Annotated in this window: 50 protein-coding genes, 7 tRNA genes and 1 pseudogene (1 of these 58 cut by a window edge); 10 read left to right on the top strand and 48 right to left on the bottom strand. The window is 59.7% G+C overall.

Going from position 1 to position 56862, the window contains the following annotated elements; all coding sequences use genetic code 11:
- Window positions 1–178, top strand: partial view of a hypothetical protein gene (locus tag AC3WRD_RS12485; RefSeq protein WP_085712027.1) — the 3' portion only. Its footprint begins 35 nt before the window's first position; 178 of the gene's 213 nt are visible here — the last part of the coding sequence; its start codon lies off the left edge, out of view; its stop codon occupies window positions 176–178.
- Window positions 179–211: 33 nt separating this feature from the next.
- On the opposite strand, the gene AC3WRD_RS12480 is transcribed toward AC3WRD_RS12485, so the two are convergent.
- The 8 genes from AC3WRD_RS12480 to AC3WRD_RS12445 form a co-directional block, all read right to left on the bottom strand.
- Entirely contained in the window at window positions 212–1240 is a 1029-nt protein-coding gene (locus AC3WRD_RS12480) for a nucleoside hydrolase (protein ID WP_096821274.1), read from the bottom strand.
- Window positions 1241–1284: 44 nt separating this feature from the next.
- Window positions 1285–1689, bottom strand: a complete 405-nt coding sequence (gene rbsD, locus AC3WRD_RS12475; RefSeq protein ID WP_096821273.1) for a D-ribose pyranase — start codon at window positions 1687–1689, stop codon at window positions 1285–1287.
- A complete protein-coding gene (gene rbsK, locus AC3WRD_RS12470) occupies window positions 1686–2603 on the bottom strand; it encodes a ribokinase (protein WP_102621549.1) in 918 nt (305 codons plus the stop codon). The genes rbsD and rbsK overlap by 4 nt, the downstream gene beginning before the upstream one ends.
- 24 nt (window positions 2604–2627) lie before the next feature.
- Window positions 2628–3647: a LacI family DNA-binding transcriptional regulator gene (locus AC3WRD_RS12465; protein ID WP_102621548.1), complete on the bottom strand. Its 1020-nt coding sequence runs from the start codon at window positions 3645–3647 to the stop codon at window positions 2628–2630.
- Between the two features lie 3 nt (window positions 3648–3650).
- Window positions 3651–4628, bottom strand: coding sequence for an ABC transporter permease (locus tag AC3WRD_RS12460; protein WP_102621547.1), 978 nt, complete (start codon window positions 4626–4628; stop codon window positions 3651–3653).
- Window positions 4625–6178: a sugar ABC transporter ATP-binding protein gene (locus AC3WRD_RS12455; protein ID WP_085732496.1), complete on the bottom strand. Its 1554-nt coding sequence runs from the start codon at window positions 6176–6178 to the stop codon at window positions 4625–4627. Before AC3WRD_RS12455 ends, AC3WRD_RS12460 begins: the two co-directional genes overlap by 4 nt.
- A gap of 55 nt (window positions 6179–6233) precedes the next feature.
- Window positions 6234–7193, bottom strand: coding sequence for a sugar ABC transporter substrate-binding protein (locus AC3WRD_RS12450; protein WP_085712021.1), 960 nt, complete (start codon window positions 7191–7193; stop codon window positions 6234–6236).
- 202 nt (window positions 7194–7395) lie between these two features.
- Window positions 7396–7845, bottom strand: a complete 450-nt coding sequence (locus AC3WRD_RS12445; RefSeq protein WP_102621546.1) for a hypothetical protein — start codon at window positions 7843–7845, stop codon at window positions 7396–7398.
- 348 nt (window positions 7846–8193) lie between these two features.
- On the opposite strand from AC3WRD_RS12445, the gene AC3WRD_RS12440 reads away from it, so the two are divergent.
- The 3 genes from AC3WRD_RS12440 to AC3WRD_RS12430 all read left to right on the top strand — a co-directional run bounded on the left by AC3WRD_RS12440 (window position 8194) and on the right by AC3WRD_RS12430 (window position 10446).
- Window positions 8194–9282: an asparaginase gene (locus AC3WRD_RS12440; RefSeq protein ID WP_085712019.1), complete on the top strand. Its 1089-nt coding sequence runs from the start codon at window positions 8194–8196 to the stop codon at window positions 9280–9282.
- Between the two features lie 179 nt (window positions 9283–9461).
- Window positions 9462–9752 carry a DUF1654 domain-containing protein gene (locus tag AC3WRD_RS12435; RefSeq protein ID WP_096821268.1) on the top strand — a complete coding sequence of 97 codons (291 nt, stop codon included), beginning with the start codon at window positions 9462–9464 and terminating at the stop codon, window positions 9750–9752.
- Window positions 9753–9756: 4 nt separating this feature from the next.
- Complete coding sequence (locus AC3WRD_RS12430) at window positions 9757–10446, top strand: endonuclease (protein WP_096821267.1); 690 nt, start codon at window positions 9757–9759, stop codon at window positions 10444–10446.
- 54 nt (window positions 10447–10500) lie between these two features.
- Here AC3WRD_RS12430 and AC3WRD_RS12425 read toward each other — a convergent pair whose 3' ends face one another.
- Window positions 10501–11412, bottom strand: coding sequence for a siderophore-interacting protein (locus AC3WRD_RS12425; protein WP_102621545.1), 912 nt, complete (start codon window positions 11410–11412; stop codon window positions 10501–10503).
- An 87-nt stretch (window positions 11413–11499) separates the two neighbouring features.
- On the bottom strand, window positions 11500–11868 hold the full coding sequence (locus tag AC3WRD_RS12420) for a penicillin-binding protein activator LpoB (protein ID WP_102621544.1): 369 nt from the start codon (window positions 11866–11868) through the stop codon (window positions 11500–11502).
- 250 nt (window positions 11869–12118) lie between these two features.
- Between AC3WRD_RS12420 and csrA the strand changes: the two genes are divergently transcribed.
- Window positions 12119–12313, top strand: a complete 195-nt coding sequence (csrA, locus tag AC3WRD_RS12415; RefSeq protein ID WP_003179932.1) for a carbon storage regulator CsrA — start codon at window positions 12119–12121, stop codon at window positions 12311–12313.
- Window positions 12314–12531: 218 nt separating this feature from the next.
- Here the strand turns inward: csrA and AC3WRD_RS12410 are convergent, their stop codons facing one another.
- Window positions 12532–12987 carry a DUF2214 family protein gene (locus AC3WRD_RS12410; RefSeq protein ID WP_102621543.1) on the bottom strand — a complete coding sequence of 152 codons (456 nt, stop codon included), beginning with the start codon at window positions 12985–12987 and terminating at the stop codon, window positions 12532–12534.
- A gap of 458 nt (window positions 12988–13445) precedes the next feature.
- Between AC3WRD_RS12410 and AC3WRD_RS12405 the strand changes: the two genes are divergently transcribed.
- The gene (locus AC3WRD_RS12405; protein WP_096821263.1) at window positions 13446–13703 is read left to right on the top strand and encodes a hypothetical protein; all 258 of its coding nucleotides are present in this window, start codon (window positions 13446–13448) and stop codon (window positions 13701–13703) included.
- Window positions 13704–14441: 738 nt separating this feature from the next.
- Here the strand turns inward: AC3WRD_RS12405 and AC3WRD_RS12400 are convergent.
- From AC3WRD_RS12400 to AC3WRD_RS12385, 4 genes and pseudogenes are all read right to left on the bottom strand, one after another.
- Window positions 14442–14586 (bottom strand): annotated as a pseudogene (locus AC3WRD_RS12400) (integrase core domain-containing protein); the annotation flags it as partial.
- Window positions 14587–14790: 204 nt separating this feature from the next.
- Window positions 14791–15201, bottom strand: a complete 411-nt coding sequence (locus AC3WRD_RS12395; RefSeq protein WP_102621542.1) for a hypothetical protein — start codon at window positions 15199–15201, stop codon at window positions 14791–14793.
- Window positions 15188–16327 carry a polymorphic toxin type 44 domain-containing protein gene (locus AC3WRD_RS12390; RefSeq protein WP_102621541.1) on the bottom strand — a complete coding sequence of 380 codons (1140 nt, stop codon included), beginning with the start codon at window positions 16325–16327 and terminating at the stop codon, window positions 15188–15190. Before AC3WRD_RS12390 ends, AC3WRD_RS12395 begins: the two co-directional genes overlap by 14 nt.
- A gap of 381 nt (window positions 16328–16708) precedes the next feature.
- Window positions 16709–16785 (bottom strand) — tRNA-Val (locus tag AC3WRD_RS12385).
- A gap of 184 nt (window positions 16786–16969) precedes the next feature.
- On the opposite strand from AC3WRD_RS12385, the gene AC3WRD_RS12380 reads away from it, so the two are divergent.
- Window positions 16970–18253: an NAD(P)/FAD-dependent oxidoreductase gene (locus AC3WRD_RS12380; RefSeq protein ID WP_102621540.1), complete on the top strand. Its 1284-nt coding sequence runs from the start codon at window positions 16970–16972 to the stop codon at window positions 18251–18253.
- 51 nt (window positions 18254–18304) lie between these two features.
- Here AC3WRD_RS12380 and AC3WRD_RS12375 read toward each other — a convergent pair whose 3' ends face one another.
- From AC3WRD_RS12375 to leuC, 23 genes are all read right to left on the bottom strand, one after another.
- Window positions 18305–19276, bottom strand: a complete 972-nt coding sequence (locus tag AC3WRD_RS12375) for an XdhC family protein (protein ID WP_102621539.1) — start codon at window positions 19274–19276, stop codon at window positions 18305–18307.
- 2 nt (window positions 19277–19278) lie between these two features.
- Window positions 19279–20514 (bottom strand): c-type cytochrome, encoded by a 1236-nt coding sequence (locus tag AC3WRD_RS12370; RefSeq protein WP_102621538.1) that lies wholly within the window; start codon window positions 20512–20514, stop codon window positions 19279–19281.
- A gap of 2 nt (window positions 20515–20516) precedes the next feature.
- A complete protein-coding gene (locus AC3WRD_RS12365; protein ID WP_102621537.1) occupies window positions 20517–21056 on the bottom strand; it encodes a (2Fe-2S)-binding protein in 540 nt (179 codons plus the stop codon).
- Entirely contained in the window at window positions 21049–23880 is a 2832-nt protein-coding gene (locus AC3WRD_RS12360) for a xanthine dehydrogenase family protein molybdopterin-binding subunit (protein WP_102621536.1), read from the bottom strand. Before AC3WRD_RS12360 ends, AC3WRD_RS12365 begins: the two co-directional genes overlap by 8 nt.
- Window positions 23881–24302: 422 nt before the next feature.
- Window positions 24303–24379, bottom strand: a tRNA-Asp gene (locus tag AC3WRD_RS12355).
- A gap of 93 nt (window positions 24380–24472) precedes the next feature.
- Window positions 24473–24549 (bottom strand) — tRNA-Asp (locus AC3WRD_RS12350).
- A gap of 55 nt (window positions 24550–24604) precedes the next feature.
- Window positions 24605–24680 (bottom strand) — tRNA-Val (locus AC3WRD_RS12345).
- A gap of 90 nt (window positions 24681–24770) precedes the next feature.
- The gene (locus AC3WRD_RS12340) at window positions 24771–25547 is read right to left on the bottom strand and encodes an SDR family oxidoreductase (RefSeq protein ID WP_096821206.1); all 777 of its coding nucleotides are present in this window, start codon (window positions 25545–25547) and stop codon (window positions 24771–24773) included.
- Window positions 25544–26755 carry an O-succinylhomoserine sulfhydrylase gene (locus AC3WRD_RS12335; protein WP_102621535.1) on the bottom strand — a complete coding sequence of 404 codons (1212 nt, stop codon included), beginning with the start codon at window positions 26753–26755 and terminating at the stop codon, window positions 25544–25546. The genes AC3WRD_RS12340 and AC3WRD_RS12335 overlap by 4 nt, the downstream gene beginning before the upstream one ends.
- An 80-nt stretch (window positions 26756–26835) precedes the next feature.
- A complete protein-coding gene (gene purF, locus AC3WRD_RS12330; protein ID WP_007956466.1) occupies window positions 26836–28341 on the bottom strand; it encodes an amidophosphoribosyltransferase in 1506 nt (501 codons plus the stop codon).
- A 41-nt stretch (window positions 28342–28382) separates the two neighbouring features.
- A complete protein-coding gene (locus tag AC3WRD_RS12325; protein WP_007956464.1) occupies window positions 28383–28943 on the bottom strand; it encodes a CvpA family protein in 561 nt (186 codons plus the stop codon).
- Window positions 28944–29041: 98 nt separating this feature from the next.
- Window positions 29042–29716, bottom strand: coding sequence for an SPOR domain-containing protein (locus tag AC3WRD_RS12320; RefSeq protein ID WP_102621534.1), 675 nt, complete (start codon window positions 29714–29716; stop codon window positions 29042–29044).
- The gene (gene folC / locus AC3WRD_RS12315; protein ID WP_102621533.1) at window positions 29700–31007 is read right to left on the bottom strand and encodes a bifunctional tetrahydrofolate synthase/dihydrofolate synthase; all 1308 of its coding nucleotides are present in this window, start codon (window positions 31005–31007) and stop codon (window positions 29700–29702) included. The genes AC3WRD_RS12320 and folC overlap by 17 nt, the downstream gene beginning before the upstream one ends.
- Entirely contained in the window at window positions 31004–31924 is a 921-nt protein-coding gene (gene accD, locus AC3WRD_RS12310) for an acetyl-CoA carboxylase, carboxyltransferase subunit beta (RefSeq protein WP_096821202.1), read from the bottom strand. Before accD ends, folC begins: the two co-directional genes overlap by 4 nt.
- 192 nt (window positions 31925–32116) lie before the next feature.
- Window positions 32117–32731 carry a phosphoribosylanthranilate isomerase gene (locus tag AC3WRD_RS12305; RefSeq protein ID WP_096821201.1) on the bottom strand — a complete coding sequence of 205 codons (615 nt, stop codon included), beginning with the start codon at window positions 32729–32731 and terminating at the stop codon, window positions 32117–32119.
- A gap of 64 nt (window positions 32732–32795) precedes the next feature.
- Window positions 32796–33620 (bottom strand): tRNA pseudouridine(38-40) synthase TruA, encoded by an 825-nt coding sequence (truA, locus tag AC3WRD_RS12300; RefSeq protein ID WP_173861340.1) that lies wholly within the window; start codon window positions 33618–33620, stop codon window positions 32796–32798.
- A gap of 151 nt (window positions 33621–33771) precedes the next feature.
- Complete coding sequence (locus tag AC3WRD_RS12295; protein WP_102621531.1) at window positions 33772–36423, bottom strand: motility hub landmark protein FimV; 2652 nt, start codon at window positions 36421–36423, stop codon at window positions 33772–33774.
- Between the two features lie 209 nt (window positions 36424–36632).
- Window positions 36633–37643 (bottom strand): aspartate-semialdehyde dehydrogenase, encoded by a 1011-nt coding sequence (locus AC3WRD_RS12290; protein WP_102621530.1) that lies wholly within the window; start codon window positions 37641–37643, stop codon window positions 36633–36635.
- 112 nt (window positions 37644–37755) lie between these two features.
- Window positions 37756–38868, bottom strand: coding sequence for an aspartate-semialdehyde dehydrogenase (asd, locus tag AC3WRD_RS12285; RefSeq protein ID WP_102621529.1), 1113 nt, complete (start codon window positions 38866–38868; stop codon window positions 37756–37758).
- A 66-nt stretch (window positions 38869–38934) separates the two neighbouring features.
- On the bottom strand, window positions 38935–40017 hold the full coding sequence (gene leuB, locus AC3WRD_RS12280) for a 3-isopropylmalate dehydrogenase (protein WP_085732478.1): 1083 nt from the start codon (window positions 40015–40017) through the stop codon (window positions 38935–38937).
- A gap of 69 nt (window positions 40018–40086) precedes the next feature.
- Window positions 40087–40854: a class I SAM-dependent methyltransferase gene (locus AC3WRD_RS12275; protein ID WP_011333352.1), complete on the bottom strand. Its 768-nt coding sequence runs from the start codon at window positions 40852–40854 to the stop codon at window positions 40087–40089.
- 36 nt (window positions 40855–40890) lie between these two features.
- Entirely contained in the window at window positions 40891–41535 is a 645-nt protein-coding gene (leuD, locus tag AC3WRD_RS12270; protein WP_096821195.1) for a 3-isopropylmalate dehydratase small subunit, read from the bottom strand.
- A gap of 10 nt (window positions 41536–41545) precedes the next feature.
- Window positions 41546–42964, bottom strand: coding sequence for a 3-isopropylmalate dehydratase large subunit (gene leuC / locus AC3WRD_RS12265; protein WP_096821194.1), 1419 nt, complete (start codon window positions 42962–42964; stop codon window positions 41546–41548).
- A gap of 140 nt (window positions 42965–43104) precedes the next feature.
- Here leuC and AC3WRD_RS12260 point away from each other — a divergent pair, with 140 nt between their 5' ends.
- The 3 genes from AC3WRD_RS12260 (at window position 43105) to AC3WRD_RS12250 (ending at window position 49143) form a co-directional block, all read left to right on the top strand.
- Window positions 43105–43995, top strand: coding sequence for a LysR family transcriptional regulator (locus AC3WRD_RS12260; protein WP_096821193.1), 891 nt, complete (start codon window positions 43105–43107; stop codon window positions 43993–43995).
- 68 nt (window positions 43996–44063) lie between these two features.
- Window positions 44064–47342 carry a PAS domain S-box protein gene (locus AC3WRD_RS12255; protein ID WP_102621528.1) on the top strand — a complete coding sequence of 1093 codons (3279 nt, stop codon included), beginning with the start codon at window positions 44064–44066 and terminating at the stop codon, window positions 47340–47342.
- Window positions 47343–47451: 109 nt separating this feature from the next.
- Window positions 47452–49143 carry a molecular chaperone HscC gene (locus tag AC3WRD_RS12250; RefSeq protein WP_102621527.1) on the top strand — a complete coding sequence of 564 codons (1692 nt, stop codon included), beginning with the start codon at window positions 47452–47454 and terminating at the stop codon, window positions 49141–49143.
- Here AC3WRD_RS12250 and AC3WRD_RS12245 read toward each other — a convergent pair.
- From AC3WRD_RS12245 to AC3WRD_RS12200, 10 genes are all read right to left on the bottom strand, one after another.
- Window positions 49140–51818, bottom strand: coding sequence for a DUF805 domain-containing protein (locus AC3WRD_RS12245; protein ID WP_102621526.1), 2679 nt, complete (start codon window positions 51816–51818; stop codon window positions 49140–49142). The two genes, AC3WRD_RS12250 and AC3WRD_RS12245, sit on opposite strands and share 4 nt — an antisense overlap.
- Entirely contained in the window at window positions 51815–52513 is a 699-nt protein-coding gene (locus tag AC3WRD_RS12240) for a DUF1266 domain-containing protein (protein WP_102621525.1), read from the bottom strand. Before AC3WRD_RS12240 ends, AC3WRD_RS12245 begins: the two co-directional genes overlap by 4 nt.
- 185 nt (window positions 52514–52698) lie before the next feature.
- Complete coding sequence (locus AC3WRD_RS12235) at window positions 52699–53145, bottom strand: Hsp20 family protein (RefSeq protein ID WP_102621524.1); 447 nt, start codon at window positions 53143–53145, stop codon at window positions 52699–52701.
- 120 nt (window positions 53146–53265) lie between these two features.
- Window positions 53266–54225, bottom strand: coding sequence for a tRNA dihydrouridine synthase (locus AC3WRD_RS12230; RefSeq protein ID WP_102621523.1), 960 nt, complete (start codon window positions 54223–54225; stop codon window positions 53266–53268).
- Between the two features lie 35 nt (window positions 54226–54260).
- On the bottom strand, window positions 54261–54722 hold the full coding sequence (locus AC3WRD_RS12225; protein ID WP_085732471.1) for an acyl-CoA thioesterase: 462 nt from the start codon (window positions 54720–54722) through the stop codon (window positions 54261–54263).
- Window positions 54723–54769: 47 nt separating this feature from the next.
- Window positions 54770–55603, bottom strand: coding sequence for an alpha/beta fold hydrolase (locus AC3WRD_RS12220; RefSeq protein ID WP_085732470.1), 834 nt, complete (start codon window positions 55601–55603; stop codon window positions 54770–54772).
- 30 nt (window positions 55604–55633) lie between these two features.
- Entirely contained in the window at window positions 55634–56173 is a 540-nt protein-coding gene (locus AC3WRD_RS12215) for a TetR/AcrR family transcriptional regulator (protein WP_102621522.1), read from the bottom strand.
- A 181-nt stretch (window positions 56174–56354) separates the two neighbouring features.
- Window positions 56355–56430, bottom strand: a tRNA-Glu gene (locus AC3WRD_RS12210).
- Window positions 56431–56508: 78 nt separating this feature from the next.
- Window positions 56509–56584 (bottom strand) — tRNA-Ala (locus AC3WRD_RS12205).
- A 53-nt stretch (window positions 56585–56637) separates the two neighbouring features.
- A tRNA-Glu gene (locus AC3WRD_RS12200) sits at window positions 56638–56713 on the bottom strand.
- Window positions 56714–56862 lie beyond the last annotated feature (149 nt).

The following is a 56862-nucleotide window of genomic DNA, read 5'->3' as shown; positions in this document are numbered from 1 at the left end:
CCACTGGCCACAAGGGCACAGTTCTTACAGTCCGGGCAGCCCGGAGGAACTGGCATTGATCAGCATCGACCTGCTGGTCAAGACACTGGGAACGCAAGCCGCGCAATCATTTATCGCACAGCTGTTCGAGAAGTATCCGGATGACTTCAAAGGCACATCGGACATCGAGAAAGAATAAAGGCCCGCAGGCTGGCACCTGCGGGCCTGTCGCTTACTTCAGACGCTTCAGGCGTTCGGTCAACAGATCGAAGAAGCCCTGAGCATCACCATTTTCCACCCAGAAGGCATTTTTCGGGGCTTTCAGGCCGTCATACCAGTCGACGATGGTCTGCCCGAAGGTCGGACCTTCACGGCTGTCGACCACCACGTTCACCGAACGGCCGGTGAACAGCTCCGGCTTGAGCAGGTAAGCCACGACCGTGGCGTCATGCACCGGGCCACCCGGAATACCGTAGTGTTCCATATCGCCCTTGATGTACTCGTTGAGGATGTCGCCGACAATCTTGCTCGCATTGTTGTTCAGCGCCGCGATCTGTTTCAGGCGTGCATCGCTGGTGAGGATCTTGTGGGTCACATCCAGCGGCAGGTAAGTCAGTTTCACGCCGCTTTTGAGCACGACTTCAGCCGCTTGCGGATCGGCATACAGGTTGAACTCGGCCACTGGCGTGATGTTACCGCCGTTGAAATGGGCGCCGCCCATGATGACCACTTCCTTGATGCCCTGAACGATTTCCGGCTCCTGGATCAGCGCCAGTGCCAGGTTGGTTTGTGGCCCAAGCATGGCAATGGTGATGCTGTGCGGCTTGGCTTTTTTCAGGGTGTCGATCAGGTAGTTGACCGCATTGCCTTCAGCCAGGCCTTTTTTCGGTTCGTGCACGGTGACACCCGACAGGCCTTCCTTGCCATGGATGTTCTCGGCGTAGATCGGCGTGCGCATCAACGGTTTCGGTGCGCCGGCGTAGACCGGCACCTCTTCGCGCCCTGCCCACTCACGGGCCAGTCGCGCATTGCGAGAGGTCTTGTCGAGACGCACGTTGCCAGCCACGGTGGTCAGCGCGCGAATATTCAGTTCCTCTGGCGATGCCAGAGCAAACAACAGAGCCACCACATCATCGGCACCCGGATCGGTGTCGATGATCAGATCGATCTTTTCCGCCGCCTGGGCGCCGGTCGCGGTTATCACGGACAAAAGCAGAAGACTCCGGATCAGTTGGTGCATTTTTTGAGCATAGCGGTGCATGGCGCATTCCTTGTGCATTTGAAATTGAAAGGGACTGAACCCGATTAAAATGTTACCCCGGCCACCAGCACGATGTTGCAGTACGGCTGACATTCGCCTGTACGAACAATCGCTCGCGCCTGTCGGCTGAGAACCTTGAATTGCTCGTGACTGAGCAGATCGCGTCGCCCGATTGCACCTTCTTCATTCAATGCGTCCAGCGAAGCCAGCGCAGTGGGTTGTTTGTCGAAGATTTCCTGGGCGAGCACATGACTCTCCACCTGCATTTCGCTGAGCACGACCTTCAAGGTGCTGACGAAATCCGGAACGCCGTGGGTCAGCGCGAGGTCGATCAACTCGACGCCCGGCGGCACGGGCAAGCCGGCGTCACCGATCACGACCATGTCGCCATGACCAAGGGAGGCGACAAGCCGGGACAGCGCGATATTGAGCAAAGGAGTCTTTTTCATGCGGGTTTGAACGCCTGTACGTCGGATGAAGTAGGAATGGACGGCTGGGCACCCGCTCGAGTAACCGACAGCGCCGCAGCTATCTGACCAAAACGAATGGCCTCGGCTTCGGTTTTGCCAGCGGCCAGCGCTGCCGCGAAACCGCCGACGAAGGTATCCCCGGCAGCCGTGGTATCGACCGCCTTCACTTTGGGTGCAGGAAAATGCTGGTAACCCGCACCATTGGCGAACAATGCTCCCTGAGCACCCAGCGTGACGATTACGTTGCCGGCGCCCATGGAAATCAGCTGAGCAGCCGCTTTTTCAGCGCTTTGCAGCGAGTCCACCGGCAAACCGCTGAGGGCGGCAGCCTCGCTTTCATTGGGAATCAGGTAGTCGATGGAGGCAAACCAGTCTGCCGGTAGCGGACGGCTGGCCGGGGCCGGGTTCAGGATCACTGTCTTGCCCAGTTCGCGACCGCGCTTGAGCGCATGACCGACGGTAGCATCGGGAATTTCCAGCTGACAAATGATGACATCCGCCGCCTGCAGCACCGCGTCGAACTGGTCGATCACCGCTGGCGTCATCGAGCCGTTGGCCCCGGCGACGATGACGATCGCATTCTGACTGTTGTCATCGACCACAATCAGCGCCACGCCACTGGAGTCCTCGACGACGCTGACCGCCTGGCAATCGATCTGCTCGGCCAGCAATGCCTCGCGCAATTGCACGCCATAGTCGTCATTGCCGACACAACCGATCATCGACACCTGCGCGCCCAACCGGGCAGCCGCCACCGCCTGATTGGCACCCTTGCCACCCGACACAGTGGCGAACGAATGACCGATCAGTGTCTCGCCCCCCCGGGGCAAACGAGGCGCCCGGGTGACCAGGTCCATGTTCAGGCTGCCAATTACCACTACATTTGCGGGCATACATCACTACTCATCAATTCGGTTTCAGCGATATTCGGTAAACACGCCAGCCAGCGGCGCAGTCGACTCTCGCAAGACAATACTCGGGGTCACGATCCGCTGATCAGTGGCCAGATCCGGGGTAGCAATTCTTCGCAGCAACACTTCTGCCGCCATCTCTCCCAGTTGCAGGATCGACTGACCAACAGTGGTCAGCGCCGGATACACGTAACGGCTCATCTGGATATCGTCGAAGCCGATCACCGACAACTCCGCGGGCACGCGCACATTGCGCTCGGCAGCCGCCCGCAGCACACCAATGCCGATCATGTCGTTGCCGGCAAAGATTGCGCTCGGAGGGCTGCGCTCAAGCAGAGCCGCAGCTGCGTTATAGCCGCCCGTGCTGGTGAAATCGCTTTCCAGCATCCGCGATGGCGGCACTTCAATACCCGCCTCTTTCAAGGCACGGCAAAATCCGGCCTGACGCATTTGCGCAACACTGGTGCTCGCCGGACCGCCAATGGTGGCGATATCACGATGTCCAAGCTCGATCAGGTGCCTCGTTGCCAGATAGGCACCATATTCATGGTCGATGCGCACGAGATCGGCGTCCACACCTTCCAGACCCCGGTCAACGATTACCATCGGCGTCTTCACCCCGGCCAGCCCCTGCACCAGACCACTGTCACCGCCAGCGGAGGCCACGATCAAGCCATCGATGCGCTTCTCCAGCAACACCCGCAGATAGCTGCGCTGTTTTTCCGGATTGTCGTCGGAGTTGCAGAGAATCACGCAGTAACCATTACGCTCACAGTAATCCTCGATCCCGCGCGCCAGTTCGGCAAAGTACGGATTGAGGCTGTTGGGCACGAGCAAGCCAATGGTGGCAGTCGTCTTGGCCTTCAGCGATCGGGCGACGGCACTTGGCACGTAATCGAGGCTCTTGATCGCCGCCTCGACTTTCAGCCGCACCTCCTGACTCACCGGCCGGGTGTTGTTCACAACATGGGAGACGGTCGTGTAGGAAATCCCTGCAAGCGCCGCCACATCCTTGATCGTCGCCATGTCTCAGCCCCGCCGGCTTGCGCGTTGGCTACGATACGTATCGAGCACTACCGCGATGACGATCACTGCGCCGGTGATGATGCGCTTGGTCGGCTCGGTTGCGCCGATCTGCGCCAGACCGGCCGCCAGCACGGAGATGATCAAGACGCCGAAGAACGTACTGATGACCGAACCACGGCCGCCCATCAGACTGGTACCGCCAATCACCACAGCTGCGATGACTTGCAGCTCAAGGCCTGAACCGGCGTTCGGGTCGGCAGCTTCCAGACGGGAAATCTGGAACAGCGCCGCGATGCCGGCCAGCAGCCCCATCAGGCTGAACACCAGAATCTTGTACGGTTTTGGGTTGATGCCCGCCAGCCGCACCGCTTCCTCATTGGTACCGATACCGATCAGGTAGCGACCGAACACGGTCCGGGTCAACACCGCCTGAGCAACGAAGATCACCAGCAAGGCAATGATGAACGACGGCGAAATGCCGAAAGCAATCGGGTTTGACAGCCAGGCGAATGAATCACCGATGTAGGCGGTACGCGAACCGGTCATCTGATAGGCCAGGCCCCGGGCCATTTCCAGCACACCGAGCGAAACGATAAACGACGGAATTCGCCAGGCGACCGTGATCGAGCCAGTCACCGTGCCGGCCAGTGCCGCCACTGCCATGCCAAGCAGCGCAGCCGGCAAGACACTCCAGCCCCAGCCCAGAATCGCCACGCTGACGGTCGATGCCGCAAGCGCCAGCACCGAACCCACCGACAGGTCGATCCCGCCGATGATCAGCACGAACGTCATGCCCACCGCCAACACCATCAGGTCGGGGATCTGGTTGGCCAGGGTGCTGAAGGTGTTGTACGACAGGAAGTGGCTGCTCATGACCGAGAACAGCGCAACCATCGCCAGCAAGGCACCGGCCAGGCCCAAGTAAGTACCCAGGCCGTAGAAGTTGCCACTACGTTTACCGGCAGAAGATGCAGTTTTCATGGGAGATCCCTAGGCGCTGCTTCGTTGAGCAACGCATCACGTTTTTGGTAGCCGGCGAACGCGGCGGCAAGCAAGTCATCCTGGGTCCAGCTGTCACGCTCGAACGTGTCGATCAGACGCCCCGCCGACAGCACCCCGATGCGGTCGCAGATCAGCATCAACTCGCGCAAGTCGCTGGAGACCACCACCAGCGCCTTGCCCTGCCGGGTCAACTCGCCGAGCAGGTTATAAATGTCGAACTTGGCACCGACGTCGATACCGCGAGTCGGCTCATCGAACAACAACACCGAACAGTCGCGCTCCAGCCAGCGGCCGATCACCACTTTCTGCTGGTTGCCGCCGGACAATTCGGATACGAGTTGAGTCGGGCTCGAACTGCGGATGCGCATGGCGTCGATCTGCCGTTTGGCCAGAGAGATTTCGTCACCATTGTTGACGAAACCACCGCTGGAAATTTCCGGCATATTGCCCAGAGCAATGTTGGCGCTGATCGACTGGCTCAGCAGCAGGCCTTCACCCTTTCGGTCTTCAGTGATCAGGGCAATGCCGTTACGCACCGCGTCGACCGGCGAGCGGATACTCACTACCTGCGCCGGCGAACCGAGAGCAACGCTTCCGCTGTCGGCGAGATCGGCGCCGAAGATCAGGCGCAACAGCTCCGTGCGCCCCGCCCCGATCAATCCGGAAATGCCAAAAATCTCACCGGCGCGCACTTCGAAGGACACATCGCGCACCTTGTCGGAGCGAGTGAGGCCTTTGACCGTCAGCGCTGGGGCACCGATATTGCGCGGGCCCATGTCCATGTGTTCGCCCAGTTCGCGACCGACCATCAGGGTGACCAGTTGCTCGCTGTTGTAGTTGGCCATCGGCTCGACGCAAACAAGGTTGCCGTCACGCAACACGGCGATACGCTGCGCAACGCGAGCCAGCTCTTCAAGGCGGTGGGAGATGTAGATGATCGCAACGCCGCGCGCCTGCAGCCGGGTGATCTGCTCGAAGAGCATTTCGACTTCGCGAGCGGTGAGCATCGCGGTCGGCTCGTCGAGGATCAGCACATGGCAATCACCGATCAGGTTGCGCGCAATCTCGACCATTTGCTGGTGACCGATGCCCAGCTCACCGACCAGCGTGTCCGGGTCGATGGCATCCAGGCCGACCTGAGCCATTGCCTCGATTGCAGCTTTGCGCAGTTGTTTGCGACTGATCCAGCCGCCGTTGCTCGGCAGGTTGTCGAGAAACAGGTTTTCCGCCACCGAAAGGGTCGGCAGCAGATTGAGTTCTTGCATGACCATGCGCACGCCAAGCTCTTCGGCCTGGGTACGGCTACCGGGGCGATACTCCTTTCCCTGGAACTGCATCTGCCCGGTGGTCGGGGTTACCAAGCCACCAATGATCTTCGACAGGGTACTTTTACCGGCACCGTTCTCGCCGGTCAGCGCCAGCACTTCACCGCGCATCAGCGTCAAGTCGATGCCGGTGAGCACCGGCTGCGCATAGGTCTTACCGATACCGCTGACCGAGAGGACAGCGTTCGGGGCGGAAACTGACATAAAAACTCTCCATGCGCTCGCCCGGACGGACGAGCGCCATTGTGTCGCCGAAGGACTACTTCTTGGTGACCAGCTCGACCGGGGTTTCGATGACGCCGTTGGCGCCACTGTCGACTTTCTCGCCCTTGATGATTTTCAGCGCGGTCTCGATGCCGAACACGGCCTGTTTGGCGGCGAACTGATCGGCGGTTGCCAGGACACGACCATCCTGCAGCATCGGCTTGATGGCGTTGATGTTGTCGTAACCGACCACTTGTACCTGCCCGGCCTTGCCGGCAGCACGCACAGCGGACACAGCGCCGACGGCCATGCTGTCGTTACCGGCCAGCAGTGCCTTGACGTCCGGGTACTCGCTGAGAATCGACGCGGCTACTTTGTTGCCCTTGTCGATTTCCCAATCGCCGGACTGCAGGGAAACAACCTTGATCTGCGCGGCTTCCATCGCATCCTTGAAACCAGCGGTACGCTGCTGGGCGTTGGTCGTTGTGGAAACGCCCTCGATGATGCCGACTTCGTCACCGGCCTTCAGTTGCTTGGCCAGGTACTCGCCCACCAGACGTGCACCCTTGCGGTTATCCGGGCCTACGAACGGTACGGAGATATTTTTGCTTTTGATGACAGCCGGATCGAGTTGGTTGTCGATGTTGATCACAGTGATACCGGCATCGACGGCTTTCTTGATCACCGGCACCATGGCCTTGGAGTCAGAAGGCGCGATCACCAGTGCATTGACCTTCGCCAGAATCATCTGCTCGACGATGCGGGTCTGGCCTGCTGTGTCAGTTTCGTCCTTGATGCCGTTGGAGATCAGGTCGAAATCGGCGGAGTGTTCTTTCTGGTAAGCCTTGGCGCCGTCTTCCATGGTGAGGAAGAATTCGTTGGCCAGGGACTTCATGACCAGTGCGACTTTTGGTTTTTCCGGGGACTCGGCGAAAGCCGAAGAGACGGGCAGTGCGGCGGATGCGGCAGCCAACATGGCGACAGCGAGAAGACGTCCAGCGAATGGCAGCTTCATGAGTTCACTCCGATCTTATGATTATTGTGAGCAACGCTTGCGCTGGCGTAAGCTTCGCTGCGTTCCACGACGAGTTCAACTCATCGCGAAGGCCGCGCAAACGTTTGCGTAGACCGAACTATGCGAACCCTGCCCCTATTTGTCAACAATCAGAAATCGGTTTTGATTGTAGGGCGAATCTGCATATTCGCCCCTTGAATGCTCAAGCCGTGGTGTTGACCAGGTTGCCGCCAGACGAACCCTTGGACATTTCCTTGACCAGAGCAGCCGAGACTTCCAACAGCGCACCGCTTGTTTGAGCGATCTCCCCCTGAACGGCCATGACCGCCTGCGACTTCGCTTCCGGAGTCGGATAGCTCGCGGCTTGTGCCGCGGCCAGTCGCTGTTGCTGCTCTTGCAATTGCTTCTGTAATTCCTGCATCCGCTTCAGCAACATCTTGACGGTGAGGCTCAGGTTATCGCCTTCCCCTTCAGCCTTGCTGCCTTCTTGTGCGGGACCGCCGGTCTTGACCTGATTGCTCTCTGGTTTTTCTGTGCCCAGCGCCTCGGTTGAAGCATCCGCTTGCGCTTCACTCATCGCATTGATCGTTGCTGCGGTTTTGCCGCCGATGGTGACGGCACCGGGGTTTGAAAAACCGATCGTCAGTGACATGTGAACTCCCTCAATTCCAGATTCCTTTAACACCCATCGGCCTGTGGGAAGCTTTCTTTAGCAGAGAATCCAAATCCGGCAACCTCACTTGCCCTGCAAAAGACGTAGTCCTTTTCGGAGAGCCGAACACGAAAACCTTCCTTGTTCGGAATACCGGATAAACGATTCAGCCAGAAACTCGTCAACTCATAAAATATTGATATAAATCATCAAGTTAAACATTTCTCTAAAGCAAAGTACGGCTGGTACAGATCCTGCTCCCTCCCTGCACCCCTGGCATTCAGATCGGCCCGGGGCGCATCTAGATGAACCTGCACCAGCACCGTCTCACTACTAGAGAGAAAAATAATGAAATCTGCTTTCAACACATTGGTTCCGGGCGCTTTGGCCCTGTTGCTGCTCCTGCCCTCCGCCCTTCAGGCAAAAGAAGTCGAAACCCAGACCAAACTGGCCAACGTGGTGGTCCTTGCCACAGGCGGCACCATTGCCGGTGCTGGCGCCAGTGCGGCCAACAGCGCTACCTATCAGGCCGCCAAGGTTGGTATCGAACAATTGATCGCCGGCATCCCTGAGCTGAGCAAACTGGCGAATGTGCGTGGCGAGCAAGTCATGCAGATCGCGTCGGAAAGCATCACCAATGAAAACCTGCTGCAACTGGGTCGCCGCGTATCCGAACTGGCCGACAGCAAAGACGTCGATGGCATCGTCATCACCCACGGCACCGACACCCTGGAAGAAACCGCCTACTTCCTGAACCTGGTGGAGAAAACCGACAAGCCGATCATCGTTGTCGGCTCGATGCGCCCAGGCACCGCCATGTCGGCGGACGGCATGCTCAACCTGTACAACGCAGTCGCCGTCGCCAGCAGCAAAGAAGCCCACGGCAAGGGCGTACTGGTGACCATGAATGATGAAATCCAGTCCGGCCGCGACGTCAGCAAGATGATCAACATCAAGACCGAAGCGTTCAAGAGCCCATGGGGCCCGCTGGGCATGGTGGTCGAAGGCAAGTCCTACTGGTTCCGCTTGCCAGCCAAGCGCCACACCATGGATTCGGAATTTGACATCAAGAACATCAAGAGCCTTCCCGACGTAGAAATCGCCTATTCCTACGGCAATGTCGGCGACACCGCCTACAAAGCCCTGGCTCAATCCGGCGCCAAAGCCATCATCCACGCCGGCACCGGCAACGGCTCGGTGTCTTCTCGCGTCGTCCCGGCCCTGCAAGCCCTGCGCAAGGATGGCGTTCAGATCATTCGTTCTTCCCATGTCAATGCCGGCGGCTTCGTTCTGCGTAACGCCGAACAGCCTGACGACAAGTACGACTGGGTCGTGGCTCACGACCTGAACCCGCAGAAGGCCCGCATCCTGGCGATGGTCGCCCTGACCAAAACCAACGACAGCAAAGAGCTGCAACGGATGTTCTGGGAGTACTGATTCACCCTCGCCCGGTCTCATCCTGACCGGGCACTTCTCTCACCACTCGCCGCTTTGGCGGGTGGTGCAATTGCCTACACCGCCTTCGCACCTTTCCTGCACAAATATTTCGGATGAGCCACATCAAAACCGGAAAACCGCTGTCAGAGGATTTTCTTGATTTTTAAGCAGTTGCGAAAATGCTTACAGTTAAATACTGTATGCACGTACAGCTTAATAAGGATAACCTCGTGGCCACTTCCTCTGATGCTCCCGATGCTTACGAACGCATGGGCATGCGTGTCCAAAAGATCATCAACTCCCCCACCGCACAAAAAGCCAAAGCCGCTCTGATCTTCCGTCTCCCGGATGAACCGATGGATGAGTGGGAGCGCCTGCTGGAAGAGATCGACGAGAACGACAACGTCACCCTCGCCTATCGAGACGATGGTGGCGTGCAGATTTTCTGGGTTGTACCGAAGGAAGATTGACTCAATGATTGTCCGTTTTTTTGCTTTGCTTTTACTGTTCATTTCTCTAGGCGCCCACGCTGGCGCGCCCCGCACATTCAACGAGGCCAAGAAAGTCGCCTGGAAGCTGTACGCCCCACAATCCACCGAGTTTTATTGCGGGTGCAAATACACGGGCAACAAGGTCGACCTGGCCGCTTGCGGATATGTACCGCGTAAAAATGCCAAGCGCGCCTCCCGCATTGAGTGGGAACACATTGTCCCGGCTTGGGAGTTCGGCCATCAGCGCCAGTGCTGGCAGGACGGCGGACGCAAGAATTGCACACGCTATGACCCGAGCTACCAGAAAGCCGAAGCCGACCTGCACAACCTGGTACCCAGCATCGGCGAGGTCAATGGTGATCGCAGCAACTTCAGTTACGGTTGGCTACCGGTCGAAAAGGGTCAGTATGGTTCCTGCCTGACCCAGGTCGACTTCAAGGCGAAGAAGGTCATGCCCCGCCCTTCGATTCGCGGCATGATCGCTCGCACCTATTTCTACATGAGCAAGCAATACGGCTTGCGCCTGTCGAAGCAGGATCGCCAATTGTATGAAGCGTGGGACAAGACGTACCCGGTGCAAGACTGGGAGCGCCAGCGCAATCAGAGCGTGGCGTGCGTGATGGGTCGCGGCAACGAGTTTGTCGGGCCGGTGAACATGAAAGCCTGCGGCTGATCGTTCGCGCAAAAGAAAAGGCCTCGCGCTGCAAGCTCGAGGCCTTTTTTGTGGTTAGCTGCCGGGTTTGTTGTAACGCCAGTAGCCCATCAGATTGAGTGATTCGCGAGGAATACCGCGCTCCTTGATCAGGTATCTGCGCAAATTCATGACCGCAGCGGACTCACCGGCGACCCAGCCATAGAAACCGTCAGTGGCGGTTTCAGCGATTTCCCAGAGAATCTCCTGATCGATATCGACGTCAGCCAGCTCTATAGCCTGATTGACCATCGATGCGTCGACAGGTAGCGCCGCCTTTCGCACCGCCTCCACCATCAGTGTCCCGGCAATCGTCGCTCCCGCCCGCTCTCGGATCAACCACTGCACCGAAAGGCCACGCCAGTCCGGGACTGCAAGCATGTCCTGGGCACTGTCGACCTCGAAGAACACTTGAGTCTGGGGTGGTTGTGCAAGCGCTGCCAGCTCCTCGATAATCCCCATCGCGGCGGGCAATGCCGTTGAGTCGGCGACCAGCAAAAGCTGCTGGAGGGTTTGCGGAGGCCTCCATTCAAAGCCACCCGCCTCTTCGGCCGAGAACCGGCAATCGGGCGCAAGAATCTGCATCGACTCGCCCGGCTGCGCCCGAAGAGCCCAGCGCGAAGCCGGCCCGGTTTCGCCATGCAGTACAAAGTCGATGTCGACTTCGCCCTGATCGGCACGCAAATGACGAATGGTATAGGTGCGCATCGCCGGGCGCCGATCCGCCAGCATTGAGCGGAAACGAGCGTACCAACCCTCACCCTGAGAGAGCCGGGCTGGCGAACCGTCCGCAGCCGGGAAAAACAGTTTGACGCGCTGATCAGGCGCCCAGGTTGCCATCTCGGCAACAGCCGGGCTGGCGAGCGTAATCCGCATGAGATGCGGGCTCAGCTGACGCTTGTGACGTAAAACGACGTCGAACAACTTGTAGGGGTTGGCGGAGGCCATGCGGAGCTCCTTCTGAGAATTTTCGGTGACTCCTGTAAAAACGAATCACACCGGACTCCCTTTAGTCAGCTCCGCTGAAAGGAATGCTTATTGCGCTGCGGTACGTTCGATCACCAGCGTCTCGATGTTCTGCTTTTTCGCCTTGATCAGCGCCGCATTCACATCAGCCTGTTTCGCATCGGCTTCGGCCTTGGAATTGAATGGCCCCAGCAGGATCCGGGTTTTCCCGCTGGCATCCTTGATGACATTGGCGATAAACGCATGCTCGATCAACCACCCGCTAAGATCACTGACAGCCTGAGGCGTTTCACCGCGCACCTCCAGATCCCACTGCGGCCCGGACACGGCTGCCGGCGCTGCCACCGCTACCGATTTTGGTTTTTGCGCATCCACGCTCTTGCCTTCACCACATCCCGCCAATGCCAGTGCTGCGACTACCCAGACCAATTTGCGCACAACGCTTCCCTCTGAATTCTCGAAAGGGAGATCTTAACATTCGCGAATACTTCCAGAGCCCCGCAAAATGGGCACAAAACAACGAGATTGATGAATGCAGCACCTGTATAGTTACGCGCTGGGAATTAATGCCGCATCTGCGCGTCAGAAAGAGGCACCCAAACCGTGAGACTTCGCACTAATCTATACGTACCACCGACCTCTGCACTGTCTGAATCAGGTGCCCTACAAAGCAATCAAGGAGAAGACCATGCTGATACTCACCCGCAAAGTCGGTGAAAGCATAAACATTGGTGATGACATTACGATCACCATCCTCGGCGTAAGCGGCCAACAGGTTCGCATCGGCATCAACGCGCCAAAGAACGTTGCCGTACACCGCGAAGAGATCTACCAGCGCATTCAGGCTGGCCTGACCGCACCGGACAAGCCACAAACCCCCTGAGCCCTGCCGCAGTCAGTAGCCAGTCCGTTCACCTTCGCGTAATGACTGGCTAAAGATCCGAGCGCCGTATTGCCATCCCCCACCTCATTGGTGACGGCGCAGGCTATTTCCCCTCCTGCTGCAACTCCCTCCCCCTCCTTCTTCGCAACCGATACTAACCATCATTTCAATGGCTGGCTGTCGGACGTTTCCGAATAAAAGCAGGGAATCGCGCCCGCCTAGCCGAACGTCACCCCACGCGCCATCCCGGTGGCTGCTATCACCATCAGAACCAGCAACAGCGCTTCGGCATGACTGATTCGTGCAAACACCTTGGCCCGCCCAGTGTCGAGGGGCGTTCCGCGCGCCTGACCGACGCGCCATTTGATCAACGTAATCATCGGTGCGAGCTCCAGAAGCAGAATCAGCACAAACAGCGTCATCTTCAAATGGAACAGCGGCTGATGCAGATAGTAATCGGCGCCCTTTTCATAACCGCCAAAAGCTCGCATGCCACCTGTGATCAGCAGCACCAGCGCAGATATCCCCCATAGGTTGTCAGCGAGCAGAACCCGCCGAACCTCACCAGCCCCGGCAGCCAGGCGGCTGAATGCCGTTCCGCGTGTCAGGACGGCCCAGAACCCCAGGGCAAATGCCAGCAGATGAACCGCAGCAAGAAACCAATGAAACAGCATCGATGAACCCCCGTCAGACTGAGATGAAAAATCGGCCAGACAGTAGTAGTCGAAAAAGTGTGGACTTGCCCGATGCCGCGCCAGAAAGGCGCTCGGGTTGAGGGAGTCGGCAGGACGAAAGCCTGGGGAGAGGTAAATCGCAGGCAAAAAAAATCCCAAGCAGCTGATGGAAGCTTGGGATTTAAAAATGCATAAACCGTGGTGGTGAACGCGGGGCGGATATTACTGATATTTTCATTATGTAACAACGTATTTTTGATAACCGGTTGGTTCAATAAAATCGTAAGCCATTCAATATCCACATTATTTTTATGGTCTGCCAGGATCTGGCTCACCGTATGGCTTTGTGGAAAAACCATCGCCAGCAAGCAAACCCTTTTAGCCGCCCGTCACCCAAGCCGCACGCTCATCTCGTCCACCCCTCCAACAAGCAGATACCCTGAACTGAGGATTGGTCGATGAACAGAAAAATCGCAGCACTAGCCTTTGCTGGTCTTTTGTCGGCGAGCCCTATCGTCTCCATTGCCGGATCTGCCGTACCACCTGCCGCCATTCCCGGAGTGAACCAAGGTGGATCAGATTCCAAAGAAGACAAGGCTGACAAAAAAGGTGAAGAAGCATCCGGGTCAAACTCCGGAGCCGAGTCGCATGAAACCGACAAGGATTCAGCCAGCTCAAGCGGCTCGAAAGAAACCACCAAAGAGCCAAAGCAGTGAAGATGGCGCTGCCTGCATGGAAGACGTAGGGTATTGAAGCAATGGGGTTAGCTGGCTTTATACCCCACACTCAGGATTTGACCGCTACTGAAATACTTCGAGTTGTCCATGCAATTGATCCAATCGTCGAAGGTGATCTCGAAACCACGACACACAAGACAGTCGAGCGCAGGGAAGCATTTCCACTTACCCTCGACCAAGCCAGCGGCGTATGCCATATGACGAGGCGTCAACCATCTATAGAAAGTTTTGCGGTGTCACGAAATGAAGCCACATCGTATTTCCTGCATGATCCTTTGCTGCGTAAGCTCATTTGCAAACGCAACGGATGTACCCATCACAAAGGGAATGTCTTTTTTAAGTGCTCGAAAAGAGCTGATCAATCATGGCTGGAAACCATATATCACAAACGAGACAGAGCTAATTGGCACTGAGATCCTGCTCAAAAGAAGAGGCGTGGTAGAGGTAGAGCGATGCACACAAGGGGTGCAGTACTGCGAATTCAATTACAAAAAAAACAATAGGTGCCTGGTCATCTCGACGACCGGCGAAGAAATAAAGGACTTGGTCATAAATGGCTGGGGCTTCACATGCCCAGAAAAATACTAGCCATGCGCTAATCGTCGGCCTCGCCTACCGCGGCCGACAACCAAAATGATGAAAACGAATAAGGCGGTGGAGCACATAAAGATGTGCTCCGAGCTGACGCTCGAGGCGGCGCTTTGCAAATCGCAGTGTCTAGTCCTGAAATAGGTTTACACCTTTTTCACCCCAACGCCCGATGCGTTGCATCGGGCGTTTTGTATTTCAAAGACAGGTGCGGACGCTCGTGGTTGTAGATCGAGACCAACTCTCTCACCATCTTTTTCGCCTGCATCAAGTCCTGTGTTTGGCGGGGGCCAGGAACTGGCTGGAGCGATTACGGCAGACTCACTTCGCTCGCTCACACCTTCAGTTTAACCGCCGAGCAGGATGACAGTCCTTTGGTGTGGGCGGGCCACCAAATGCTTTTTAATTTGGCGCGTAGACCGCTCCCTACCCTGTGCAACATCCCGAAACGGCGGGGGCAGATTCTGAAAATATCAGCTTATGGTTTCGCCGAGCCCGCAACGCACTGCCTCAAGCGATCAGAATCCGTACCACTGCCTTCGCTGTTGTCGATATCGCCGTTACGGTCGATGTGAATTTCCGTCGTCGGCCATTTGGGCGTGATGTTGATACAGTGACTACGGCCATTGTCGCTCCACCAGTCGAGTCTCATAAAAAACTCTTCATTGGGAAAGATGTGTCCAACGTCTCCAGTTGTCTCGCCCGGACGCAAGTCGCCCCGAACAATAGTATGTTGTGTGTTCAGGACGTAGCTCATTTCCTCGGTGCCATCTTTCGAATAGAAGACATAGACCTTCGGCGGTGCGTAGTACCAGACCACAACCGCTGCAACCAGCAATAGGGCACCCCACCGTCCTATGTGTAGCGGTCTTTTCTTACTTGCAGACATGCTTTTGAACCCCTGTAGCCCATTCGGCTATTGGCACCGCCAACACCTTGTCCATGACGATTTGTGCGGTGACACCACCGTTCGGGTACTCCTTGTAGAGGTTCATCCCGATGATAATGGAAACCCTGTCAGGAACATCATCCCATGCCCGCATCCCTTCAACGCCTTCTGTTCTGCGTGGGCCTTTGAATCTCTCAGAGTTTCGCGCCTGCCGATACAGGTCGGAGCCTATTTGCTCAACACCGGCACCATCCAGCAGCACACTATCTGAAAGACCACCGGCTACACCTACATACCCATAATGGATGTTCGACCAAATGTCGTAGAAATAGTCATAGGCTCCCTGCTTGTGCCAAGGATTGGCACCAAAAAGCTTTATTAGTTTCGGTTTGTGATCCCATGGGCGATCCTGCCCGACTCGCTCCGTCCAGATGGCGAATGCCTTGACCTTCTTTCCGAGTGCCATGCTGTCGAACTGCGGGTCTTGGCCTAGACGCAGGTAGAGCGGCAACTCCATAAATTTCTTGCTTTCCGCCTCTGGATCGAAGCTGTTTAGTTCTTTCATTTCCAAGACTGCTGGGTCTTTGATATTGCGGTTCATTTCACCAGCGATGTAATTGGCCAGTTGCTCCATCATGTCCGGGTCGTTGCATGTGGTAGACGCTTCCGGTTGGTCTTTTTCTTCAGGTTTCTCTGCCTTTGCCTGTGGATCAACCAAGGCGTTCGCCGCCAAGGCTTTTTCTTTCAAATTTGGATCAGCGAGTAAGGTCGCCATCTTCTCATCGTCCACTGAGCCATCTGGCCGGAAGGCTCCCAGCGCCATGAAGTTGATGATTGTTGCACCGCCTGCGTCCCCCATTACAAATCCGCCACCGACATCGCCTGATCCGGTGATGATTGTTCCGCCATGGCTTGTGGGACTGCCCAAATGGGCCATAGGCCGCCCGTTCACTTGAATCGAGGGAAACCCGGTAGTGATAACAGCGCCACACCCACAGGTATCGCCAACACGTGCAGAACCCATGAAGTTGATATTCACGTCGCCACTAGCTGAGGCAATCGGGGTGGTGCCATGACCTGGCATTGGGCAGACATGCTTGTCACCCAATCGTGCAGAGGAAATCATTGATCATCCTTGACTCGTTGTGAAAAGTCTCAGCCAGTAGCTTGGCAGCGTCGACGCTAGCGGGAAGCTCGAGCAATGGCTGTAGGACAAATCCCAAAAGCCCTACTGAATGTTCCCGCGTTCCGTGTCATTCACCTAGATGCGGAGGATACCGGCTCAAGCCAGGCATGCTGAGTGGAGGCAATGTGCTTATATCGGATATGACATCGCACATTCAGTTATCAAGTATAACCGCCACAAAATCATCCGCTTTAGGCGTTCACATTGCCCAGTGTGAACGAACCCGATACTTTGTGAACGTTCTGAAGAAACGACAGACAACAAAAAAGGGCCCACCTTTCGGTGAGCCCTTCTAGACCGCCCAGCAGAGCGGATTTTGTTTGGTAGGCGCGATTGGACTCGAACCAACGACCCCCACCATGTCAAGGTGGTGCTCTAACCAACTGAGCTACGTGCCTGCTGTGAGGCGGCATTCTACGGAATTCCGGAGGGGTGTCAACACCTTTTTTTCACCTAACCCTATGAATATGCAAAATATTTAATTTCGCCCCGCCGCAAGAAGATTTCCCGGTGGCTGGCGGAGGTTTTTCAACTCGGGTAGGATCGTCGCACTCGTAAAATATATTAAACAGAGGCTGCAGGATGGCGAACACCCCTTACCCAGAGTCTTATTACGCGGCGTCGGCCAACGCCGTACCACCACGCCCTGCCCTGCAAGATGATGTGGAGACGGATGTCTGCGTGATTGGCGCTGGTTATACGGGACTTTCCTCGGCCCTGTTCCTGCTGGAGAACGGTTTTCGCGTGACCGTGCTGGAAGCCGCCAAAGTCGGTTTCGGCGCGTCGGGGCGCAATGGCGGGCAAATCGTCAACAGCTACAGTCGTGACATTGACGTGATCGAGCGCAGCGTTGGCCCAAAGCAGGCTCAATTGCTCGGGCAAATGGCATTCGAGGGCGGCCGGATCATTCGTGATCGCGTCAGCAAATACAACATCCAGTGCGACCTGAAGGACGGCGGTGTATTCGCAGCCATTACTGCCAAACAGATGGGTCACCTGGAATCGCAGAAACGCTTGTGGGAACGCTTCGGGCACACCCAGCTTGAACTGCTCGATCAGCGCCGCATCCGCGAAGTGGTGGCCTGCGATCAATACGTCGGCGGCATGCTCGACATGAGCGGTGGCCACATCCACCCGCTGAACCTGGCCCTTGGCGAAGCCGCTGCCGTGGAGTCCCTGGGCGGCACTATCTATGAACAGTCACCCGCGGTGCGCATCGAACGCGGCGCCAACCCGGTCGTGCATACGCCGCAGGGCAAGGTCAGGGCCAAATTCATCATCGTGGCCGGCAACGCCTATCTCGGCAATCTGGTGCCGGAACTGGCAGCCAAATCGATGCCGTGCGGCACTCAAGTCATCACCACCGAACCGCTCGGTGATGAACTGGCCAAAACCCTGTTACCGCAGGATTACTGCGTCGAAGACTGCAACTACTTGCTCGATTACTACCGCCTTACTGGCGACAAGCGCCTGATCTTCGGCGGCGGCGTGGTTTACGGCGCCCGGGATCCGGCGAACATCGAAGCGATCATCCGCCCGAAAATGCTCAAGGCCTTCCCGCAACTCAAGGACGTGAAAATCGACTACGCCTGGACCGGCAATTTTCTGCTGACCTTGTCGCGCCTACCTCAGGTCGGACGCCTGGGCGACAACATCTATTACTCCCAAGGCTGCAGCGGCCATGGCGTGACCTACACGCACCTGGCCGGCAAGGTACTGGCCGAGGCGCTGCGAGGACAGGCCGAACGCTTCGATGCGTTTGCCGACCTGCCGCACTACCCGTTCCCCGGCGGGCAATTGCTGCGCACACCGTTTGCCGCACTGGGCGCGTGGTACTACGGACTGCGCGACAAGCTCGGTTTCTAATGCGCAAAAAAAGGGCCGCTGAAAAGCGGCCCTTTTTACATCCAGCTCAAATCACAACTGATCCCGCGCAATCCCGCTGCGAATCCGCAGGATATCCGCGAGCACTGCCAAAGCAATTTCCGCCGGCGTCTTGCTGCCCAGGTTAAGGCCGATCGGCGCATGAATCCGCGCCAGCTCGCCCTCCCCCAACCCGCCAATCCGGCGCAATCGCTCGAAGCGCTTCTGCGACGTCTGCTGCGAGCCCATTACGCCGATGTAGAACGCTTCTGTGCGCACCGCTTCCATCATCGCCAGATCGTCGATACGCGGATCATGGGTCAACGCCACCACCGCCGTATCACGGTGGCAACCACCATCGGCGATGAACACCGACGGCAATTGCCGGCGAATCTCCACGCCATTGAGCACCACGCCTTCCAGCACCTCTTCACGCGGGTCGCAGAGAATCACCTCGAAACCGAGACCCACTCCGAACTCCGCACACGCCTGCGCCACGCTGGAATATCCAGCCAGCAACAAACGCTGAGCAGCACCGATGCGTATCCGTACCCGGTCGATTTCACGCTCGATCCGCGCACCTTGCTCGCGATCTGCAAACACGCTGCGCGCGCCAGTGGCCAGATCGACCTCGCGAATCAACCGGCGCTGACCCAGCAACGCCGATTCAAGCTCACGCAGATGCGCCTGCACATCGCAGTCGGCGTCAAATTTCTCTACCAGTACATCGAGAATGCCGCCACACGGCAGGCTGACCCGCGAGCGCGGATCGTCACCTTCGCCATAGCGCACCACGTTGATCGCATCGAGAAATGCACCTTCGGCGACACGCTCGAGAAAATCTTCCTCGACGCAGCCACCGGACAGCGACCCGATCCACTGTCCGCCGTCGTTCACCGCCAGCAGTGAACCCGGCGCGCGAGGCGCCGAGCCGTAGGTGGTCAGCACGGTGCAGAGCCAGATGCGCTGCCCCGCTATCGACCACTCCAGCGCCCGCCGCACAACCTGCAGATCGAGATGCTGCATGATCAGTGCGCCTTGTGCTCGATGGACGGTGCGTCAGCCTTGAGCTTCTGCACATCGCCCACCGCCAATTCAGCAGACTGACCACCCCAACCCTGACGCAGGTAGTTCAGCAGATCGGTCAGTTGTTCGGCACTGAGCTTGTCGGCAAAACCGGGCATCGGCTGCATGTGTTCGAACCCGGCGAATTTCTGTTCGCCGATGCCATCCTCGATCACTCGCAACAGGTTGCGCGGGTCTTCCAGACGCAGCGTGGTGTTGCCGCGCATGGCCACCGCGATGTGCGGTTTGCCTTCGCCACCAGCCGCGTGACAGCCGGCGCAGACGTTCAAGTATTCCTGACGACCGCGTTGAGCGCTGGCACTGAGTTTTTCCACCGGCACTTCGGCCAGCTCTTTCGCTGCTGGCGGCTTGTCGCCGAGCAGGAATGTTGCCATCGCCGCCAGATCCGGATCATTCAGGCCCTGGGTGCTGTTGTGGAACACCGGGAACATTTCGTTGAACATCGTGCCCTGAGCGCTCATGCCGTGCTTGAGGAACGTGCTCAGGTCCTGATGGTTCCAGCCGCGCGCCGCCAGATCCGTTGCCAGCAGGCTCGGTGCCAGATAGCCGTTGAGGATGCCGCCGGTCAGGCGCTTGTCCAGTTGCATCGCACCCGGCAAGCCGCGTGGTGTATGGCATTCGCCGCAATGGCCGAGCACTTCGACCATGTACTGGCCGCGCTTCCAGGCGTCGCTTTTGCCTTCGGCCGGCTCCAGCTTCAAGGCTTTGCCGTACATCATGTTCCAGCCGATCAGACCCGGACGCACGTTGAACGGAAAGCTCAGACTCGTCACTGGCGCGGCGCGCTCGATCGGCTCGATGGTTTTCAGATACGCGTGAATCGCATCCGAATCCGCACGCGGCATCAAGTGATACGAGGTGTACGGCATCGCCGGGTACAGGTTGGCGCCATCACGACGCTTGCCTTCAGTCAGCGCAGCGAAAAACTCGTCATCGTTGTACAGACCGATGCCGTGCTCTTTGCTCGGCGTGATGTTGGTGCCGTAGATCGTGCCGAACGGCGAGACGATCGGCAGGCCGCCAGCAAACGGCGCGCCGCCGGGCGCCGTGTGGCACGCCATGCAGTCGGCCGCACGGGCGAGGTATTCGCCGCGCTTGACCTGATCATCCGCGTGCACCGCCAACACAGGCACAGCCAGCCCGACCGCCAGGGTCAGGCGGGTCAGTAATTGCTTCATGCTTAACCCTCCTTGACCAGGCCGAGATCGGTCAGCACGTTGCGGGTGGCGTTGTAGTAACGCACGTACCCGGTGCAACGGCAGACGTGATGGCCGAGGCTGTCCTCGATGACTTGTTCCAGTTTGCTTTTGACGATTGGCTGGCGTTGCAGCTTTTCCACCAGCACGGTCGCGGCGTTGACGAAGCCCGGTGCGCAGTAGCTGCACTGGAAGGCGAATTCGTCGACGAAACGCTGCTGGATCGGGTTCAGCTCGGTGACCTGGCCTTGCTTGTCACGCTTGGCGTGGCCTTCGATGGTGCGGACTTTCTTGCCCTCGAAGTAATGCGCGCCGGTGATGCAGGTACGCACTTCTTCGCTAGTGCCGTCCGGGTTGTCGACGATCACCACGCAGGCGTGGCAGATGCCCTGGCCGCAGCCCAGGCGCGAACCGGTGAGGTTTTTGTATTCGTGCAGGTAATCGATCATCGGCAGGTCATCAGGGATGTCCACCGGGCCGACGGTTTGACCGTTGAGGGTCAGTTGAAGCGGACGGTTAGCCATTGAGGGCCTCCTTGATGCGCGCAGCAGTGATTGGCAGATCGCGAACACGTTTACCGATGGCGTGGGCCACGGCGTTACCGATGGCACCGACCACCGGGATCATCACCACTTCGGCGATGCCTTTGGACGGGTCGCTCGGCGACAGCGGCGGCAGGATTTCCGACGTCTGCTTCCACACCGCCACATGGCGCGCCATCGGCAGGCGATAACGGTTGAAGTTCCAGTCACCCTCCCCCGGCCCGCCTTCGTACAGCGGCATCTCTTCCATCAAGGCGTGGCCGATGCCCATGGCGATCCCGCCTTCGAGCTGGCCACGGACCAATTCTTCGACCAGCACCCGACCGCACTCCAGCCACGAGTGATGGTTGAGCACTTCGACTTCTGCCGAACCTTTGTTGACCTTCAACTCGACCAGCGTTGCGACCGGACTGTAGTAAGTCACAGCGGCGTTGTTCAGTTGAACCACCGGATAGGCGATGTTCTGCCGATCCAGCAGATGGAAACCGTCGCTGGTCATCTGCGCTTTCTTGGCTTTCGGGGCGCCATCACCGTACTTCACGGCCAGACCGTCGAGCGGCAGACGCTCGCGCACGCCGTCGATGCTGTATTCGGCCTCAGCCCAACTCCAGCGGTTGAAACCATGAACCGTGGCAGCCGTGACCAGACCGCGCTCGTGAGCGCGTTTGGCCAGTTCCTCGAAGCTGAGCGGCTGCATGCCGTTGGCGGTGAGTTTGCCGTCGACCCAATGCGCATCTTCGCGACGCACCACATAGGGGTTGGCCTGGCCGCCGTACGGGCCCTGACGCCAGATCTCCAGCGCCGCCGGCCACAAACCGTGGTTGAACAGCACGCGCGCCGCTTCACGGGTGGCATGGCTGAAGTAATAGGCGGAGTTGGTCGCGGACGAGGCCGACGCCAGTTTGCCGACCCAGCGCGGGTTGCGCAGGAAGTTGTCCTGCTCAGCCTGGCTCATGATGTAAGGGTTGCCGGCGGTGACCAGCTGCATTTCCTTCCATTCGGTCTCGCCGGTCTTCACGTCGTGCGCCGGGCTGCCGAGGAAATCAGCGACCACCAGGGCTTGCGAAGTGGACATGCCGGTACCAATCTCGATGCCGATATGGCGCAGGGAAATGCGCCCTTCAGCGGTGAATTCGATACTGGCCATCGGCGCTTCGGAACCGGTGCCGAAGTCTTTCTGGCAAATGGCGAAACCCACGCCATACCAGTTGTCCGGATCCGCTGCTTCACGCTGTTTCTTGATCGCGTCGCGGTTCTTCCAGACTTCGTGCAGCGAAGCCTTGTCGAGAATCTCGTGCAGGCGCAACGCACCGGCCGGGATCGCGCCCTGGGTGTTTTTCATCCCGGAACGCAGCGCGTTCTTGCGGCGCAGATCGATGGCGTCGACACCGAGGCGGTCGGCGATTTCGTCGACCATCATTTCGGTGGAAGCCATGCTCTGCAGCGTGCCGTAGCCGCGCATCGAACCCGCTTCAACCCCGCGGGAGTGATAGGCGGTAACTTGCAGATCGTTCTGCGGCATGTAGTAGATCGACTGAGCCGCCGTTGCGCCAACCGCAGCCACCGACGGGCTGTAGTTGATCCGACCGCCACCATCGACGCTCATTTCGGCGCGGAAAATCTTGAAGCTGTGATCGGTCTTGTCCACCGCCAACTGGTAACGAATGTCGAACGGGTGACGCTTGATGCCGCTCTGGAACTGCTCGTAGCGGTCGTTGGCCAAGCGAATCGGCACACCCGCGCCATACAACGCCGCCAGGGCCGCGTAGTAGACGAAAATGTTGTGGTCCTTGGAGCCGTAACCGACGGTGTAACCCGGGTGCATGTTCAGGTTAGCCAGGCCGAAGCGCGACGGCGAGATCATCTTCGCGGTCTCGGTTGCAGCCTCCAGCGGGCACTGGGTGGCGACAACGAAATGCAAGGTCTTGGTCGCAGGGTCGTACCAGCCGTTGCCGTTGTCCGGCTCCATCGCGGCAGGCTCGATCGACGGGGTCTTGTAACGCTCGTCGAACACCAGCCAGTTGTCCGGTGGGGTGTCGATCTCTTTCTTCATGCGATCGGCGTAGAACAGGCCGCGCTCGGTCAGGTTGCCGTGCAGGTTCGGCTGGGAATTCCACACCGGGCGACGGTTTTTCAGCATCGGAAACAGGATCGAATCCTTGAGGCTGGCGAACTCGTCTTCATCTGCCGAGGTCGGGCCGCCGACGCGCACGTAGCGGAAACTGCCATAGGGATCGCCTTCGTAGAACGGCACTTTCGCACCGTAACGAATCGCTTTGTCATTGAATTTGAGTTTGTTCTTGGCCTGACGGAAACGCTCGAAATCGTTCCAGATCAGGATCGCGACCGGGTGACCGATGAACATCGGCACCTTGCCCTCAGGCAGCAAGGGATCCGGAGCGTGCTCTTCCGGGAATACGATGCCGTCCTTGTCCAGGTCGGCAGCGGTGACGATGCGATCAGGCTGCAAATCGGCGCCGAGCCACGACAGGTCATAGCCATCGTAGATTCGGTCGGCCTTGATGGTTTTCAGCAACATGGCGCGGCCTTGCTGCTGGGGCCAGCCCGGCATGTCCTTGGAGCGGATGTCGCGGGCAAACACCTTGCTGCCGCAGACCTTGGACAAGGCATCGTTACGCTGGCGCGCCTTGCCGTTGTTGCCGAGCCACTGCTCGGACGGCACGGTCACGCTGTTTTCCATCAAGGCAGCCAGCGCCTGACTGCTGAGCGGCGTGAGCGTAACGCTCACACCCGCCACCAGCCCGCCCTGAAGGAACGAGCGCCGGGATATTTCACGGTTGGACATGGATCATCCTCTGGGCGGTTATGGATCCGCCCTTCTGGTTATCTACTGGGAATCTCGAGTCTTGCAGAAGCCCTTTTTGGCTAAACAAAGGACGTGATGACAGTGCAAAGCTGACCGAAAGGTTAACTTTAAAGGTTTCTGCGCTCGCAGCAAACAACCAGTTACAAAAATCTGACTAAAGAATCAAAAATCAATGCGGCATTGCATCGCAGTGGCCCATAGACGCAGGGGAGATTTTCCGGCGGCATCGAACGAGCCACAGCTGGCGTTCGTCGCTGGACAAAAGGGCAGGAATTTGGGAAAGGTCAAATTTCAGACACAAAAAACCCCGGTCTTTCGACCAGGGTCTTTGCTATCGATTCCGAATCAACCAAAGGTTGTTTTCGGTGTTTCAAGGCGTTCAGTGGTCCTTGAAACAGATATGGCGCAGCGGACGGGACTCGAACCCGCGACCCCCGGCGTGACAGGCCGGTATTCTAACCGACTGAACTACCGCTGCGTATCGCTTTGAGCTGACGCTCAAGTAACTCGTTTGACTGAAAGCTTCGGTGCTTTTCAATCGCGAACCAGACAGTGTCTGACTCGTTAAATATGGCGCAGCGGACGGGACTCGAACCCGCGACCCCCGGCGTGACAGGCCGGTATTCTAACCGACTGAACTACCGCTGCGCGTCGGTGGAGGCACTTTCAGCCTACCTCTTGCTTTCGCAAGTCTCTCGGGGAGTGGTGGGTGATGACGGGATCGAACCGCCGACATTCTGCTTGTAAGGCAGACGCTCTCCCAGCTGAGCTAATCACCCGTTTGCATCTCCGAGGCCGCGAAATTTACGCAGGTAGCGAACCTAAGTCAATAGCAGGATTGAAGTTTTTCTCAAAAAGACAAAAACATGTCATTCCGAGTAGATCATCTTCTTGGTCATGCCGCCGTCGACCACGAATTCCTGGCCCGTCACAAACCCGGCATTCTTCGACAGCAGCCAGGCCACCATCGCCGCCACGTCCTCGACCGTCCCTACCCTGCCCGCCGGATGCTGGGCATGATCGATATCGGTCAGAGGCTCGGCGCGGCGCGCAGAGGGATCCCGCGCATCGATCCAGCCCGGACTGACCGCATTGACGCGAATCTCCGGCCCGAGACTGATCGCCAGTGCGTGAGTCAACGCCAGCAAGCCGCCCTTGCTCGCCGCATAGGCTTCGGTATCAGGTTCCGATTGCGCCGCACGGGTCGAGGCCAGATTGACGATCGCCCCGTTGTGCGCCCGCAGATACGGCGCACAATGCTTGGCCAGCAACATCGGACCACTGAGATTCACCGCCAGCACCCGATTCCAGTAGGCCAGATCCAGGCTTTCCAGCGTGATGTTGTGCGGATCGGCCACCGCCGCGTTGCACACCAACGCATCCAGACGACCGAATTGCCCCAACACTTCAGCGACGCCGAGCGCCACCTGGCTTTCATCCGCCACGTCCATGGCGATGAACCAGGCGTTCTCACCCAGCACTTTCGCCACTTTGGAACCACGCACCCGATCCAGATCCGACAGCACCACCTGCCAGCCTTCGCTGATCAGCCACGCCGCGATCCCCAGACCGATACCGCGAGCGGCACCCGTGACCAGCGCAACGCGGCCATGGGTGCCCGTCTTCGGAGTGGACAACTCGATCACAACGCCGCCAGACCGCGCGCCAGATCGGCTTGCAGGTCAGCGACGTCTTCCAGACCGACCGCGATGCGGATCAGGCTGTCACGAATCCCCGCCGCTTCACGCTCCTGCGGCGCCAGACGGCCGTGGGACGTGGTGCTCGGGTGAGTGATGGTGGTTTTGCTGTCACCCAGGTTGGCGGTAATCGAGATCAAACGGGTCGCATCGATAAAGCGCCAGGCGCCCTCTTTGCCGCCCTTCACCTCGAAGCTGACCACCGCACCGAAGCCCTTCTGCTGACGCTGGGCCAGTTCGTGCTGCGGGTGGCTCTTGAGGCCGGCGTAATGCACTTTTTCGATGCCGTCCTGCTGCTCCAGCCACTCGGCCAGTTGCTGGGCGTTGGCACAGTGCGCCTTCATCCGCAGATTCAGGGTTTCCAGACCCTTGAGGAAGATCCAGGCGTTGAACGGGCTCAGGGTTGGCCCGGCGGTACGCAGGAAGCCGACGATTTCTTTCATCTGCTCGCTGCGACCGGCAACCACGCCGCCCATGCAACGGCCCTGGCCATCGATGAACTTGGTGGCCGAATGCACAACGATGTCTGCGCCCAACTTCAGCGGCTGCTGCAACGCCGGCGTGCAGAAGCAGTTGTCGACCACCAGCATCGCGCCCTTGGCGTGAGCGATTTCCGACAGCGCGGTGATATCCACCAGCTCAGCCAGCGGGTTGGACGGAGATTCGACGAACAGCAGTTTGGTGTTGGACTTGATCGCCGCATCCCAGGCCGACAGATCTGCCAGCGGAACGTAATCGACTTCCACGCCGAAACGCTTGAAGTACTTCTCGAACAGGCTGATGGTCGAACCGAACACGCTGCGCGACACCAGCACATGATCGCCGGCACTGCACAGGCTCATCACCACCGCCATGATCGCAGCCATGCCAGTCGCCGTGGCTACGGCTTGTTCGGCGCCTTCCAGCGCAGCAATGCGCTCTTCGAACGAGCGAACGGTCGGATTGGTATAACGCGAGTAAACGTTGCCCGGCACTTCCCCGGCAAACCGCGCAGCGGCGTCGGCGGCGGTACGGAACACGTAGCTGGAAGTGAAGAACATCGGATCACCGTGCTCGCCTTCCGGCGTACGGTGCTGACCGGCACGTACGGCCAGGGTATCGAACGCTACGCCTTCAAGGTCGCTGTCCAGCCGACCGGCATCCCATTCCTGACTCATGCTGTCACTCCTTGCCCTGTTCTCGATAAATAAAAGTCTTTTGCCAGATACAAAACCGGCCCCTAAGGGCCGGTTGAAACTCAGTTGTTGTACAGATCGATGATCGCACTGACCGCCTGGGTCTTGACCTTCGAGGCATCGTTGCGTGCCTGTTCGATCTTGTTCAGGTAAGCCTCATCGACGTCGCCGGTGACGTACTTGCCGTCAAACACCGCGCAATCGAAGTTTTCGATCTTGATCTTGCCGCCGCCGACCGCTTCGATCAAGTCAGGCAGGTCCTGATAGATCAGCCAGTCAGCGCCGATCAGGTCAGCGACATCCTGAGTCGAACGATTGTGCGCGATCAGCTCGTGAGCGCTCGGCATGTCGATGCCGTACACGTTCGGGAAGCGCACAGCCGGAGCTGCCGAGCAGAAGTAGACGTTTTTCGCACCGGCTTCGCGGGCCATCTGGATGATCTGCTTGCAGGTCGTGCCGCGAACGATCGAGTCGTCCACCAGCATCACGTTCTTGCCGCGGAATTCCAGCTCGATGGCATTGAGCTTCTGGCGTACCGATTTCTTGCGCGCAGCCTGGCCAGGCATGATGAAGGTACGGCCGATGTAACGGTTCTTGACGAAGCCTTCGCGGAATTTCACGCCCAGATGGTTCGCCAGCTCGAGTGCGGCAGTACGGCTGGTATCCGGAATCGGGATGACCACGTCGATGTCGTGCTCAGGACGCTCGCGCAGAATCTTCTCGGCCAGCTTCTCACCCATGCGCAGACGGGCCTTGTAGACCGACACGCCGTCGATGATCGAATCCGGACGCGCCAGATAGACGTGTTCGAAGATGCACGGTGTCAGGGACGGGTTGGTCGCGCACTGACGAGTGTGCAGCTTGCCGTCTTCAGTGATGTAGACCGCTTCGCCCGGTGCCAGGTCGCGGATCAGGGTGAAGCCGAGCACGTCCAGCGAAACGCTTTCGGAAGCGATCATGTACTCGACGCCTTCGTCGGTGTGACGCTGGCCGAACACGATCGGACGGATGCCGTGCGGGTCACGGAAACCGACGATGCCGTAACCGGTCACCATCGCGACGACGGCGTAACCACCGACGCAACGATTGTGCACGTCGGTCACCGCAGCAAACACGTCTTCTTCAGTCGGCTGCAACTTGCCGCGCTGGGCCAGTTCGTGAGCGAACACGTTGAGCAGCACTTCCGAGTCGGAGCTGGTGTTGACGTGACGCAGATCGGATTCGTAGATTTCCTTGGCCAACTGTTCAACGTTGGTCAGGTTGCCGTTGTGCGCCAGAGTGATGCCGTAAGGCGAGTTGACGTAGAACGGCTGAGCCTCGGCCGACGTCGAGCTGCCGGCGGTCGGGTAACGGACGTGACCGATACCCATGTGGCCGACCAGGCGCTGCATGTGACGCTGCTGAAACACGTCACGCACCAGGCCATTGTCCTTGCGCAAGAACAACCGGCCATCATGGCTGGTCACGATACCGGCAGCGTCCTGGCCGCGGTGCTGGAGCACGGTTAGCGCGTCATACAGCGCCTGATTGACGTTCGACTTACCGACGATACCGACGATGCCACACATGCGACGCAACCCCTACTTAATGGATCTGAACTGAACAACACTCACTGAGGCGTTTTGGCCGACGGCAAGAGTTGCTCCTTGAACGGAATATCAGCGGGTACGCTGATTCCGCTGGCAAGCCACTGACTGCTCCACCCGAGAATCAGGTTCTTGGACCAGTCTGCGACCAATAGAAACTTTGGCACGAGCTGTGATTCTTTCCACCACCCGTCCTGCTGTACCGGCCCCAGGCTCAGCAGCCCGACCGCCACGACCACCAGCAACACGCCACGCGCAGCGCCGAAGGCCATGCCGAGGAATCGATCGGTCCCGGACAACCCGGTGACGCGAACCAACTCGCCGATAAGATAATTGATCATTGCGCCCACGATCAGTGTGGCGACAAACATGATGGCACAGCCCGTGATCACACGAGCCGATGGCGTTTGAATGTATCCGGCGAGGTACTCGGACAATGAGCCACCGAACATCCAGGCAACAGCTCCTGCGATGATCCAGGTCACCAGCGACAATGCTTCTTTGACGAAGCCGCGGCTCAAACTGATCAATGCGGAGATGGCGATGATTGCAACGATCGCCCAGTCAACCCAGGTAAATGGCACAGTGCAGCCTACAGACGGATAAGGCGGCGCATTTTAGCAGAGCGCAGGGCTGTCGGTAAGCTGCGAATGTCAGTGCATTTCAATCGAGGTGATAGTTTTCAGCCACGCTCGGGCTGGAAGCGCACCACAAACCCTTTGAGGTTCTGCTGGCGACTCAACAAATCGCGCAAACGATCGGCTTCGGCGCGCTCGATCAGCGGACCGACGAACACCCGGTTCTTGCCATCGGCGGAACGGATGTAAGCGTTGTAGCCCTGACTGCGCAGGGTCTTCTGCAGGCTTTCGGCGCTGGCGCGGCTCGACAGACTGGCCAGTTGCACCGACCAGCTCACCGACAAGCCATTGGCGTCGACGCGACTCTGGGTAGTATCCGGTTTGGCAGAAAGCGCAGCGATCGGCTGGGCCGGGGCTGCGGCAGGTTTGGCCACGGGAGCCGGTGCCGGCGGAACCGCAACCGGTTTGGCTACGGGCGCAGGAGCCGGAGCTGCAGGCGCAGGCGCAGGCGCAATCGGTGCCGCTGGCGCCGTCTGCTCGGCAACTTCGTCATCGCTCGGCACAGGCTCTTGCGGCAGAACCTGCGGCTCAGGCACTGCCACTGTCTCCATCTGGATCTGCGCCACGGCGGGTGCCTGCGGTGCAGCCGGCGCCTCGACGGTCACCTGACGTTGTTCGTCCTGACGGGAAAACAGCATCGGCAGGAAAATCACCGCCAGCGCCACCAGCACCAGGGCACCGACCATGCGTTGCTTGTACGCCTTATCCAGCAAAGCCATTTGCTGCTTCCTCCGTGGAGCGCCGAGACAGCCATTCAAGGGCCTCGGCGACACAATAAAATGATCCGAACAGCAAGATCTCGTCGTCGCTGGTGGCCACTGCACACTGCCCTTCCAGAGCGGCCGCCACGCTGTCATAAGACGTGACCGAGGCGCCAAGGTTCTGCAATGCCTGATTCAATTCAGCCACCGGACGCGCACGCGGCGAATCCAGCGGCGCCACCGCCCAATGCTGGACGCTGGCATTCAATTCACCGACCACACCGTCCAGATCCTTGTCCGCCAACAGGCCGAACACAGCCAGGCGCTTGCCGACCGGTGGACGAGCAGCCAGACGCCGGGCCAGGTACTCCGCCGCATGCGGGTTATGACCGACATCCAGCAACAGGTTCAGACGCTTGCCATTCCACTCGAACGAACGGCGATCAAGACGACCGACCACGCGAGTCGCCTGCAAGGCCGCAACAATCTGTTGAGCATCCCAAGGCAACCCGAGCAGCAGATAAGCCTGCAAGGCCAGCGCGGTGTTTTCCATCGGCAGGTCAAGCAGCGGCAAATCACGCAGCTCTACGACCTGACCGTCAGCATCAGTGCCACGCCACTGCCAGAATTGATCAGTGATGCCGAGATCGAAATCGCGCCCACGCAGGAAGAACGGGCAAGCAAGCTCGCGCGCCTTGTCCAGCAAAGGTTGTGGAGGATTCAGATCGCCGCACAGTGCAGGTTTGCCCTGACGGAAAATCCCAGCCTTCTCGAAGGCCACGGATTCGCGGGTATCGCCCAGGTAATCGGCATGATCAACACCGATGCTGGTGACCAGCGCGATGTCGGCATCGACCACGTTGACCGTGTCCAGACGCCCGCCCAGACCGACTTCCAGCACCACCGCATCGAGCCCGGCCTGTTGAAACAGCCAGAACGCCGCCAGGGTGCCCATTTCGAAGTAAGTCAGGGAAGTCTCGCCCCGCCCGGCCTCGACCGCCGCGAAGGCTTCGCACAACTGTGCATCAGTGGCTTCGACGCCATTGAGCTGCACCCGCTCGTTGTAACGCAGCAGGTGCGGGGAATTGTAGACACCAACGCTCAGGCCCTGCGCCCGCAGCAACGAAGCCACGAAAGCGCAGGTCGAACCTTTGCCGTTGGTGCCGGTGACCGTAATCACCCGAGGCGCCGGCTGGCCCAGCCCCATGCGGGACGCTACCTGTTGCGAACGCTCCAGCCCCATGTCGATGGCCGAGGGATGCAACTGCTCAAGGTAGGCGAGCCACTCGCCAAGGGTGCGCTCGGTCATACGTTGGCAGGCACCGGCGGAACGACGATCGGCTCGATCGGCGCAGCAACGAAGGTCGGGGTCGGCTTGCCGGTCAGTTGCGCCAGCAGATTACCCAGACGTGGACGCAGTTCACGACGGTCGATGATCAGGTCGATTGCACCGTGCTCCAGCAGGAACTCGCTGCGCTGGAAACCTTCCGGCAGTTTTTCGCGAACGGTCTGCTCGATCACGCGCGGACCGGCGAAGCCGATCAGGGCTTTCGGCTCACCGACGATCACGTCGCCCAGCATTGCCAGACTGGCGGAAACGCCGCCGTAGACCGGATCGGTCAGCACGGAGATGAACGGAATGCCTTCTTCACGCAGACGCGCCAGTACGGCCGACGTCTTGGCCATCTGCATCAGCGAGATCAGGGCTTCCTGCATTCGCGCGCCACCGGAGGCGGAGAAGCAGATCATCGGGCAACGGTTTTCCAGGGCGTAGTTGGCGGCGCGCACGAAGCGCTCACCGACGATGGCGCCCATGGAACCGCCCATGAAGCTGAATTCGAACGCCGAAACCACCACCGGCATGCCCAGCAGGGTGCCGCTCATGGAAATCAGTGCGTCTTTCTCGCCGGTCTGCTTCTGGGCAGCGGTCAGACGATCCTTGTACTTCTTGCCGTCGCGGAACTTCAGACGGTCAACCGGCTCCAGGTCAGCGCCCAGTTCGGCACGGCCTTCGGCATCCAGGAAAATGTCGATGCGCGCACGTGCGCCGATGCGCATGTGGTGGTTGCATTTAGGGCAAACGTCCAGGGTCTTTTCCAGCTCCGGACGATACAGCACAGCCTCGCAGGACGGGCATTTGTGCCACAGGCCTTCAGGCACCGAGCTCTTCTTGACCTCCGAACGCATGATCGAAGGGATCAGCTTGTCTACCAACCAGTTGCTCATGCTTTCTTTCTCCAGTACCGGCGGCCCGAACGCTCTGGTTCGCGGCCCCGCGTATGCCCTTCAGCTAAATTCATGTGTGGCGATGATCGTCTGGGCTGCCGGGTCAGCGGAACTGACCTGCGTACAACCCGAAAAGACCCTCAGCCTCTTTTCTACAGAGCTGTGGACGGCGGCAGTCTGCCAGCCGTCACATCAACGTACGGCGTTGATGAACGCCCGAATCTTTGCGTGATCCTTGATGCCCTTGCTCGCCTCTACCCCACCGCTGACATCCACCGCGTATGGCCGCACCCGGGCAACGGCATCGGCGACGTTCTCCGGTGTCAGCCCGCCGGCCAGAATCAGCGGCTTGCTCAAACCCTGCGGAATCAATGACCAGTCGAACGCCTCGCCGGTTCCACCGGGCACGCCCTCAACATACGTATCGAGCAGCACGCCACTGGCGCTCGGGTAGGCATCGCAGGCGGCGGCGATGTCATCGCCCGCCTTGACCCGCAGGGCCTTGATATAAGGCCGGTGCCAGCCTTCGCAGTCGGCGACGGATTCATCACCGTGAAATTGCAGCAGATCCAGCGGCACGGCATCGAGGATTTCCCCGAGCTCGCAGCGACTGGCATTGACGAACAGCCCGACCGTGGTCACGAACGGCGGCAATGCAGCGATGATCGCGCGCGCCTGCTGAACGGTTACCGCCCGTGGACTCTTGGCGTAGAACACAAACCCGATGGCATCGGCCCCGGCCTCGACGGCTGCCAACGCATCTTCTATGCGGGTAATCCCGCAAATCTTGCTGCGAACGGCCGACATGTCGATAAAAACCTCAGGGCAAATCCGGGAAAGTCCCGGATGGTAACAAATGCATTCGAGGGCGTCAGCCGTCAAGTTCCGAGAAACCCGTAAGGAAATGTGGCCCGATGAAACGCTCGGGCAACGGGAACTCGTCATGGTACTCGACCTGCACCAGATACAGCCCGAACGGATGCGCCGTGACACCGCCGGAGCGCCGCTCGCGGCTCTCCAGTACTTCCTTCATCCACTCCGGCGAGCGCTCGCCGGCACCGATCGTCATCAACACCCCGGCGATGTTGCGCACCATGTGGTGCAGGAAAGCGTTGGCGCGGATGTCCAGCACGATCATTTTGCCGTGACGGGTCACGCGCAAGTGATGCATCTTCTTGATCGGCGACTTCGCCTGGCACTGCCCGGCACGGAACGCGCTGAAATCATGAGTACCGATCAGGTACTGCGCGGCCTCGGCCATGCGTTCCACGTCCAGCGGACGGTGATTCCAGGTGATTTCTTCATTGAGATGCGCCGGGCGGATCTGATCGTTGTAGATCACGTAGCGGTAACGCCGGGCGATGGCCTTGAATCGCGCATGAAAGTGCGCTGGCATGACCTTCGCCCAGCTGACGCTGATGTCATGGGGCAAATTGATGTTGGCGCCCATGACCCAAGCTTTCAGCGAACGATCGACCTGGGTGTCGAAATGCACGACTTGCCCGCAGGCATGCACGCCGGCGTCCGTGCGCCCGGCGCATTGCAGCGAGATCGGCGAATTGGCAACCTTCGACAAGGCTTTTTCCAGGGTTTCCTGCACAGTGAGCACGCCTGTGGACTGGCGCTGCCAGCCGCTGTAGCGCGAACCCTTGTATTCAACGCCCAGGGCGACGCGGAAAAAGCCTTCGGGGGCCATTTCGGCGGCCGGGTTATCTATGTTTGCCAAGTCGGTACAGCCTGCTGATCTACAAAGGCGGGCATTATAAGGCGGCGAACCGGGGATACCAGACCCAAACAAAAACGGCAGCCTCGAAGGGCTGCCGTTTTATTTATCGCTGAACGCTGACTCAGGCCAGATGCGAAAGCATCTCCTTCGCTTCGTTCTTCTGCTTGTCGTCACCTTCGCTGAGCACTTCCTTGAGGATGTCACGCGCGCCGTCGTTGTCGCCCATGTCGATGTAGGCCTGCGCCAGATCGAGTTTGGTGGCAGCTTCGTCGGTGCCAGCGAGGAAGTCGAAGTCATCCTCACCCAGATCGCCACCCAACGCAGCATCGGCCTCAGTGAAGCTTGGCTCGTTGATGCTGCCCGACAGGCGATCCAGTTCAGCGTTGACGTCATCCAGCTCCGCAGCGAATGCATCCGGCTCGGCCGGGGCCGCATCCATTTCGTCAGCCAGGGACAGGTCGAAATCGGCTGGCAGCTCCAGATCATCCAGCGGCGGCTCGGCCACGACCGGCGGCTCGACCGGCGCAAGATCCTTCACGCCTTCGTCCAGATCCAGCAGGAAGTCGTCGTCAGCCAGTTCAACCGGTACAGGCGCAGGATCGGCACCCAGATCCAGATCCAGGTCGAAATCAGACAGATCGTCGAGGTTTTCCTTGATCTCGGTCTGCTGCTGCAGAACCGACTCGAAGCTCAGATCGTCATCCGCCGGGAACTCGTCCAGCTCGACCGGCGCTTCAGGCTCGACAGCCGCGGCCGGAGCAACAGGCTCCACCGGTGTGATGTTGTCGAGATCATCCAGGCTCAGGTCGAAAGCGCTGTCCAGATCGTCTTCCGCGGCAGCAGGCGCTTCAGGCACTTCAGGCTCGTCGAGCAGCAGGTCCTTGACGTATTCCGCGTCCAGTTCAGCAGCAATGGCAGCAGCGGCCAGACCACTCGCCACGACAACCGCCATGGCCGGGAAGCGGCTTTTCAGCTCTTCGACCTTGGCAAAGTTATCGCCGTTGGCGACCAGCTGACGCTCCTGACCGACGAAGGCATCGCGATCACCCTGGCGACCGTAGACTTCCATCAGCTTCAGACGCAGGTCACTGCGCTGCGGCTCCAGGCTGACGCCCTCTTCCAGCAATGCGGCGGCCTGATTCAGACGACCGCCGTCGATGTGCGACTGCGCCTTGTCCAGCACGTCGTCGGAACGCTCGGCCGCCGGGGCCACCAGCGGCGCGGCGATCGGCTCGGCCATCACGACCGGAGCCACCACCGCAGCGGCAACAGGCGCCGCTGCTGGTGCTGGCGTGAGTTTGACGCTCGCTGCCGGCACTTCCAGGCCTTCGAAGCTGCTTTCCGGCAGATCGAGTTCAGGCGCGAACGATTGCTCCTCAAGCGCCCGAGCCATGCGCAGGTGCTTTTCAGCTTCCTGCTGAGCCTTGCGGCGGCGAGCCAGCAGCAACAACAGAAGCAACAGCACCACCGCACCACCACCGACCAGACCCAGCAGGATCGGGTTGGTCAGCAATTCGTTGAAGGTTTTCTCATCATCGGCGGCAGGCTTCGACTCGACCACTGGCTCAACCGGTGCTGGAGAAACGGCCTCCGGCGCAGGCGCGACAGGTGCAGCTTCTGCCGGGGTGGCCGGTGGCGTGGCGGCCAGTTCGGCGGTGATCGCCGGAACCGGGGAAACCGCAGGTGCGGCGGCTGCGGGAGCTGGCGCAGTAGCGGACCCTTCGGCCTGCAACTTCGCCAGTTGATTGTTCTTCAGTTCGATCAGGCGTTGCAGCTTGTCCAGCTGACTTTGCAGATCGGTCATGCGGCTTTTCAGTTCCGCATTGTCACGACGGGTCGTGTCGAGGCTTTCCTGGGTCACCGCCAGTTTGTTGCTCAAGGCCTTGGCGTCGCCGGCCGGGCCCTTGCCGCGACCCTTGGCACCTTCAGCCGAGACCAGGCTCAGGTTGTCCTTGGCATTCTTGGCAGGACCGGTGTTGGCGCGGCCACGGTTGGTCGCATCAAGCTGCTGCTGACCGGTGCCTGGCTTGGCCACATAACGACGACCCTGACGCCAGGCCTCGTTCTGCGCGGCCACTTCGGCAATGGCTTTGGATTGCGGCAGCGCGGTGCTTTGCACCTCATCCGGCAGACGCAGCACCTGACCGGTTTTCAAGCGGTTGATGTTGCCGCCGATGAACGCATCCGGGTTCAGGGCCTGGATCGCCAGCATGGTCTGCTGGACCGAACCGCCAGTACGCGCCTTCGCTGCGATTTCCCACAGGGTGTCGCGTGGCGTGGTGGTATGGGTCGAATGCGTTGCACCCGTGGTCGGCGCGGTGATGGTTTGCGTCGGCGCCGGTTGAACGGCGGCATCGGCGGTCTGCGGCGAGAACTTCGACGGATCCAGCAGCACGCTGTAATCGCGCAGCAGTCGACCGTTAGGCCACATCACCTGCACGAGGAATTTCACCATCGGTTCCGACAGCGGTTTGCTCGAGGTAATACGCAGCACGCTTTTGCCGCTGGCGTTGAGCACCGGAGTGAAAGTCAGATCATTGAGGAAGGCCTGGCGATCGACACCGGCCTTGGCGAAATCTTCCGGCGAGGCCAGGCTCGGTACCACTTCGGCAGCGGTCAGATCCTTGACATCGAGCAGCTCGATTTCCGCCACCAGCGGCTGGTTCAGGGTCGACTTCAGGGTCAGCTCCCCGAGCCCGAGGGCATGCGCCATACCGGAGGACAGCGCCGAGGCGGCCGCTATTGCTAACACCAGTTTGCGAACTTGAACCATAGCCTCTTCCTTTGTTTGAACGTTCCTCGGCCAGCGAGAAGATGTTGATTGTCGCTGCCGTAAGGCATTGCGCGCGACGACGACAGCATGCCGCGCGCGATCATTTCTTTGATGCCCCGGAATGTCCCGGAGGGTGTTACGTCATCAAGTGATCTGGCCAAGCATAGCGCCCGGCTAGAATCAGTCGACAAATTGTTGCCAAGTATCTTTTACAGCAGGCCTTTTATCAACAACTCGGCCACTTGCACCGCGTTGAGGGCCGCACCTTTGCGTACGTTATCTGACGTCAGCCACAGATTTAGTTCCGACGGTTCGTCGACACCGCTACGCACCCGTCCGACATAGACCACGTCCTGGCCCACCGCGTCACCGACGGCGGTCGGATAATCACCGGCTTCAACCAGTTCGATGCCGTCAGCGGTTTCAAGGGCGGCATTGACCTTTACCAGGTCGACCGCGCTCGCTGACTGCAAGGTCACGCTAAAGCTATCGCCAAAAAACACCGGGGCTTGAACGCAAGTTGCGGAAATCTTTAATAAAGGCTTGGCCAGCACCTGACGCAGTTCACGCACCAGACGTTTTTCCAGCAGCGTGTGGCCTTGAGCGTCAGGCGTACCGACCTGAGCCAGCAGGTTGAAAGCCATTTGCCGGTCGAAGAATGTCGGCTCCAGCGGACGCATGTTCAGCAACTCGGCGGTCTGGCGAGCCAGCTCGGTCACCGCTTCGCGGCCTTGGGCGGAAACCGCCAGATTGGCGGTGACATGCACATATTGCAGCTCGATCAAATCGAGCAGCGGTGCCAACACCACAGCCAGCGTCGTGGCTGACGGGCTTGGGCTGCTGACCTGGAACGGCATTTTCAAACCGGCCAGCAACTCGGCATTGGCTTCCGGCACCACTTGCGGCGCCTGATCCGCCGGCAACGCGCCGGACAGATCGACCAGCGAGCAACCCGCCGCGTGAGCGCGAGCGGCGTAACTCAGGGTGATGGCCGGGCCGGCGGCGAAGAACGCCAGCTTGACCTTGCTGAAGTCAAACTCATCGACTTCGCGCACTCTTACGTTCTTGTTGCGAAACAGCACCGAGCTGCCAGCGGATTCGCTGCTGGCCAACAGGTGCAAAGTGCCGACCGGAAAGTCGCGCTCTTCGAGAATCTGCACAAGGGTTTCGCCGACAGTACCGGTGGCGCCGATCACGGCAATATCAAGGGTCTGGGTCATGGTGCTGCCTCTGGCGAAACGGGGGGAGCGGCACTTTACCGGGTGGCCGCCATGCAGGCAAAAAAAACCCGCGCCTCTTTCAAGGCGCGGGTTCTTTCATTGCGTCACGCGATCAACGCTCAAGCAGGATCCGCAGCATGCGACGCAGCGGTTCGGCCGCGCCCCACAGCAGTTGGTCGCCGACGGTGAAGGCACCGACGAACTGCGAACCCATGTTCAGCTTGCGCAGACGACCGACCGGTACGTTCAGGGTGCCGGTAACTTTCGTAGGGCTCAGCTCCTGCATGCAGATTTCGCGCTGGTTTGGCACCAGTTTGACCCAAGGGTTGTGCTGGCTGATCAGCCCTTCAATGTCGGCGATCGGCACGTCTTTGTTCAGCTTGATGGTCAGCGCCTGGCTGTGGCAACGCATGGCGCCGATGCGCACGCAGATGCCGTCGACCGGGATCGGGCTCTTGAAGCGACCGAGGATCTTGTTGGTCTCGGCCTGGGCCTTCCACTCTTCGCGGCTCTGGCCGTTCGGCAGTTCCTTGTCGATCCACGGGATCAGGCTGCCGGCCAGCGGTACGCCGAAGTTTTCGGTCGGGTACGCGTCGCTGCGCATGGCTTCGGCCACACGGCGGTCGATGTCGAGGATCGCGCTGGCCGGATCAGCCAGTTGATCGGCGACAGCGGCGTGGGTCGCGCCCATCTGCTTGATCAGTTCACGCATGTTCTGCGCGCCGGCACCGGACGCCGCCTGATAGGTCATGGCGCTCATCCACTCGACCAGACCGGCCTCGAACAGACCGCCCAGGCCCATCAGCATCAGGCTGACGGTGCAGTTGCCGCCGATGTAGTTCTTGGTGCCCGCGTCGAGCTGCTGGTCGATGACCTTGCGGTTGACCGGGTCGAGGATGATGACGGCGTCGTCGTTCATCCGCAGGCTCGAGGCCGCGTCGATCCAGTAACCCTGCCAGCCGGCTTCGCGCAGCTTCGGGAACACTTCGCTGGTGTAGTCGCCGCCCTGGCAGGTCAGGATCACGTCGAGGGTCTTCAGCTCATCAATGCTGTAAGCGTCCTTGAGCGGAGCAATGTCCTTGCCCACGGACGGGCCTTGGCCACCGACGTTGGAAGTGGTGAAAAACACCGGCTCGATAAGATCGAAATCCTGCTCTTCCAGCATCCGCTGCATGAGCACGGAACCGACCATGCCGCGCCAACCGATCAGACCTACACGTTTCATCGCAACTACACCTTCTTGAAAAGTGGGCCGCTGCTTTGTCTTGAATTTCGCAGCGGGCCCGAGAGATTACAGATTCCGCAGCGCGGCGACTACTGCGTCACCCATTTCCTGCGTACCGACTTTAGTGCAACCGGTCGAAAAGATGTCGCCGGTACGCAGCCCTTGATCCAGCACCACGCTGACCGCTTTCTCGATGGCATCGGCCGCTTCGTGCAGATTGAAGCTGTAACGCAGCATCATCGACACCGACAGAATGGTCGCCAGCGGGTTGGCAATGCCTTTGCCCGCGATGTCCGGCGCCGAACCGTGGCAAGGCTCGTACATGCCCTTGTTGTTGGCGTCCAGCGAAGCCGACGGCAGCATGCCGATGGAGCCGGTGAGCATCGACGCTTCGTCGGACAGGATGTCGCCGAACATGTTGTCGGTGACGATCACGTCGAACTGCTTCGGTGCACGCACCAGTTGCATGGCGGCGTTGTCGACGTACATGTGGCTCAGTTCGACTTCAGGGTAATCCTTGGCCACCTGCTCGACCACTTCACGCCACAGTTGGCTGGACGCCAGCACGTTGGCCTTGTCCACCGAGCACAGCTTTTTGCCACGAACCATGGCCATGTCGAAACCGACGCGGGCGATGCGGCGGATTTCGCTTTCGCTGTACGGCAGCGTGTCGTAGGACTGACGCTCGCCGTTTTCCAGGGTACGGGTGCCACGCGGCGCGCCGAAATAGATACCGCCGGTCAGCTCACGGACGATCAGGATATCCAGGCCGGCAACGATTTCCGGTTTCAGGCTCGAGGCGTCAGCCAGTTGCGGGTACAGGATCGCTGGGCGCAGGTTGCCGAACAGGCCCAGTTGCGCACGGATTTTCAGCAGGCCGCGCTCAGGGCGGATGTCACGCTCGATGGTGTCCCATTTCGGACCGCCCACGGCGCCCAGCAGCACGGCGTCGGCAGCGCGAGCGCGGTCGAGGGTTTCGTCGGCCAGCGGTACGCCGTGCTTGTCGATGGCCGCGCCACCGATCACGTCATGGCTCAGCTCGAAGCCCAGGCTGTACTTGTCGTTGGCCAGCTCCAGCACCTTGACCGCTTCGGCCATGATTTCCGGACCAATACCGTCGCCTGGGAGAATCAGAATCTGCTTGCTCATGCTTTCCTCGTGTCTTCAGTCGGTGCGCCATCGACAGGCGCGCCCGGAAAAATACTTATCGTTCCAAGATTACTTTTCAGCCCAGAGCACCAGTACATCTGTACTGAACGAACCATCGGCCTCAATCTCAAAATATTCGCGCACTTCGTTGCCCATCGACTGCTGCAACTGGCGGATCGCGGCGCGCATCACTTCAGGTGTGCGCATGCGCTCGACCCAGCTGTTGTACTCCAGACGCAGGCGCTGACGCGTGGTGCTGCGGGTGTGCAGACCGGCCTCGCTGACCTGGCGCAGCCACTCACCGGCAGAATAATCGCGTACATGGCTGGTGTCGCGCAGCACTTCGACGCTCTGCAGGTAGGTGTCGAACAGCGGACTGCCCGGCGACAGCACGTCGATGAACGCTGCCACGCCACCCGGTTTCAGCACCCGACGCACTTCGCGCAGCGCAACGCCGAGATCACTCCAGTGGTGCGCCGAGTAACGGCTGAACACGAAATCGAACTCGCCATCGGCGAACGGCAGGCGCTCGGCGGCACCGTTGACCGTGGACACATTGCTCAAACCGCGATCAACGGCAGCCGCAGCCACCACGTCGAGCATTTGCTGCGACAGGTCGTAGGCCACCACTTCTTTCACCAGCGAAGCGACGTGAAAACTCACGTGCCCGGCGCCGCAACCCAGGTCCAGCACCCGAGCCTCGCCCTGCCCCGCCAGCTCAGCCTGTAGCAGCGCAAATTCAGTGCCTTGAGCGTGAACGGCGCTGCTCAGGTAGGCGGCGGCCTGTTCACCGAATTGCTTTTGTACAACCTGACTGTGCTGGGCGGTGCTGGTCATGAGTACTTCCTTTGTTGGGGTTTCAACCTTTCAAATTCACGCGTCGCGGAACAACCACGGCTGACTGGCGCGATGCTTGCCTTCAAACGCCGCGATTGCATCGCCGTCCTGCAAGGTCAGGCCGATGTCGTCCAGACCGTTGAGCAGGCAGTGCTTGCGGAACGCGTCGATCTCGAAGCGGTACACCTTGCCGTTCGGGCTGGTCACGGTCTGTTCGTGCAGATCGATCTGCAACTGATAGCCCGGCGCGGCCTCGACCTGTTTGAACAGTTCGTCGACTTCGGCATCGCTCAAGATGATCGGCAGCAAGCCGTTCTTGAAGCTGTTGTTGAAGAAGATGTCGGCGTAGCTCGGCGCGATGATGCTGCGGAAACCGTATTCTTCCAGCGCCCATGGCGCGTGTTCACGGCTGGAGCCGCAACCGAAGTTTTCGCGGGCCAGCAACACGCTGGCGCCTTGATAACGCTCGGCGTTGAGCACGAATTCCTTGTTCAGCGGACGCTTGGAGTTGTCCTGATACGGTTGACCGACATCCAGGTAACGCCACTCGTCGAACAGGTTCGGGCCGAAACCGGTGCGCTTGATCGACTTCAGAAACTGCTTCGGGATGATCTGGTCGGTGTCGACGTTGGCACGATCCAGAGGTGCGACAAGGCCAGTGTGCTGGGTAAAAGCTTTCATGCTGCGCTCCTCAGATCAATTCACGAACGTCGATGAAACGACCGTTCACCGCCGCCGCAGCGGCCATGGCCGGGCTGACGAGGTGGGTACGGCCACCGGCGCCCTGACGGCCTTCGAAGTTACGGTTGGACGTCGAGGCGCAATGCTCGCCGGACTCCAAACGGTCCGGGTTCATCGCCAGGCACATCGAGCAACCCGGCTCACGCCATTCGAAACCGGCTTCGAGGAAGATCTTGTCCAGACCTTCGGCCTCAGCCTGCGCCTTCACCAGACCCGAACCCGGCACCACGATGGCCTGCTTGATGGTCGAAGCAACCTTGCGGCCCTTGGCGATCACCGCAGCAGCGCGTAAATCTTCGATGCGCGAGTTGGTGCAGGAACCGATGAATACGCGGTCGAGCTGAATGTCGGTGATCGCCTGATTGGCGGTCAAACCCATGTATTTCAAGGCGCGGACGATCGAGTCGCGCTTGACCAGATCCATCTCTTTAGCCGGGTCCGGCACGTTCTGATCAACGGCCAACACCATTTCCGGCGAAGTGCCCCAGCTGACTTGCGGCTTGATCTGCGCAGCGTCGAGCTCGACCACGGTGTCGAAATGCGCGTCGGCGTCGGACACCAGGTCTTTCCAGGATTCGACAGCCAGATCCCACTCGGCGCCTTTCGGTGCGAACGGACGGCCCTTGACGTAATCCACAGTCTTTTGGTCAGCCGCCACCAGACCCACACGGGCGCCGGCTTCGATGGACATGTTGCAGATGGTCATGCGGCCTTCGACGGACAAGTCGCGGATCGCGCTGCCAGCGAACTCGATAGCGTGGCCGTTACCGCCGGCGGTGCCGATCTTGCCGATCACGGCGAGAACGATGTCCTTGGCGGTCACGCCGAACGGCAATTGGCCTTCGACGCGCACCAGCATGTTCTTCATTTTCTTGGCGACCAGGCACTGAGTGGCGAGCACGTGCTCAACCTCGGAAGTGCCGATACCGTGGGCCAATGCGCCGAACGCGCCGTGGGTCGAGGTGTGCGAGTCGCCGCAGACCACGGTCATGCCCGGCAAGGTCGCGCCCTGCTCCGGGCTGATCACGTGAACGATGCCCTGACGGACGTCGTTCATCTTGAATTCGACGATGCCGTATTCATCGCAGTTGTCGTCGAGGGTCTGAACCTGCAAACGCGAGACCTGGTCGGCAATGGCCGCGATGCCGCCCTTGCGCTCCGGGGTGGTCGGTACGTTGTGGTCCGGGGTCGCGATGTTGGCATCGATGCGCCATGGCTTGCGCCCGGCCAGACGCAAGCCTTCGAAGGCTTGCGGCGAGGTCACTTCGTGGATGATGTGACGATCGATGTAGATCAGCGCCGAACCATCGTCGCGCTGCTTGACCAAATGCGAATCCCAGAGCTTGTCGTAGAGCGTTTTGCCGGCCATCAGACGTTTCCTCATCAGCTTGTTTCTATGCCCTGGGCTTATCAATAACCCTTTGGCTTGTGAGGCCGATCCTATGGGGTTAGATTGAATAACTCAAATTCATATTTTTTATGCTTTGGATAACCAACTGGAATACGAACATGGATCTGGCCAACCTCAATGCTTTTATCGCCATCGCCGAGTCCGGGAGCTTCTCCGGCGCCGGTGAACGCCTGCACCTGACGCAACCGGCGATCAGCAAACGCATCGCCGGGCTGGAGCAGCAACTGAATGTGCGGCTGTTCGACCGACTGGGCCGCGAAGTGGGTCTGACCGAGGCCGGCCGGGCCCTGCTGCCACGGGCTTATCAGATTCTCAACGTGCTCGATGACACGCGCCGCGCCCTGACCAACCTGACCGGCGAAGTGACCGGTCGCCTGACACTGGCCACCAGTCACCACATCGGCCTGCACCGCTTGCCACCCTTATTAAGGGAGTACACCCGCCGCTACCCACAGGTGGCGCTGGATATTCAGTTCCTCGATTCGGAAGTGGCCTACGAAGAAATTCTCCATGGCCGCGCAGAGCTGGCGGTCATCACCCTGGCGCCGGAGCCGCACACACTGGTCAAGGCCACGCCGGTCTGGGATGACCCGCTGGATTTCGTGGTCGCCCCGGAACACACATTGATCAGCAACGGCGCTGTCACATTGGCGGACATTGCCGGCCATCCGGCGGTTTTCCCCGGCGGCAACACCTTTACCCACCATATTGTCCAACGTCTGTTCGAGGCACAGGGGCTGACGCCGAACATCGCCATGAGCACTAACTACCTGGAAACCATCAAGATGATGGTGTCGATTGGCCTGGCGTGGAGCGTTTTGCCACGCACCATGCTCGATGAACAGGTGGCGCGCATACCTTTGCCGGGCATACAGCTCAGTCGCCAGCTAGGCTATATCCTGCACACCGAACGGACGCTGTCGAATGCTGCACGGGCGTTTATGGCCCTGCTGGACGCTCAAATCGATCTGCCAGGGAATCACGGCTGACTTGTGCTACTCCTATAGAGCTGCCGTCCCTGTGCCTAATGCCCAAATCAGCTCAAGGCCCCTTAACAATGCCGAAATCTGTTGACCGTATTCCGCCGATGCCGCGTATTCAGGCCATTGATCCACGGCGTTCCGAGCAGAGCTGGGAGAGCGCGCCGCAATTGCTCGCAGCGCTCAATGGCGCCCGGCTCGGCGCCTGGTATTGGGACATCGAACGCGGGCAGATCAGTTGGTCGCGGGGCACTCAGGCCTTGTTCGGCTTCGATCCACGGCAGCCGTTGCCCGAAGATCTGGAATACCTCGACCTGCTGCCGCCGGAAGACCGGGCGAAAACCGTTCGCGCCTTCCACGCGGTAATAGCCGGCGCGCCACTGGAACAGGCGATGCACCACCGCATCCGCTGGCCAGATGGCAGCCTGCACTGGCTGGAGATCAATGGCAGCCTGCTGCCGGACAAGCATGGCCGGCCCCGAATGATCGGGGTGATCCGTGAAATCACCCACCAGCGGCAACGGGAACAGGCCCTCAGCAGTTCGGAGAAACGTTTCGCCACGCTGTTTCACCTGTGCCCGAACATGGTGTTGCTGACCCGTCAGGAAGACGGCCTGATCAGCGAGGCCAACCAGTATTTCGAAAGCCTGTTCGGCTGGCCGGTGCAGAGCGCTATCGGGCGCACCACCCTGGAATTGGGCCTGTGGGTGCATCCCGAGCAACGGGCGGAGCTGGTCAAGAAGACCAAGGCCAAGGGCGAACTGATCAGCATGGAAGTGCAGTTCCGCGCCAGCAACGGTCAAGTCCATGACGGCATTCTCAGTGCGCAAAAGGTCGAGCTCGAAGGCCAGCCTTATCTGTTGAGCACCTTTCTCGACACCACCGAACGCAAAGCGGCCGAGCACGCGCTCAAGGACAGCCAGGAACGCCTCGACCTGGCGCTGGATTCGGCGCAGCTCGGCACCTGGGACTGGCACATTCCCAGCGGCATGCTCTACGGCTCGGCCCGCGCCGCGCAATTGCACGGGCTGGAGCCGATTCCGTTTCACGAATCTTTTGACGAATTCTTCGAAGGCGTGCCCGGCGAGGAACGCGACAGCATGCGCGATGCCTACCGCAGTCTGCGCGAAGGTCCGGCGGGCAATTATCAACTGACCTACCGCGTGCAACTGCCGGACGGCAGCTCACGCTATCTGGAAAGCCGCGCCCGCCTCTATCGCGATGAAAACGGCACGCCGCTGCGCATGGCGGGCACCCTGCTGGACATCACCGATCAGGTCGAACGCGAACAACGGCTGGTGGCTTCGGAAGAGAAGTTCGCCACGCTGTTCCAGGTCAGCCCCGACCCGATCTGCGTGACCCGCCAGGAAACCGGGGAATTCATCGAGATCAACTCCAGCTTCACCCAGACCTTCGGCTGGAGCGCCACTGACGTCATCGGCCATACCGCCGAAGAAATCGGCCTGTGGGATGCCTCGGCGAAAAGCCTGCAGCGTATCGAACGGGTGATTCGCGAACAGGGCCTGAGCAATGTCGCGATCATCGTCCAGCACAAGGACGGCCAGTCGCTGACCTGTGTGATTTCCAGCCGCCAGATCAGCGTCGGCAATCAGCCGTGCATCGTCACCACGCTGCGCGACATTACCCAGCAACAGCGCTCGGAAGCGGCCCTCAAGGCCAGTGAAGAGAAGTTCGCCAAGGCGTTTCACTCAAGCCCCGACGCCATCACCATCACCGAACGTGACACCGGGCGTTATCTGGAGGTCAACGACGGCTTCTGTCGCCTGACCGGTTATCGCGCCGACGAAGTGGTGGGCAAAACCGTGTATCAGGTCGGCATCTGGGCCGAGGAAAAACAGCGCTCGGGGCTGCTTGCCGAGCTACAGATCAAGGGCCGTGTGCACCATCAGGAAATGCTCGGGCGCAACAAGCGCGGGGAGTTGCTGACGGTGGAAGTGTCGGTCGAACCGATCACGCTCAACGAAACCGCGTGCCTGCTGATGACCGCCCGGGACGTCAGCCTGCTGAAGAACGCCGAAGCGCAGATCCGTCATCTGGCCTATCACGACCCGCTGACCAACCTGCCCAACCGTGCGCTGCTGATGGATCGCCTGAGCCAGCAGATAGCCCTGCTCAAACGCCACAACCTGCGCGGCGCGCTGCTGTTTCTCGACCTGGATCACTTCAAGCACATCAACGACTCGCTCGGCCATCCGGTCGGCGATACGGTGCTGAAAATCATCACCGCGCGACTTGAGGCCAGCGTGCGCATGGAAGACACCGTGGCGAGGCTCGGTGGCGATGAATTCGTGGTGTTGCTCAGCGGCCTGGAAGGCACCCGCAACGAAGTCAGCGGCCAGGTGCGTGAACTGGCCGACACCATTCGCGAATTGCTGTCCGAACCGATGTTCCTCGACGGCCAGCGCCTGCAAGTGACGCCGAGCATTGGCGTGGCACTAATACCCGATCACGGTTCGACCCCGACCGACCTGCTCAAGCGCGCGGACATTGCGCTGTATCGAGCCAAGGATTCCGGGCGCAACACCACGCAGATGTACCACAACACCATGCAGAAAGCGGCCAGCGAACGGCTGCGCATGGAGACCGATCTGCGCCTGGCGCTGTCCCGTGGCGAATTCAACGTGCATTTCCAGCCGCAAGTGGACGCCCGGGACAATCGCATCATCGGCGCCGAAGCGCTGGTGCGCTGGAATCACCCGGAGCTCGGTGCGCAATCACCCACCGAGTTCATCAAGGTCCTGGAGGACAGCGGGCTGATCCTCGAGGTCGGCACCTGGATCCTCGATGAGGCCTGCGATGCCTTCAAACAACTGATCGCCGAAGGCCTGATCGATCCTCTGGCATTCAGCCTGTGCGTGAACATCAGCCCCCGGCAGTTCCGCCAGAACGACTTCGTCGAACGCATCGAACACAGCATGACCAGCCACGGCCTGCCCTGCTCGCTGCTGAAACTGGAAATCACCGAAGGCATCGTCATCCAGAACCTGGAAGACACCATCAGCAAGATGCGCCGCCTGAAAAAACTCGGCGTGAGCTTCGCCATGGACGACTTCGGCACTGGCTATTCATCACTGACCTACCTGAAACGCCTGCCGGTGGACACGCTGAAGATCGATCAGTCGTTCATCCGCGACGCCACCAGTGACCCCAACGACGCCGAGATCATTCGCGCCATCGTCGCCATGGCCCGCAGCCTGGAACTGGAAGTGATCGCCGAAGGCGTGGAAACCCCGGAGCAGCTGGAATTCCTGCAAGGGCTGGGTTGCCATTTGTATCAGGGGTATCTGCACAGTCGGCCGGTGGCGCTGGAGGTGTTGAAAGGGTTGCTGGTTTGACCGGAACGCCTGCGGTTGCCGACCGCAGGCATCGACGTCAGGCCGGTAATTGCCAGGGTTGGCGGCAACCTGTAGGGTCGCGTTTTTTCGCGCCGTTTCGAGATCGATCATGCAGGATGCAACCCTCCCCCGCCCGGCCCTGCTGGGCATTGACCTTGGCACCACCAACAGTTTGATCGCCGTCTGGCAGGACGGTCAGGCCCGGTTGATCCCCAACGCCCTCGGCGAGGTACTCACGCCTTCCGTCGTCAGCCTCGATGAAGACGACAGCATTCTGGTCGGCAAAGCCGCCCGCGCACGCCTGACCACCCACCCGGAACGCACAGCGGCGGCGTTCAAGCGATTCATGGGCAGTGAAAAACGTCTGGAACTGGGTGGGCGCTCATTCAGCCCGGAAGAACTCTCGGCGCTGGTGATCGGTTCGCTCAAACAGGATGCCGAGGCCTTTCTCGGTCATCCGGTGTCTGAAGCGGTGATTTCCGTGCCGGCGTATTTCAGTGACGAGCAACGCAAACGCACGCTATTCGCCGCCGAACTGGCGGGCCTGAAAGTCTCCCGCCTGATCAACGAACCGACCGCCGCCGCCATGGCCTACGGGCTGCATGAACAAAAATTCGAACGCACGCTGATCTTCGATCTGGGCGGCGGGACCTTCGATGTCACGGTGCTGGAATATGCGTTGCCGCTGATCGAGGTGCATGCATCTACCGGTGACAACTTTCTGGGTGGCGAAGACTTTACCGAGGCCTTGCTGCAGGCGTGCCTCAGCGACTGGCAACTGACGCCCGCCATGATCGACGCGCAGGGCATGGCCAGCTTGAGCGATGCGCTGGAACAGCTCAAATGCAAACTCGGTGAAGGCACCCGGCACCTGAACTGGCGATATGCCGACAGGACGTTCGAATGGTCGCTGGACGAAACCCGTGCGATAAAAATCTGGGAACCTCTTCTGACCCGCTTGCGCGCACCGATCGAGCAAGCCCTGCGCGATGCCCGCCTAAAACCCCGAGACCTCGACAGCCTGGTGCTGGTGGGCGGCGCCACACGGATGCCGGCGGTGCAGCAAATGGTGGCCACGCTCTTCGGACGCCTGCCTTACCGACACCTCGATCCGGACACGATCGTCGCACTGGGTGCGGCGACGCAAGCGGCGTGCAAGGCACGGGACGGTGCAGTAGAAGAGTTGATTCTGACGGATGTCTGCCCTTACACCCTGGGGATTTCGACCAACCGTGGTGAAGGTATCAGTGGTGCTTTTTCGCCGATTATCGAGCGCAACACCGTTATTCCGACCTCACGGGTACAGCGCTACTCCACAACGTTTGCACAACAGACCGAGATCCGTATTGCGGTTTATCAGGGTGAGCGCCCGTGGGTGCGCGACAACATCTTCATCGATTCCTTTGATGTGCAGTTCAAGCCCAGCGAACACATTCAGAGCCTGGATGTACGCTTCAGCTATGACATCAATGGCCTGCTGGAAGTGGACGTCACCCTGCTCGACAGTGGCGAACGTCACAGCCACAGTATCGACCGCAGTCCGACCGGGCTCGACGAGCAGGCTCGGCAAGACAGCCGTGAACGGCTTTCTACCCTGAAAGTCCACCCTCGCGATTCGCTGCCCAACCGCACATTGCTGGCACGCCTTGAACGCGCCTGGATGCAGAGCCTCGGCAATGAACGCGAACGCATTGCCGACTGGATGGACACCTTCAACGCCGTGCTCGGCGGCCAGCAACCCAGGGAGATTGCCAGCCATCGATCACAGCTCGAGAAGGCGCTCGATGAACTGCATCTCTAACCGTTGAGCCGACGCAGCGTAGCCTGCAAGCCGCCGGGCAGCATGTCTTCACCGGCGCTGTCCGGCGGCACACCATAACGGTTGGGCAGCTTGTCACCGGGAAACGCAAACAGCATCAACGGCAGAAACGGCAACACCGGCGACAGGCAGAGCAGGATCAACAACGTCGGGATGCCCCGCCCCATGTCATGCAAACGTCGCAGTATGGCCCCAAGCAAGAACACACCGCCCAGCAGCAATACGGCAATTGCGGACAACGGTGTGCCGCTGAGCAAAGCCGCCAGCGGCGTCACCAACAACGAGCCGAGCACCTGCCAGAAGAACGGCCCGCGCGCCAGGCGAGTATTCAGGCGCCAGAAGGCCACAGGCGATGCCGGACGACTGTCGGCCCGGGCCAGCAGCAAGCGTTCCGACCACGACAACAATGCACTGAATGCCAGACGCAGACCGACCCCATGGTCCGGGTTGTCCTTGGCGCGCTGCATGCGCAGCAAAATCTTCTGTCGCGGCACCCCGGCGCTGCCGTAGCGCACCAACCCTTTGAGCGCATCGAGGGCCAGGTAAAAGGTCTCGCTGTGGATACCTTCATACTCCGTCAACGCCTGTGATGGCGGGTGCGTCGGCTCGCCCTTGATCAGACTGTGACGGAAACCGTCGAACCAGTCCTGTGAGTTGATGATCTCGGTTGTCCTTTCGAGCAAATAGCGGCGTTGCTGCGCATCCATCAATGGATCGTGATACAGCACACCCGTCAGCAGCATGCGTCCGAGCACGTCATCACTGAACGCACGCAAGTCGCTGTGCACACAATCATACAAGCGGTCATTGCTCAGTAATCGCACGCTGTCGAGTGCTTGCTGGACGCCTGTCAATTGCCGGGCAAGTACGGCATGCACCGGGTCTTCGACCTGCAACCAGCCAAGCAAACCGTTGAGATCTCCCTGCTCGCGATAAAGACGCCGCAACAGCGGTTGCAACCGACTGGCTGGCTGGGCCGAATCGAACGGCAGGTGTTCCAGCGTCAGATCACCCGTCAAGCTCAGCCAGCGCTCCGGCTCGCTGAGCAATGCCAACAGATATAGGGTGCTGGCGTGCCATTGCCACACCGCTTCTCCCGAGCCGACTGGTGGCAATGCCACGCCTCGATCACTCAACTGGGTCAGCACACTCAGCACCGCCAACTCGCCGGCCATGTACGTGTCGCCCAAGGAGAATGTCTGCTCGATTCGCTCCAGCGCTACCGGGCTGTATGCTCGCAACCTGCGCAGCCATGCAAGGCAGACTTTGTGGCCGCTGCCTTTCTCCAGCGCTTCGGGCAGGTGCGTTTGCTGTGAACCCTCATCGATAAACGCGCCCATCGTCAGCGGGATCGGCCCATGACTCAACCAACGCAAATGCTGTCGGGCTTGAGACCTGAACCCGCTCAGAACCAGTTCTTCAAGTGCATCGATGGCCGGAGGCTGATCGACCAACTGTTGTAACAGTTGCACATCGCCTCGATGCAGGGCCCAGGCATGTCGATAAAGCTGCTGCAGTCGAACATCGTCGTGCGCGCCCAACAGCAACGCGAGCAAAGGCAATTCGTCGTCGGCCATCCGCCAGTTCAAAAACGCCTTGGCCAGGCCCTGAGTCTGGTCCGGGCCAATGCCCATCCAGCGAGCCAGGGTTTCGGGCCGGAGCGATGGACTGCCGTAGGCTTGAGTGGCATCCCCCAGATCAAAGGCCCAATCGCGAAAATCACCGAGACGGTCGAAGGCCTGAATCAACAAAGGAAGAAAATCCGGCTGACGCCTGGCGCACAAGCCCAACAACTCGCTCTCGGCCTTTGGGTGCCGGTGTTCCTGCCAGAGTTGCACCCAGCACGCAAATGCCTCGTCCTCCAGCCCCAGCAGGCTGTTCTGACAGGCCAGCAGGTACAGCGAATCCACGTCATTCGGCGTTTCACGCTGTAGCTCGACGCAGAACTGCCGCAGCCCCTCGCCCCCAATGCCAGCCTGAGTGAACTGCACGACCAGACGCTTGATCGACGCCGTGTGATCCGGCAATGGCAGGCAGGTGTGCCGACTGACAAAGCGGTCGAACTCCTGCAGCGAGCGTTGATTGAAGATCATATCCAGGGTGTGCAAATACCAAAGGCTTTCGGTCTGTGCAGCGGCGGACCAATCCCCCATCAACGCCATATCGAACGGGTCGGGCTTATTGATCTGATCGAGAAAGTCTTCCGCCTGCCGAGCCTGCTCGAAGCCCAGCGACATCAACTGATGCTGCCAGCCCATGTGGTCAACGAGTACGCTGGCGCAACGATGCGACAACAGATCGGCGTTGAACATCTGGCCAAACAGCGCCCAGCGCAGGTCGTCGAGCACGCCGAGCGGCAGTTGATCCAGGGTTTTGACAAAGCTCTGCCAGGCCTGCGGATCAAAACGCTGCGCCGGGTCGTTCAACAGATTGTCAAAGTCGGCAAGGGCCTGAGGCACTTCCGAAACCACGGTTTCAGACACTTCAAGTGCTTCTTCGCGAGCAAAGCGAATCGCACTTTCGTATGCCTGACGCAGTACCTGGAATCCTTCAGGGTCGGATTCCGGATGATGTTCCGGCAGCCGTGCGCGGTAGGCATCTCGAATCAACGATTCATCGCCGGTGGGTTCGATACCCAAACGTATCCAGCAACTCATGACCAGTCGAACTCCTCAAGAGATTCCGGACGCTGGGGCAAGTCGAGCTCCAGATGCCAAGGCAGGTTGTTCAGAAAAACCGGCATGTTCTGCGCAAGCCCACGGGCCACTTGCACGCTGTTCGATTGCTCGCCCTGCCGATCCAGCTCGAAAGCAAAGGTGTCATCACCTTTGCTTTCACACCCCCAGAACCCGCGACCGAAAAGGAATCCGTTGAAATACGATTTCCAGCTGCTGTAGTGATACTGGGCCCTGACCGCCAACCGCCCGTGCAACCAGGCGCTTTCAGTCAGATCAATCCACTGGTTGCGCACCGCGCAGCGCAGCAGAAATCCCATGCGACCATAGTCCCAGGCCAGAATGCCGCCAGGCCCGCAGTCACCAAAGGTGCGACTGGCAAAATCGTGCAGAACGCGCTCACGCGGTTCGAGAGTTTCCATCAATGCGTGCCATTCGCCGGGCAGACAACGCTGCCAGGCCTGATACGCACCATTGAGATGCCTGGCATGACCGTTGTCGGTCATGCGTTTGAACATGCTCAATAATTGCGGGCGGTCATTGATTCCCCAGCTGCATTGCAAGTCGATGAATTGTGGATCGGCGTAAAACGCTGGCTCGTCGTATTCGGCGCGAGGATTGAGCGCCACCATCGGCGCAGAGAGGGCGCACAGCCAGCGCTGTTGAATATCGTCCATGAAAAAGGCTCCAGGCCGACCGGTAAGGATGGGGGTCGGCAAAACTGCGGCGGATTGTAGAGAAACCGCCGCTGGCGGCAAAGCCGAACTGCAGTTTTCCTGCGCCCACAAAAAAGGCCCCGACGTATCGGGGCCTTCGTTCAGCGGCTTATCGTCCGTTCAGACGATTTGTTTCTGCAAGTGAATCAGTGTTGCAGCGCCGGCTTCTGCGTCCCGTTGATCGGGATGCGCTTGGCTTTCGCTTCTTCCGGGATCACGCGCAGCAGATCGATGCTCAGCAGGCCGTTGCTCAGGCCGGCGGCCTTGATCTCGATGTGATCGGCCAGGCGGAAGGACAGCTTGAATGCACGCTGGGCAATGCCCTGGTGCAGGAAAGTGACGCCTTCGTTCGCGTCACGCTTGCCGCCACTGATGGTCAGCACGCCTTTCTCGACTTGCAGTTCCAGGTCTTCTTCCTGGAAACCGGCCGCCGCCACGACGATGCGGTATTGATCGTCACCGTGTTTTTCGACGTTGTAAGGCGGATAGCTGCTACCTGGTTCGTTGCGCAGGGCGGTTTCGAACAGGTCGTTGAAACGGTCGAAGCCTACCGAGGAACGGAACAGTGGCGCGAGGGAAAATGCAGTACTCATGGTTCAAATCTCCTGAAAACAATCAGCAAGGTTTTTTGTCTCCGCGACCCGAATTCGGCATCGCGTAACCCTTAGATAGGGACCTGCGTTTTGTTTTCAAGAGATTGTTCGGAGATTTTTTCAGGCGGCTTCGGCGACCGGCAAGCCCAGCAAACGCGAGACGTGGTCCGGCTCGGTTTCTCGGCGCAACACGGTGAACAACTCGGTAGCCTCAGGATAATTGCGGGTCAGCATCGCCAACCATTGCTTCAAGCGGCCCGGGGATTGGCGCGCTGTCATCTGCGCCTTGGCTTGCAGCCAGAAGTCCTGGATCAGCGGCAGCAGCTCGGCCCAGGTCATCTCGACGACTTCCTCGCCGGCACGGGCGGCAGCGATCTGACGGGCCAGATCCGGACGCGAAACCAGGCCGCGACCGAGCATGATGTCCTCGACGCCGCTGATTTCCCGGCAGCGGCGCCAGTCTTCGACGCTCCAGATGTCACCGTTGGCGAACACCGGCACCTTGACCACGTCCTGCACACGCGGAATCCACTCCCAATGAGCCGGTGGCTTGTAGCCGTCCATCTTGGTTCGAGCGTGAACCACAATGTGCTCGGCGCCGCCTTCGGCCAGCGCCGTGGCGCAGACCAGCGAGCCGTCCGGGCTGTCGAAACCGAGGCGCATCTTGGCGGTGACCGGAATGTGCGCCGGCACGGCACGCCGCACGTGTTCGACGATCTGGTTGAGCAGCTCCGGCTCCTTGAGCAGCACCGCACCGCCACGGGACTTGTTGACGGTCTTGGCCGGGCAGCCGAAGTTCAGATCGATCACTTCAGAACCCAGTTCGCAGGCCAGCGCAGCGTTTTCCGCCAGGCACACCGGATCGGACCCCAGTAATTGCACGCGCAACGGTACGCCGGAAGCTGTGCGGGCGCCGTTGAGCAATTCAGGGCCGAACTTGTGGAAATAGGCCGGAGTCAGCAACTGGTCGTTGACCCGGATGAACTCGGTCACACACCAGTCGATACCGCCGACACGGGTCAGGACATCGCGCAGGATGTCATCGACCAACCCTTCCATCGGCGCCAAAGCAATTTGCATGGGAAACACACACTCAAGGAAAAACGTGCGGCAGTTTACTGGGTTTCGCGGGTTAAACCCATGTCCGCTGTCTGGATGGCCGGGCCGTAGCCTTCGATGAACTCGGCGGGCATGCGCTTGGGCCTGCCGGTGGACAGCTCGATGCAGACAAAGGTGGTCTGGGCGCGCAGCAGCGTGGTGTTGTCGCTGGGGCGAATCAGCTGGAAGTGACGGGTCATTTTCAGGCGCTGATCCCAATCGACGATCCAGGTCGCCAATTGCAGTTCATCACCTTCGTAGGCGGCCGCCAGGTAGTCGATTTCGTGCCGCACCACCGCCATCGCCCGATCCAGACGACGGTACTCGACCAGATCCAGACCCAACCGCTGCGAGTGGCGCCAGGCGCAACGTTCGAGCCAGGAGACGTACACCGCGTTGTTCGCGTGCCCCAGCCCGTCGATGTCCTCGGCGCCCACTTGCAGATCAATGGTAAACGGCGTTGCCCGATCCCAGCCCATGCCCTACTCCCGGTCAAATGATTCAACCGAGGCAGTGTAACGGATGACTACGCCGATTGCCGCGCCTGAAGGCTGCGACCGGCCAGCAGTGATAACACGCCATCAATCACCCGAGGGTCGGCCAGCACGCGCTGGTGACCGCCGGCTTCCAGGCGCAGCAGTCGGCTGTCGAACCAGGATTCGTGGATCAGTTGGGATTCCTTGACCGAGACGAAGGTGTCGTCCTCGGCATGTACGATCAGGCCCGGCATATCCAGCTGATAGTGGGCGACATCGAGGGTTGCGGCACGCATACCGACGTCCTGCTCGACTTGCCGAATGAAGGCAGAACGAGCTCTTGGCGGCATTCCGACGTAACGGGCAAACCCGCGCAACACGCCCAGAATACGGGCCGGCGCAGCAATGCTGACCAGGGTTTCAGTGCGCAACCCCAATTGCACCGCGAGCATGGCGCTGGCGCCGCCCATGGAGTGGCCGATGACGGCCTGCAGCGGAGGCAATTCAGCGGCGGCTTCGAGCATGGCCCGGGCAAACAGTACGACGTTGGCTTCGCGCCCTGGCGAACGACCGTGGGCCGGACCGTCGAGAGCGACAACGGTGTAACCGGATTCGACCAGCGCCGTGATCAGCGCGGCAAACTGGGTCGGACGCCCTTCCCAACCGTGCATCAGCAGAACCGTCGGACCTTGCCCCCAGCGCAGCGCGGAGAGGCCGAAACGCAAAGTGATCCGCTCGGATTTCGCCAGCAGCGGCAATTCCCAATCCCGTGGCGCATTGGCGCGTGGGGTCATGAATGCCAGCCGCATTTTGCTTGCCACCAGTTTCGGTGCAAACCAGCCCAAGGTGCCATTAACGCCGCGAACCCACTTCAACGTGCTCATCGCTCTCTCCTCAGGCTCGTTGCCTTCAGGTCAACGCACCGCCGACTTGGCAGCGCGCAGCAATCGATCGGATAAATCACCAGGCCCCAACGCCCTTGAGAGCGCCAGACCACCTACCATCAAGGCCACGTCGGCCAACGTTTTATCGATGTCTTCAGGGCTTGAAGCCAACTGCGCGATCATCAACTCCAGGTGCTCGTTCAGTGCGATGCGGAACTCTTCCGGCAGCCGTCCCAGCTCACCGATGGATGCCGGGATCGGGCAGGCCGAATCGCTGGAATCACGGTGTTTGCGCGACAGGTAGAACGCTGCCACCAGGGCGCGACGTTCTTCGCCGGTCAATTCAGAGTCCATGTCGGCGATCAGGTCTCGGCGACGCCCCAGCAACTGCTTGAACGCCTCAAGCATCATGGCGTCCTTGCTTTCAAAGTGCGCATAGAAGCCACCGACAGTCAGGCCGGCGGCGCCCATCACTTCACCCACGCTCGGCTCGGCCGGGCCACGCTGGATCAGTGCGGCGCTGGCAGCCTTGAGGATGCGTTCGCGGGTTTGAGCTTTTTTGTCGTTCATCGTTGCCTCCGAATATTACGATTAGAATATTATTCTCATAATAATATTCTGCAAGTCGAAAATATGACCGCTGGTCTGAAGCACAGTTTAAGGAAAAAGGAGATTTGGCCAAACGCCAGACAAACAAAAGGGCCATTCAATAATTGAATGACCCTTATAAATCCCGCAGAGCGGGTAATCGTGGCGTCCCCTAGGGGACTCGAACCCCTGTTACCGCCGTGAAAGGGCGGTGTCCTAGGCCACTAGACGAAGGGGACACAAACCTTCTATACAACTGATCAGTGCTGAGATCTGATCGATTCAAGGTCGGTGTGGCCAGACCCTGAACTGTAAATTGGTGGAGCTAGACGGGATCGAACCGTCGACCTCTTGCATGCCATGCAAGCGCTCTCCCAGCTGAGCTATAGCCCCGGATTTTTCGCCTCGCGGCGGAGCGACATCTTGCAACATCGCTTCTGTAAAACTGGCGTCCCCTAGGGGACTCGAACCCCTGTTACCGCCGTGAAAGGGCGGTGTCCTAGGCCACTAGACGAAGGGGACGCAAACCCTTCTATACAACTGATCAACGCTGAGTGTTGATCGCTTCGAAGCCGGTGTGGCCAGGCTTCGAAGTGTAAATTGGTGGAGCTAGACGGGATCGAACCGTCGACCTCTTGCATGCCATGCAAGCGCTCTCCCAGCTGAGCTAT

This window comes from Pseudomonas sp. FW215-R2, assembly GCF_058789255.1.
The sequence above is the reverse complement of the archived record's forward strand: the minus strand, read 5'-3'. Positions and strand labels throughout refer to the sequence as shown.

What these genes read in the sequence shown, in the direction of transcription:
- AC3WRD_RS12435 (WP_096821268.1), top strand. Translation starts at nt 9,462, where the DNA reads ATGCTTACAGTTAAATACTGTATGCACGTACAGCTTAATAAGGATAAC.
- AC3WRD_RS12405 (WP_096821263.1), top strand. Translation starts at nt 13,446, where the DNA reads ATGAACAGAAAAATCGCAGCACTAGCCTTTGCTGGTCTTTTGTCGGCG.
- purF (WP_007956466.1), bottom strand. Translation starts at nt 28,341, where the DNA reads ATGTGTGGCATCGTCGGTATCGTCGGTAAGTCGAACGTCAATCAGGCG.
- AC3WRD_RS12440 (WP_085712019.1), top strand. Translation starts at nt 8,194, where the DNA reads ATGAAATCTGCTTTCAACACATTGGTTCCGGGCGCTTTGGCCCTGTTG.
- folC (WP_102621533.1), bottom strand. Translation starts at nt 31,007, where the DNA reads ATGACCGAGCGCACCCTTGGCGAGTGGCTCGCCTACCTTGAGCAGTTG.
- leuC (WP_096821194.1), bottom strand. Translation starts at nt 42,964, where the DNA reads ATGGCCGGCAAAACGCTCTACGACAAGCTCTGGGATTCGCATTTGGTC.
- csrA (WP_003179932.1), top strand. Translation starts at nt 12,119, where the DNA reads ATGCTGATACTCACCCGCAAAGTCGGTGAAAGCATAAACATTGGTGAT.
- AC3WRD_RS12250 (WP_102621527.1), top strand. Translation starts at nt 47,452, where the DNA reads ATGCAGGATGCAACCCTCCCCCGCCCGGCCCTGCTGGGCATTGACCTT.
- AC3WRD_RS12380 (WP_102621540.1), top strand. Translation starts at nt 16,970, where the DNA reads ATGGCGAACACCCCTTACCCAGAGTCTTATTACGCGGCGTCGGCCAAC.
- AC3WRD_RS12255 (WP_102621528.1), top strand. Translation starts at nt 44,064, where the DNA reads ATGCCGAAATCTGTTGACCGTATTCCGCCGATGCCGCGTATTCAGGCC.
- AC3WRD_RS12390 (WP_102621541.1), bottom strand. Translation starts at nt 16,327, where the DNA reads ATGATTTCCTCTGCACGATTGGGTGACAAGCATGTCTGCCCAATGCCA.
- AC3WRD_RS12335 (WP_102621535.1), bottom strand. Translation starts at nt 26,755, where the DNA reads ATGAGTCAGGAATGGGATGCCGGTCGGCTGGACAGCGACCTTGAAGGC.
- rbsD (WP_096821273.1), bottom strand. Translation starts at nt 1,689, where the DNA reads ATGAAAAAGACTCCTTTGCTCAATATCGCGCTGTCCCGGCTTGTCGCC.
- AC3WRD_RS12410 (WP_102621543.1), bottom strand. Translation starts at nt 12,987, where the DNA reads ATGCTGTTTCATTGGTTTCTTGCTGCGGTTCATCTGCTGGCATTTGCC.
- AC3WRD_RS12460 (WP_102621547.1), bottom strand. Translation starts at nt 4,628, where the DNA reads ATGAAAACTGCATCTTCTGCCGGTAAACGTAGTGGCAACTTCTACGGC.
- AC3WRD_RS12365 (WP_102621537.1), bottom strand. Translation starts at nt 21,056, where the DNA reads ATGGCTAACCGTCCGCTTCAACTGACCCTCAACGGTCAAACCGTCGGC.
- AC3WRD_RS12215 (WP_102621522.1), bottom strand. Translation starts at nt 56,173, where the DNA reads ATGAACGACAAAAAAGCTCAAACCCGCGAACGCATCCTCAAGGCTGCC.
- truA (WP_173861340.1), bottom strand. Translation starts at nt 33,620, where the DNA reads ATGGCCCCCGAAGGCTTTTTCCGCGTCGCCCTGGGCGTTGAATACAAG.
- AC3WRD_RS12225 (WP_085732471.1), bottom strand. Translation starts at nt 54,722, where the DNA reads ATGGGCTGGGATCGGGCAACGCCGTTTACCATTGATCTGCAAGTGGGC.
- AC3WRD_RS12295 (WP_102621531.1), bottom strand. Translation starts at nt 36,423, where the DNA reads ATGGTTCAAGTTCGCAAACTGGTGTTAGCAATAGCGGCCGCCTCGGCG.
- AC3WRD_RS12430 (WP_096821267.1), top strand. Translation starts at nt 9,757, where the DNA reads ATGATTGTCCGTTTTTTTGCTTTGCTTTTACTGTTCATTTCTCTAGGC.
- AC3WRD_RS12245 (WP_102621526.1), bottom strand. Translation starts at nt 51,818, where the DNA reads ATGAGTTGCTGGATACGTTTGGGTATCGAACCCACCGGCGATGAATCG.
- AC3WRD_RS12425 (WP_102621545.1), bottom strand. Translation starts at nt 11,412, where the DNA reads ATGGCCTCCGCCAACCCCTACAAGTTGTTCGACGTCGTTTTACGTCAC.
- AC3WRD_RS12240 (WP_102621525.1), bottom strand. Translation starts at nt 52,513, where the DNA reads ATGGACGATATTCAACAGCGCTGGCTGTGCGCCCTCTCTGCGCCGATG.
- AC3WRD_RS12320 (WP_102621534.1), bottom strand. Translation starts at nt 29,716, where the DNA reads ATGGCTTTGCTGGATAAGGCGTACAAGCAACGCATGGTCGGTGCCCTG.
- leuD (WP_096821195.1), bottom strand. Translation starts at nt 41,535, where the DNA reads ATGAAAGCTTTTACCCAGCACACTGGCCTTGTCGCACCTCTGGATCGT.
- AC3WRD_RS12305 (WP_096821201.1), bottom strand. Translation starts at nt 32,731, where the DNA reads ATGTCGGCCGTTCGCAGCAAGATTTGCGGGATTACCCGCATAGAAGAT.
- AC3WRD_RS12395 (WP_102621542.1), bottom strand. Translation starts at nt 15,201, where the DNA reads ATGTCTGCAAGTAAGAAAAGACCGCTACACATAGGACGGTGGGGTGCC.
- leuB (WP_085732478.1), bottom strand. Translation starts at nt 40,017, where the DNA reads ATGAGCAAGCAGATTCTGATTCTCCCAGGCGACGGTATTGGTCCGGAA.
- AC3WRD_RS12220 (WP_085732470.1), bottom strand. Translation starts at nt 55,603, where the DNA reads ATGAGCACGTTGAAGTGGGTTCGCGGCGTTAATGGCACCTTGGGCTGG.
- AC3WRD_RS12450 (WP_085712021.1), bottom strand. Translation starts at nt 7,193, where the DNA reads ATGAAGCTGCCATTCGCTGGACGTCTTCTCGCTGTCGCCATGTTGGCT.
- AC3WRD_RS12465 (WP_102621548.1), bottom strand. Translation starts at nt 3,647, where the DNA reads ATGGCGACGATCAAGGATGTGGCGGCGCTTGCAGGGATTTCCTACACG.
- AC3WRD_RS12370 (WP_102621538.1), bottom strand. Translation starts at nt 20,514, where the DNA reads ATGAAGCAATTACTGACCCGCCTGACCCTGGCGGTCGGGCTGGCTGTG.
- asd (WP_102621529.1), bottom strand. Translation starts at nt 38,868, where the DNA reads ATGAAACGTGTAGGTCTGATCGGTTGGCGCGGCATGGTCGGTTCCGTG.
- accD (WP_096821202.1), bottom strand. Translation starts at nt 31,924, where the DNA reads ATGAGCAACTGGTTGGTAGACAAGCTGATCCCTTCGATCATGCGTTCG.
- AC3WRD_RS12455 (WP_085732496.1), bottom strand. Translation starts at nt 6,178, where the DNA reads ATGTCAGTTTCCGCCCCGAACGCTGTCCTCTCGGTCAGCGGTATCGGT.
- AC3WRD_RS12360 (WP_102621536.1), bottom strand. Translation starts at nt 23,880, where the DNA reads ATGTCCAACCGTGAAATATCCCGGCGCTCGTTCCTTCAGGGCGGGCTG.
- AC3WRD_RS12275 (WP_011333352.1), bottom strand. Translation starts at nt 40,854, where the DNA reads ATGACCAGCACCGCCCAGCACAGTCAGGTTGTACAAAAGCAATTCGGT.
- AC3WRD_RS12445 (WP_102621546.1), bottom strand. Translation starts at nt 7,845, where the DNA reads ATGTCACTGACGATCGGTTTTTCAAACCCCGGTGCCGTCACCATCGGC.
- AC3WRD_RS12480 (WP_096821274.1), bottom strand. Translation starts at nt 1,240, where the DNA reads ATGCACCGCTATGCTCAAAAAATGCACCAACTGATCCGGAGTCTTCTG.
- AC3WRD_RS12235 (WP_102621524.1), bottom strand. Translation starts at nt 53,145, where the DNA reads ATGAGTACTGCATTTTCCCTCGCGCCACTGTTCCGTTCCTCGGTAGGC.
- AC3WRD_RS12375 (WP_102621539.1), bottom strand. Translation starts at nt 19,276, where the DNA reads ATGCAGCATCTCGATCTGCAGGTTGTGCGGCGGGCGCTGGAGTGGTCG.
- AC3WRD_RS12260 (WP_096821193.1), top strand. Translation starts at nt 43,105, where the DNA reads ATGGATCTGGCCAACCTCAATGCTTTTATCGCCATCGCCGAGTCCGGG.
- AC3WRD_RS12290 (WP_102621530.1), bottom strand. Translation starts at nt 37,643, where the DNA reads ATGACCCAGACCCTTGATATTGCCGTGATCGGCGCCACCGGTACTGTC.
- AC3WRD_RS12230 (WP_102621523.1), bottom strand. Translation starts at nt 54,225, where the DNA reads ATGCAAATTGCTTTGGCGCCGATGGAAGGGTTGGTCGATGACATCCTG.
- rbsK (WP_102621549.1), bottom strand. Translation starts at nt 2,603, where the DNA reads ATGCCCGCAAATGTAGTGGTAATTGGCAGCCTGAACATGGACCTGGTC.